The 57,671-nt window shown below is 68.0% G+C and carries 52 protein-coding genes and 1 pseudogene (1 of these 53 running past the window's edge); 41 read left to right on the top strand and 12 right to left on the bottom strand.

Annotated features, from left to right (window positions below; all coding sequences use genetic code 11):
* From A5767_RS15135 to A5767_RS15125, 3 genes are all read left to right on the top strand, one after another.
* Positions 1-5,743, top strand: the 3' portion of a protein-coding gene (locus tag A5767_RS15135) for an amino acid adenylation domain-containing protein (protein WP_064852607.1). It extends 116 nt beyond the left edge of the window; 5,743 of the gene's 5,859 nt are visible here — the last part of the coding sequence; its start codon lies beyond the left edge, outside the window; the stop codon is at positions 5,741-5,743.
* A gap of 184 nt (positions 5,744-5,927) precedes the next feature.
* Positions 5,928-19,628 (top strand): non-ribosomal peptide synthetase, encoded by a 13,701-nt coding sequence (locus A5767_RS15130; RefSeq protein ID WP_331712096.1) that lies wholly within the window; start codon positions 5,928-5,930, stop codon positions 19,626-19,628.
* 188 nt (positions 19,629-19,816) lie between these two features.
* Entirely contained in the window at positions 19,817-20,881 is a 1,065-nt protein-coding gene (locus A5767_RS15125; protein WP_064852606.1) for an alpha/beta hydrolase, read from the top strand.
* Between the two features lie 84 nt (positions 20,882-20,965).
* On the opposite strand, the gene A5767_RS15120 is transcribed toward A5767_RS15125, so the two are convergent.
* From A5767_RS15120 to A5767_RS24170, 6 genes are all read right to left on the bottom strand, one after another.
* On the bottom strand, positions 20,966-22,156 hold the full coding sequence (locus tag A5767_RS15120) for an IS30 family transposase (RefSeq protein WP_197483253.1): 1,191 nt from the start codon (positions 22,154-22,156) through the stop codon (positions 20,966-20,968).
* Between the two features lie 479 nt (positions 22,157-22,635).
* A complete protein-coding gene (locus tag A5767_RS15115) occupies positions 22,636-23,691 on the bottom strand; it encodes an esterase/lipase family protein (protein ID WP_019288606.1) in 1,056 nt (351 codons plus the stop codon).
* A gap of 100 nt (positions 23,692-23,791) precedes the next feature.
* Positions 23,792-24,673, bottom strand: coding sequence for an ABC transporter permease (locus A5767_RS15110; RefSeq protein ID WP_006554615.1), 882 nt, complete (start codon positions 24,671-24,673; stop codon positions 23,792-23,794).
* A gap of 4 nt (positions 24,674-24,677) precedes the next feature.
* Complete coding sequence (locus A5767_RS15105) at positions 24,678-25,544, bottom strand: ABC transporter permease (RefSeq protein WP_019288604.1); 867 nt, start codon at positions 25,542-25,544, stop codon at positions 24,678-24,680.
* Positions 25,541-26,602 carry a daunorubicin/doxorubicin resistance ABC transporter ATP-binding protein DrrA gene (locus A5767_RS15100; RefSeq protein ID WP_064852604.1) on the bottom strand — a complete coding sequence of 354 codons (1,062 nt, stop codon included), beginning with the start codon at positions 26,600-26,602 and terminating at the stop codon, positions 25,541-25,543. Before A5767_RS15100 ends, A5767_RS15105 begins: the two co-directional genes overlap by 4 nt.
* A 150-nt stretch (positions 26,603-26,752) precedes the next feature.
* Positions 26,753-26,932: an FCD domain-containing protein gene (locus A5767_RS24170; RefSeq protein WP_156665160.1), complete on the bottom strand. Its 180-nt coding sequence runs from the start codon at positions 26,930-26,932 to the stop codon at positions 26,753-26,755.
* 399 nt (positions 26,933-27,331) lie between these two features.
* Between A5767_RS24170 and A5767_RS15090 the strand changes: the two genes are divergently transcribed.
* The 25 genes from A5767_RS15090 (at position 27,332) to map (ending at position 42,106) form a co-directional block, all read left to right on the top strand.
* Complete coding sequence (locus tag A5767_RS15090; protein ID WP_064852603.1) at positions 27,332-28,840, top strand: amidase; 1,509 nt, start codon at positions 27,332-27,334, stop codon at positions 28,838-28,840.
* Positions 28,841-29,324: 484 nt separating this feature from the next.
* Positions 29,325-29,630: a 30S ribosomal protein S10 gene (rpsJ, locus tag A5767_RS15085; RefSeq protein ID WP_003938093.1), complete on the top strand. Its 306-nt coding sequence runs from the start codon at positions 29,325-29,327 to the stop codon at positions 29,628-29,630.
* Positions 29,631-29,675: 45 nt separating this feature from the next.
* Complete coding sequence (gene rplC, locus A5767_RS15080) at positions 29,676-30,329, top strand: 50S ribosomal protein L3 (RefSeq protein WP_006554610.1); 654 nt, start codon at positions 29,676-29,678, stop codon at positions 30,327-30,329.
* On the top strand, positions 30,326-31,009 hold the full coding sequence (gene rplD, locus A5767_RS15075) for a 50S ribosomal protein L4 (protein ID WP_006554609.1): 684 nt from the start codon (positions 30,326-30,328) through the stop codon (positions 31,007-31,009). Before rplC ends, rplD begins: the two co-directional genes overlap by 4 nt.
* Positions 31,006-31,311 carry a 50S ribosomal protein L23 gene (gene rplW, locus A5767_RS15070; protein ID WP_006554608.1) on the top strand — a complete coding sequence of 102 codons (306 nt, stop codon included), beginning with the start codon at positions 31,006-31,008 and terminating at the stop codon, positions 31,309-31,311. The genes rplD and rplW overlap by 4 nt, the downstream gene beginning before the upstream one ends.
* A gap of 38 nt (positions 31,312-31,349) precedes the next feature.
* Complete coding sequence (gene rplB / locus A5767_RS15065; protein ID WP_024101620.1) at positions 31,350-32,183, top strand: 50S ribosomal protein L2; 834 nt, start codon at positions 31,350-31,352, stop codon at positions 32,181-32,183.
* Between the two features lie 19 nt (positions 32,184-32,202).
* Positions 32,203-32,484, top strand: coding sequence for a 30S ribosomal protein S19 (gene rpsS, locus A5767_RS15060; RefSeq protein ID WP_003938088.1), 282 nt, complete (start codon positions 32,203-32,205; stop codon positions 32,482-32,484).
* Positions 32,481-32,873: a 50S ribosomal protein L22 gene (rplV, locus tag A5767_RS15055; protein WP_006554606.1), complete on the top strand. Its 393-nt coding sequence runs from the start codon at positions 32,481-32,483 to the stop codon at positions 32,871-32,873. The genes rpsS and rplV overlap by 4 nt, the downstream gene beginning before the upstream one ends.
* Positions 32,873-33,670, top strand: coding sequence for a 30S ribosomal protein S3 (rpsC, locus tag A5767_RS15050; RefSeq protein ID WP_006554605.1), 798 nt, complete (start codon positions 32,873-32,875; stop codon positions 33,668-33,670). Before rplV ends, rpsC begins: the two co-directional genes overlap by 1 nt.
* A 4-nt stretch (positions 33,671-33,674) precedes the next feature.
* A complete protein-coding gene (gene rplP, locus A5767_RS15045) occupies positions 33,675-34,091 on the top strand; it encodes a 50S ribosomal protein L16 (RefSeq protein WP_006554604.1) in 417 nt (138 codons plus the stop codon).
* The gene (rpmC, locus tag A5767_RS15040) at positions 34,091-34,327 is read left to right on the top strand and encodes a 50S ribosomal protein L29 (protein WP_006554603.1); all 237 of its coding nucleotides are present in this window, start codon (positions 34,091-34,093) and stop codon (positions 34,325-34,327) included. Before rplP ends, rpmC begins: the two co-directional genes overlap by 1 nt.
* Entirely contained in the window at positions 34,324-34,608 is a 285-nt protein-coding gene (gene rpsQ, locus A5767_RS15035) for a 30S ribosomal protein S17 (protein ID WP_024101619.1), read from the top strand. The genes rpmC and rpsQ overlap by 4 nt, the downstream gene beginning before the upstream one ends.
* Positions 34,609-34,926: 318 nt before the next feature.
* Positions 34,927-35,295 carry a 50S ribosomal protein L14 gene (gene rplN, locus A5767_RS15030; protein WP_006554601.1) on the top strand — a complete coding sequence of 123 codons (369 nt, stop codon included), beginning with the start codon at positions 34,927-34,929 and terminating at the stop codon, positions 35,293-35,295.
* On the top strand, positions 35,295-35,612 hold the full coding sequence (gene rplX / locus A5767_RS15025) for a 50S ribosomal protein L24 (protein WP_006554600.1): 318 nt from the start codon (positions 35,295-35,297) through the stop codon (positions 35,610-35,612). Before rplN ends, rplX begins: the two co-directional genes overlap by 1 nt.
* 1 nt (position 35,613) lies before the next feature.
* Positions 35,614-36,180: a 50S ribosomal protein L5 gene (gene rplE / locus A5767_RS15020; RefSeq protein ID WP_006554599.1), complete on the top strand. Its 567-nt coding sequence runs from the start codon at positions 35,614-35,616 to the stop codon at positions 36,178-36,180.
* Between the two features lie 4 nt (positions 36,181-36,184).
* Positions 36,185-36,370: a type Z 30S ribosomal protein S14 gene (locus A5767_RS15015; RefSeq protein WP_006554598.1), complete on the top strand. Its 186-nt coding sequence runs from the start codon at positions 36,185-36,187 to the stop codon at positions 36,368-36,370.
* A gap of 173 nt (positions 36,371-36,543) precedes the next feature.
* Positions 36,544-36,942: a 30S ribosomal protein S8 gene (gene rpsH / locus A5767_RS15010; protein WP_006554597.1), complete on the top strand. Its 399-nt coding sequence runs from the start codon at positions 36,544-36,546 to the stop codon at positions 36,940-36,942.
* A gap of 15 nt (positions 36,943-36,957) precedes the next feature.
* Positions 36,958-37,497, top strand: coding sequence for a 50S ribosomal protein L6 (rplF, locus tag A5767_RS15005; RefSeq protein WP_006554596.1), 540 nt, complete (start codon positions 36,958-36,960; stop codon positions 37,495-37,497).
* 2 nt (positions 37,498-37,499) lie between these two features.
* Positions 37,500-37,907 carry a 50S ribosomal protein L18 gene (gene rplR / locus A5767_RS15000; protein WP_006554595.1) on the top strand — a complete coding sequence of 136 codons (408 nt, stop codon included), beginning with the start codon at positions 37,500-37,502 and terminating at the stop codon, positions 37,905-37,907.
* A 31-nt stretch (positions 37,908-37,938) separates the two neighbouring features.
* Positions 37,939-38,586 carry a 30S ribosomal protein S5 gene (gene rpsE, locus A5767_RS14995; RefSeq protein ID WP_006554594.1) on the top strand — a complete coding sequence of 216 codons (648 nt, stop codon included), beginning with the start codon at positions 37,939-37,941 and terminating at the stop codon, positions 38,584-38,586.
* Positions 38,586-38,765, top strand: coding sequence for a 50S ribosomal protein L30 (gene rpmD / locus A5767_RS14990; protein WP_006554593.1), 180 nt, complete (start codon positions 38,586-38,588; stop codon positions 38,763-38,765). Before rpsE ends, rpmD begins: the two co-directional genes overlap by 1 nt.
* Positions 38,766-38,767: 2 nt before the next feature.
* Positions 38,768-39,211 carry a 50S ribosomal protein L15 gene (gene rplO / locus A5767_RS14985; protein WP_006554592.1) on the top strand — a complete coding sequence of 148 codons (444 nt, stop codon included), beginning with the start codon at positions 38,768-38,770 and terminating at the stop codon, positions 39,209-39,211.
* A 227-nt stretch (positions 39,212-39,438) separates the two neighbouring features.
* Entirely contained in the window at positions 39,439-40,752 is a 1,314-nt protein-coding gene (gene secY / locus A5767_RS14980) for a preprotein translocase subunit SecY (RefSeq protein ID WP_006554591.1), read from the top strand.
* On the top strand, positions 40,749-41,294 hold the full coding sequence (locus tag A5767_RS14975; protein WP_006554590.1) for an adenylate kinase: 546 nt from the start codon (positions 40,749-40,751) through the stop codon (positions 41,292-41,294). The genes secY and A5767_RS14975 overlap by 4 nt, the downstream gene beginning before the upstream one ends.
* 14 nt (positions 41,295-41,308) lie before the next feature.
* Entirely contained in the window at positions 41,309-42,106 is a 798-nt protein-coding gene (gene map / locus A5767_RS14970; RefSeq protein WP_006554589.1) for a type I methionyl aminopeptidase, read from the top strand.
* Positions 42,107-42,130: 24 nt separating this feature from the next.
* On the opposite strand, the gene dtd is transcribed toward map, so the two are convergent.
* Positions 42,131-42,568, bottom strand: coding sequence for a D-aminoacyl-tRNA deacylase (gene dtd, locus A5767_RS14965; RefSeq protein WP_006554588.1), 438 nt, complete (start codon positions 42,566-42,568; stop codon positions 42,131-42,133).
* Positions 42,569-42,787: 219 nt separating this feature from the next.
* Here dtd and infA point away from each other — a divergent pair, with 219 nt between their 5' ends.
* The 9 genes from infA to A5767_RS14920 all read left to right on the top strand — a co-directional run bounded on the left by infA (position 42,788) and on the right by A5767_RS14920 (position 48,521).
* Positions 42,788-43,009, top strand: a complete 222-nt coding sequence (gene infA / locus A5767_RS23160; RefSeq protein WP_006554587.1) for a translation initiation factor IF-1 — start codon at positions 42,788-42,790, stop codon at positions 43,007-43,009.
* 92 nt (positions 43,010-43,101) lie between these two features.
* Positions 43,102-43,215, top strand: coding sequence for a 50S ribosomal protein L36 (gene rpmJ, locus A5767_RS14955; protein ID WP_003938068.1), 114 nt, complete (start codon positions 43,102-43,104; stop codon positions 43,213-43,215).
* Positions 43,216-43,424: 209 nt separating this feature from the next.
* A complete protein-coding gene (rpsM, locus tag A5767_RS14950) occupies positions 43,425-43,793 on the top strand; it encodes a 30S ribosomal protein S13 (RefSeq protein WP_006554586.1) in 369 nt (122 codons plus the stop codon).
* Positions 43,793-44,206 carry a 30S ribosomal protein S11 gene (gene rpsK / locus A5767_RS14945; protein ID WP_006554585.1) on the top strand — a complete coding sequence of 138 codons (414 nt, stop codon included), beginning with the start codon at positions 43,793-43,795 and terminating at the stop codon, positions 44,204-44,206. Before rpsM ends, rpsK begins: the two co-directional genes overlap by 1 nt.
* A 22-nt stretch (positions 44,207-44,228) precedes the next feature.
* Entirely contained in the window at positions 44,229-44,834 is a 606-nt protein-coding gene (gene rpsD, locus A5767_RS14940; protein ID WP_006554584.1) for a 30S ribosomal protein S4, read from the top strand.
* A 101-nt stretch (positions 44,835-44,935) separates the two neighbouring features.
* A complete protein-coding gene (locus A5767_RS14935) occupies positions 44,936-45,997 on the top strand; it encodes a DNA-directed RNA polymerase subunit alpha (RefSeq protein WP_006554583.1) in 1,062 nt (353 codons plus the stop codon).
* Positions 45,998-46,027: 30 nt separating this feature from the next.
* Entirely contained in the window at positions 46,028-46,582 is a 555-nt protein-coding gene (gene rplQ / locus A5767_RS14930; protein WP_006554582.1) for a 50S ribosomal protein L17, read from the top strand.
* 65 nt (positions 46,583-46,647) lie between these two features.
* A complete protein-coding gene (truA, locus tag A5767_RS14925; RefSeq protein ID WP_231913194.1) occupies positions 46,648-47,484 on the top strand; it encodes a tRNA pseudouridine(38-40) synthase TruA in 837 nt (278 codons plus the stop codon).
* A 35-nt stretch (positions 47,485-47,519) separates the two neighbouring features.
* Complete coding sequence (locus tag A5767_RS14920; protein ID WP_064852601.1) at positions 47,520-48,521, top strand: alpha/beta hydrolase; 1,002 nt, start codon at positions 47,520-47,522, stop codon at positions 48,519-48,521.
* A 52-nt stretch (positions 48,522-48,573) separates the two neighbouring features.
* Here A5767_RS14920 and A5767_RS14915 read toward each other — a convergent pair whose 3' ends face one another.
* The 3 genes from A5767_RS14915 to A5767_RS14905 form a co-directional block, all read right to left on the bottom strand.
* Positions 48,574-49,767 (bottom strand): IS110 family transposase, encoded by a 1,194-nt coding sequence (locus tag A5767_RS14915; RefSeq protein ID WP_064852600.1) that lies wholly within the window; start codon positions 49,765-49,767, stop codon positions 48,574-48,576.
* A 293-nt stretch (positions 49,768-50,060) separates the two neighbouring features.
* Positions 50,061-50,963, bottom strand: a complete 903-nt coding sequence (locus A5767_RS14910) for a phosphotransferase family protein (protein ID WP_064852599.1) — start codon at positions 50,961-50,963, stop codon at positions 50,061-50,063.
* 59 nt (positions 50,964-51,022) lie between these two features.
* Entirely contained in the window at positions 51,023-52,165 is a 1,143-nt protein-coding gene (locus A5767_RS14905; protein ID WP_064852598.1) for an acyl-CoA dehydrogenase family protein, read from the bottom strand.
* A gap of 69 nt (positions 52,166-52,234) precedes the next feature.
* Here A5767_RS14905 and A5767_RS14900 point away from each other — a divergent pair, with 69 nt between their 5' ends.
* The gene (locus A5767_RS14900) at positions 52,235-52,840 is read left to right on the top strand and encodes a TetR/AcrR family transcriptional regulator (protein WP_006550047.1); all 606 of its coding nucleotides are present in this window, start codon (positions 52,235-52,237) and stop codon (positions 52,838-52,840) included.
* A complete protein-coding gene (locus A5767_RS14895; protein WP_019288595.1) occupies positions 52,837-53,412 on the top strand; it encodes an NADPH-dependent FMN reductase in 576 nt (191 codons plus the stop codon). Before A5767_RS14900 ends, A5767_RS14895 begins: the two co-directional genes overlap by 4 nt.
* Here the strand turns inward: A5767_RS14895 and eccE are convergent.
* Complete coding sequence (eccE, locus tag A5767_RS14890) at positions 53,400-54,974, bottom strand: type VII secretion protein EccE (protein ID WP_064852613.1); 1,575 nt, start codon at positions 54,972-54,974, stop codon at positions 53,400-53,402. The two genes, A5767_RS14895 and eccE, sit on opposite strands and share 13 nt — an antisense overlap.
* A gap of 277 nt (positions 54,975-55,251) precedes the next feature.
* On the opposite strand from eccE, the gene eccB reads away from it, so the two are divergent.
* Complete coding sequence (gene eccB, locus A5767_RS14885; RefSeq protein WP_024101611.1) at positions 55,252-56,706, top strand: type VII secretion protein EccB; 1,455 nt, start codon at positions 55,252-55,254, stop codon at positions 56,704-56,706.
* 1 nt (position 56,707) lies between these two features.
* Here the strand turns inward: eccB and A5767_RS14880 are convergent, their stop codons facing one another.
* On the bottom strand, positions 56,708-57,406 hold the full coding sequence (locus tag A5767_RS14880) for a S8 family serine peptidase (protein ID WP_442978764.1): 699 nt from the start codon (positions 57,404-57,406) through the stop codon (positions 56,708-56,710).
* On the opposite strand from A5767_RS14880, the pseudogene A5767_RS22685 reads away from it, so the two are divergent.
* A pseudogene (locus A5767_RS22685) lies at positions 57,389-57,671 on the top strand (hypothetical protein); the annotation flags it as partial. The gene A5767_RS14880 and the pseudogene A5767_RS22685 sit on opposite strands and share 18 nt — an antisense overlap.

Genomic DNA, 57,671 nt, shown 5'->3' with positions numbered 1-57,671 from the left:
TCTCCCGCATCTGCTGGCCGCGACGGTCGAGCGCGATCCTTCCGGTATCGCGATGCTCTCCGAATCGGGATCGACGACCTACGCGGAACTCGACGCCGCTTCGTCACGTCTGGCGCGACTGCTGATCGGCCGTGGTATCGGCCCCGAGGACGTCGTGGCGCTGGCTTTCGTCCGGTCGCCGGAATCGGTGGTCGCCACCTGGGCCGTCGCCAAGACGGGCGCGGCCTTCGTTCCCGTCGACCCCACATACCCGCCCGATCGGGTCGAGCACATGGTGGTCGACTCCGGCGCTGTTACCGGACTGACCCTTTCGGACACCGCTTCCTCGTTGCCGGAGACCGTCGAGTGGCTGCGGATCGATGCACCGGACGTGTCGTCCGAAGCGGAGGCGCTGGCCTCGGCCCCGGTGGGCTTCGACGAGCGACGCGGTCCGCTGCGACCGGACAACGCCGCCTACGTCATCTACACGTCCGGTTCGACCGGACGGCCCAAGGGTGTGGTCGTCACCCATACAGGTCTCGCGAACTTCTGTGCGGAGCAGGTCGAACGCTACGGCCTGACGGCCGATTCGCGCACCCTGCACTTCGCATCGCCGAGTTTCGACGCTTCCGTACTCGAACTGCTCCTGGCGGTCGGGGCGTCGTCGACCATGGTCGTGACGCCGCGCTCGGTCTTCGGCGGTGGCGAATTCGCAGAATTCGTTCTGCAACACGGGGTCACCCACGCCTTCGTCACTCCGGCCGCGTTGTCCTCGGTGGACCCGTCCGGGCTCGGCGTGCTGAACACGGTCGTCGTCGGTGGTGAGGCATGCCCGCCCGAACTGGTGACGCGATGGGCTCCCGGACGCCGATTCTTCAACGGCTACGGCCCCACCGAGACGACGATCATGTCGAACATCTCGGACGAACTCGCTCCCGGCGACCGGGTGACGATCGGGCCCCCGATCCGCAACGTGTCGGAGTCCGTGCTGGACTCGCGTCTGCATCCGGTTCCCGCAGGTGTCGTGGGGGAACTGTACGTCTCGGGTCCGGGCGTGGCCCGCGGCTATCACGGACGTCCCGGATTGACGGCGACACGATTCGTCGCGGCTGCCGGAGGCACACGGATGTACCGCACCGGTGACGTCGTCCGTGGACCCGAAAGCGCCGATGCGGGCATCGTCTACGTGGGCCGCAACGACTTCCAGGTGAAGGTGCGCGGTTTCCGCATCGAACTCGGGGAGATCGACGCGGCGCTGTCGTCCTTCCCGGGAGTGGATTTCGCCGTCACCCTCGGCCGTCCGACACCTGCCGGGGAGACACGCCTCGTGGCGTACGTGCACGGTGCCGGTGCGGCGCTCGATGCGGATGTCCTCACCCGCCACGTCGCAGACCTGCTTCCGGCGTACATGGTTCCCGCAGCGGTCGTCGTCCTCGACCGGATTCCCCTCACCCCGTCCGGCAAGGTCGACCGCGCCGCCCTGCCGGCACCCGGGATCACGGCCGCCGAGTTCCGTTCCCCCGCGACGGTATCGGAACGGACGATCGCCGAGGTGTTCGCCGACGTCCTCGGGGTGGACCGGGTCGGGCTCGACGACAACTTCTTCGATCTCGGCGGCAACTCGCTGCTCGCGACCTCCGTCACCGGTCGTCTCCGGACACGGCTCGGAGTCACGGTCGGTGCCGCGGCGCTGTTCGAGGAACCGACCGTCGCGGGACTCGCGTGCCGCCTCGACGCCACCTCGGCCGGCGGAACGGTGCCGCTCGTCGCACGGCTCAGACCCGCACGCCTGCCCCTGTCCTACGCTCAGCAGCGCATGTGGTTCCTCAACCGCCTCGATCCCGAGTCCGCCGTCTACAACATTCCGCTGGCGGTCCGGCTCGCGGGCACCCTCGACATCGACGCGATGCGTACGGCGTTCGCCGACATCGTCGAACGTCACGAGACGCTGCGCACGGTCTACCCGGAGGTCGACGGTACCGGGGAACAGCGCATCCTCGAACCCGGGAGGGTCGCGGTCGACGTGCCGGTGGAGCAGATTCCGGCAGAGGCACTGGTCGAGCGGCTCGCGGCCGTCGCCGGACGTGGTTTCGACGTGACCGCGGAGGTGCCGGTCCGCGCGCACCTGTTCGAGACCGGAACCGACGACCACGTGCTCATGCTCGTGATGCACCACATCGCCGGTGACGGCACGTCGCTCGCGCCGCTCGTGCGCGATCTCGTGACCGCGTACACCGCCCGCGCCGGAGGCCGTCCGCCGGCGTGGACGCCGCTGCCGGTGCAGTACGCCGACTACACGCTGTGGCAGCGCGAGGTCCTCGGCAGCGACGACGATCCCGGGTCCGTCGCCGGCCGGCAACTGGCGTACTGGACCGAAGCGCTCGCCGGTATCCCCGACCACCTCGACCTCGCCACCGACCACGTCCGCCCCGCCATCCTCGGCTCGGGTGGCGGCACCGTGCGCACCGAACTCGACGGCAACACCTACGAGTCGATCACCGCGCTGGCACGCCGCACCGGGACGACGCCGTTCATGGTCGTCCACGCCGCGCTCGCGGCGCTGCTGGCGCGACTGTCGAACACCCACGACGTGGTGATCGGGACGCCCGTCGCGGGTCGATCGGCACCCGAGCTCGACGACCTCGTGGGCATGTTCGTCAACATGCTCGCCCTGCGTACCGACGTCGACCTCGGCGCGTCCTTCACCGAACTGCTCGGCCAGGCGCGCCGGGTGGACATCGCGGCCTTCGACCACGCCGACGTCCCGTTCGAGCGGCTCGTGGAGGTGCTCGACCCGGTTCGGTCGCCGGCGCGCCATCCCCTCTTTCAAGTGGGCCTGTCGTACCACAATTTCACCCTCGACGCGCTCGAGTTGCCGGGCCTGCGGGTCGAACCGCTCGACGCCTCGTCCTCGTCGGTCCGGTTCGACCTCCACGTCACGATCGTCGACCGCGGCGTGAACGGCGGACCCGGCGGGTTCGACATCGAATTCGGTTACGCCACCGACCTGTTCGACGAGTCGTCCGTCCGCCGCATGGTCGACCGCTATCTGCGGATCCTGTCGGTCGTCGCCGACGACGCGGACGTCGTGGTCGGCGACATCGACCTGCACGATCCCGACCAGCTCGCCGCCATGCTCGAAGCATGGGAGGCCGAGCAGGTCGCGGTGGGCCCCGGCCGGACCCTCGCCGACCTGTTCGCCGACCAGGTCCGCTCAACACCGTCGGCCTGCGCGCTCGTCGATGCGAAGAGCGAACTCACCTACGGTGAATTCGCCACGCGGGTACGCCGTCTCGCACGGATGCTGATCGAACACGGAGTCGGTCCCGAGACGGTCGTCGCCCTCCCCATCCGTCGTTCGATCGATCTCGTCGTCGCGATGTATGCCGTCGTCGAGGCCGGCGGAGCGTACCTGCCGCTCGACCCCGACCATCCCCGCGAGCGGATCGAGTACATCGTGGAGTCGGCCGACCCGGCATGTGTGCTCACCACCGGCCGCGACCGGATCGACCTCCCCGGTGACCGCCCGACGATCGAGGTCGACACGGTCGATCTCGCCGCGTACGACGGTCGCGCCTTGCGGAACTCCGACCGTCTCGCACCCCTGCGCGCCGGGAACGCGGCGTATGTGATCTACACCTCGGGCTCGACCGGCCGTCCGAAGGGAGTCGTCGTCTCGCACGAGGCGATCGTCAATCAGCTGGTCTGGAAGAAGAACGAGTACCGGCTCGGCGAGGGGGACGCGGTCCTCCTCAAGACCGCCGCGACCTTCGACCTGTCGGTGTGGGAGTTCTGGTCGGCGCCGACCTCGGGTGCGAAGCTCGTCATCGCGTCGCCCGACGGACACCGTGACCCCGCCTACCTCAACGACTTGATCCGCCGCGAGAACGTGACGACCCTGCACGTCGTCCCCTCGATGCTCGATGCGCTGCTCGACGACGCAGAAGGAGAACTGCCGGGTTCGCTACGACGCGTCCTGGCGATCGGCGAGGTACTTCCGGTCGACACCGCGGAGCGCACCCTCGAGCACTCCGACACGGACCTCGTCAACCTCTACGGTCCGACCGAAGCGGCGGTCTCGGTGACAGCTCACCGAGTCACCGAGACGGCGGAAACATCCGTGCCCATCGGGTCGCCGATCCCCAACACGCAGGTGTTCGTCCTCGACGACCGCCTGCATCCGGTGCCTCCGGGTGTCGCGGGAGAGCTGTATCTCGCCGGTGCCCAGCTCGCTCGCGGTTACCTCGGGCGTCCCGAGCTCACCTCCGAACGGTTCGTGGCGAACCCGTTCGGTGCACCCGGTACGCGTCTGTACCGCACCGGCGACGTCGTGCGCTGGCGGTTCGACGACGACGGGCTGTCGGGCACGCTCGAATACCTCGATCGCGCCGACTTCCAGGTGAAGGTGCGGGGTTTCCGCATCGAACTGGGGGAGATCGAATCGGCGTTGCGTGCGCTTCCGCAGGTTCGTGACGCCGTCGTCACTGTGCAGAACGGCGATCGGATCGTGGCATTCGTGGTTCCCGTCGCCGAATCCCCCGACATCGCGTCGATCCGCGCCGCGCTGACCCGGACACTGCCGTCCTACATGGTCCCCCAGGGCTTCGTCACGCTCGACGTCCTGCCGCTCAACGCCAACGGTAAGCTCGACCGCAAGGCTCTTCCGGAAGCGGAGGTCGCCTCGGCGCCGTATCGCGCCCCGCGCAGCCGCACGGAGACGGTCGTCGCCTCGATCTACGCGGAAGTGCTCGGTACCCGGGACCGCGTGGGTCTCGACGACGACTTCTTCGGAATCGGGGGCAACTCGCTCAGCGCCGTGAAAGTCGCCGCACGCTTGCGGGACGTCCTCGACGCCCACGTCGAATTGCCCTGGCTCTTCCTGCATTCGGGCGTCGAGGAACTCGCCGCCCGGATCGATGCGCACGGCGACTCGGCGCGAGACGCACTCGGCGACTCGGCGCGAGACGCACTCGGCGACGCAGGCCTGGATCTCGTTCTACCCCTGCGTGCCGGTGGGGAGGGTGCGCCGGTGTTCTGCATCCATCCCGTGACGGGACTCGCATGGGGCTTCGCCGGTCTCGTCCCGTATCTGGGCGACCGTCCCGTCTACGGCCTGCAGTCGCCCGCCCTCGGGGCGAGTGGCGCTCTCCCCTCGAGCATCGATGCGTGGGCGGACGAGTACGCCCGGCGTATCCGGGAGATCCACCCGCACGGTCCCTACCATCTCGTCGGCTGGTCGATGGGAGGCATCCTCGCCCAGGCCGTCGCGATACGACTGCGCCGCGCCGGGCAGGAGGTTCCGACCCTCGCGCTGCTCGACGCCTACCCGGAGACACGAGGCGCTGCGGCTCCGGAGCGGGCGACCGCACCCACCGTCGCCGAGGTCCTCGGTTTCGGCAGGGACGTCCCGGAGGCCTCGGTGCCCTTCACCGAGCTCACCCCCGAGAACGCGCAGAAGATCGTCGAGGGTCTACCGGCCCCGTTCGACGTACTCACCCCGGAGCGGATCGAACGGATCGTCGAGGGTGTGCGTCACTCCTACACCCTCCTCGCGTCACATCGACCCGAGGTCTACGACGGGGACCTGACGGTCTTCGTCGCCGAGGCCGACCGCTCCGCGTCATCCGCAGAGACGTGGTACCCGTTCGTGAACGGACTGGTGACCACGCGCGAGGTCCCCGTCTCCCACTGGGACCTCGCCACCCGGAAGGCTTGGGCCGTGATCGGTCCCGCCCTCGGCCGACGGCTCGATTCGGGGCGCTGACCGGCAAGAACTCGATATCTCTGCCACATGGGGCGAACCGCCGAGGGTCGCCCCATGCGGACGTGCCCGAGGCTCGTCGTAACATGACGCCTTGCCCCGCGATGCTCTAATGGGGCAACTGACCACCCGGTCACAACGGGTGGTCGCGGCCGAAACGGGACGTTCGAGGGAATCGGTACCAGTGGTGAGTGAGTTCTCGCGCGAGGTCGGCGGGCAGCAGGGGGACGAGGCTCGGACGAACCTCGACGACGTCCGGAACGCCGATCCGGCACGGACGGACCGCGGCAGCCGGCCCCGTCGGCGCCCTGCCCGGAGGCGCGGACCGCGTGCCGTGCTCCTTCCGCAGTTGCTGGCGGCTGCCGTGGAACGAGACCCGGCGGCCACGGCCGTGGTCTTCGGCGACCGTTCCCTGACCTACGCCGAACTCGACGCCGCGTCGTCGCGAACGGCTCGTCTCCTGATCAACCGGGGGGTCGGCCCGGAGGACGTGGTCGCGGTATCGCTCGCCCGTTCGATCGAGTCCGTGCTCGCGGTGTGGTCGGTCGCCAAGTCGGGCGCGGCATTCGTTCCCGTCGACCCGAACTATCCGGCAGACCGCATCGAGTTCATGATCGACGACTCCGGTGCACGCCTGGGTCTGACCCGGTCGGCCTCGGTGGCCGCGCTGCCCGAGACCGTCGAGTGGATCGCGCTCGACGATCCGCAGACGATCACCGATGCCGACGCTCTGCCGTCCGCTCCCGTGAGCTTCGACGAGCGGGTGCTGCCGCTGCGGGCCGAGAACCCGGCCTATGTCATCTACACCTCGGGTTCGACGGGCCGGCCGAAGGGCGTCCCCGTCACCCACACGGGCCTCGACGACCTCGCGCAGGAAGTCGCGGCACGCTTCGATCTGACACCGCAGTCGCGCGTGCTGCACGTGGCGTCGCCGAGCTTCGACGCGTCGGTCTTCGAATGGTTGATGACGATCTCCGTCGGCGCGACCATGGTCGTCGCACCGCCCACCGTGTTCGGCGGGGACGAGCTCGCCGAACTGCTACGCCGCGAGCGCGTGACGCACGCCGTGATCACCCCGGCCGTGCTGACCTCGATCGACCCGAGCACTCTGACCGATCTGGAGATGGTGCTCTCCGCTGGTGAGGCATGTCCGCCGGATGTCGTGGAGCGCTGGGCACCCGGGCGCCGATTCTTCAACGGCTACGGACCGACCGAGTCGACGATCATGACGCACTGCAGCGGGCCGCTCGAACCGGGACGGCCCGTGACGATCGGTACGCCGGTTCGCAATCTGAGCGCGTCCGTCCTCGACGCCCGCCTGAATCCGGTCGCTCCCGGCGTGGCCGGTGAACTGTACGTGTCCGGGACGGCTCTGGCCAGAGGCTATCGGGGACGCCCCGGTCTGACCGCAGAACGATTCGTCGCAGGGCCGGGCGGTACCAGGCTCTACCGTACCGGCGATCTCGTCCGTACCTCCCGCGGCACGAACGGCGAATTGATCTACCTGGGACGCAACGACTTCCAGGTCAAAATCCGCGGTTTCCGAGTCGAACTCGGTGAGATAGACGCAGCGCTCGCCGCCTGTGACGGAATCGATTTCGCGATGACGGTGGGTCGCGAGACGCCGGCGGGTCAAGCGCAGTTGGTGTCCTACCTGCACTCCTCGGAGGGGGTGGGGATCGACACCCGCGTGGTTACCGAAGAGATATCGAACGTTCTTCCGTCGCATATGGTTCCGTCGGTGATCGTCGTACTGGACGAGATCCCGCTGACGCCGTCCGGCAAGGTCGATCGCGCGGCGCTGCCGGACCCCGATCCGGTGACCGTCGAGTTCCGCCCGCCTGTCACGGATACCGAGATCGCTGTCGCCGAGGAGTTCGCGACGCTGCTCGGCCTGGAACGGGTGGGTCTCGACGACGACTTCTTCGATCTCGGCGGCAACTCGCTCGTGGCGACCCGGGTGGCGGCCCGGCTCGGTGAACGCCTCGACACCCGTGTGCCGGCCCGACTGTTGTTCGAGGGCTCGACCGTGGCTGCGCTCGCCGCGCTGATCGAACCCCTCGGCACCGGCGGCCGTATCCCGCTCACCGCCGGTACGCGGCCCGAGACGATTCCGCTGTCGCTCGCCCAGCAACGGATGTGGTTCCTCAGCCGGTTCGACACCGGCTCGGCAGCGAACAACATTCCCGTCGCGCTCCGGCTGCGCGGGGCGCTCGACGTCGACGCACTCCGCGCGGCGATCGCCGACCTCGTGGATCGGCACGAAACGCTCCGCACCGTCTACCCCGATCGCGACGGGGTGGGCAGTCAGGTGATCCTTCCCCCGTCGGCGGCCACCCCGACTGTGCGTGTCGAGGACGTCCCGGTCTCCGAAGTGGAGAACCGCGTCCTGCGCACCGTGTCGGCCGGTTTCGACGTGACGACGGAGGTGCCGCTGCGGCTCGAACTCCTGCGGGTCGCGCCCGACGAGCACGTCCTGGTCATCGTCGTCCACCACATCGCCGCAGACGGGGCGTCCACCGAACCGTTCGTACGCGACCTCGTCACCGCCTACCTCGCCCGCACCGCCGGAGCGGTCCCCGGCTGGCAACCGCTCGCCGTGCAGTACGCCGACTACACCCTGTGGCAGCGTGCGGTGCTCGGCTCCGAGGACGATCCTGATTCTCCGGTGGCGAAGGAGATCGCGTACTGGACGTCCGTTCTCGCCGACCTACCGGACCGGCTCGAACTCCCTACGGACCGGCCCCGGCCGGTCGAGGCGTCGGGCCGCGGCGCCACCGTCGATTTCGAGATCGATCCGGCACTGCACGTGGCCGTCGCCGAACTCGGCCGGGCAGCGGGATGTTCGCCGTTCATGGTCGTCCACGCAGCCTTCGCGGTGTTGTTGTCGAGGATCTCGGGCGCACGCGACATCGCGATCGGCACACCCGTCGCCGGGCGTGGCGAGCAGGCCCTCGACGACCTCATCGGCATGTTCGTCAACACCCTTGTGCTGCGGACCGACATCACGCCCGACCTGACCTGCGCCGAGCTCCTGCACCGGGTCCGCGATACCGACATCGACGCATTCGCGCACGTCGATCTGCCGTTCGAGCGGCTCGTGGAGATCCTCGATCCGGTCCGCTCCGCGGGGCACCACCCGCTCTTCCAGGTCGCCTTGTTCTTCCAGAACATGGCGCAGCCCGAACTCGCGCTGCACGATCTCGAGCTCGTACCTGTGGATCTCGGCGGAAACATCGCCAAGTTCGATCTCCAGCTCACGGTGACCCCCCGGGAGGTGGACGGGCACCCCGCCGGAATCGGAGCCCAGTTCACCTACGCCACCGATCTTTTCGACGACTCGACCGTTCGCGCCCTGGCGGATCGCTTGGTGTCGGTGCTCGGAGCCTTCGCGAGCGACGCCGACATCCCGGTCGGGGAGATCGACCTGCTGACCCCGCACGAGCGTCATGCACTCACCGTCGGGGTCAACGCGACCGACCATCCGACGGACACGGGGACACTGCTGTCACGTTATCGAGCCCAGGTCGACCGCGTCCCGGGAGCGACCGCGGTCCTCTTCGGCGACGAGTCGCTCACCTATGCCGAGTTCGACGCACGCGTCAACCGACTCGCGCGGCACCTGATCTCGTCCGGGGTCGGACCCGAATCGCTCGTGGCCCTGGGGATCCGGAGGTCGATCGATCTCGTGGTCGCCATGTACGCGGTCGTCACCGCCGGCGGCGCCTACGTGCCGCTCGATCCCGACCATCCGGCCGATCGGATCGGTCACATCCTCGACACCGCCCGACCGGTGTGTGTGCTCAGCACGAGCGCGGACGCCGGCGACCTCCCCGAGGGAATCGCCCCGATCCTCCTCGACACCCTGGAGGCGGATGGGTACGACGCGCATCCTGTCCGGGAGGACGAACTGCGCGGCACCGTACAGCCCGCATCACCGGCCTACGTGATCTTCACATCGGGTTCGACGGGACGGCCGAAGGGTGTGTCCGTCCCCCACGAAGCGATCGTCAACCAGCTCGAGTGGATGGCTGCCGAGTACGACATCGCCGGGAGCGATGTGTACCTGCAGAAGACCGCCACGACCTTCGACGTCTCGCTCTGGGGCTACTTCCTGCCACTGCGCACCGGGGGCACCCTCGTCGTGGCGCCGCACGACGCCCATCGCGACCCGGCCTGGGTGGCGGATGCCGTCACACGCCACCGCGTCACCCTCACCGATTTCGTCCCGTCGATGCTCACCGTCTTCGCCGCACAGGCACCCGCCGGCAGCTGCGCGAGCCTGCGGCACGTGTTCGTCATCGGAGAGGCACTGCCGCCGGAAACGGTGTCGGCCTTCCGCCGGCTCGGCGATGCGGCGCTCCACAATCTCTACGGCCCGACCGAGGCGGCGGTCTCGGCGACCTACTGGCCGGCCGACGGCGACGGTCACTCCGTGCCGATCGGTGTGCCCGAATGGAACGTGCAGGTCTACGTCCTCGACTCGCGTCTGGCTCCCACACCCGTCGGGACGCCGGGTGAGCTGTATCTCGGCGGGGTTCAACTCGCTCGGGGTTACGAGAAGCGCCCCGACCTGTCCTCCGACAGGTTCGTCGCGAGTCCGCTCGGACGACCGGGGAGCCGGATGTACCGCACCGGCGACCTCGTGCGGTGGCGTCGTACCGCTGCGGGAGAGCTCGTCCTGGACTATCTGGGTCGCACCGACTTCCAGGTCAAGTTCCGCGGCCAGCGCATCGAGCTCGGCGAGATCGAGACGGCTCTGCTCGGCTGCGCCGAGGTATCGCAGGCAGTCGCGCTCGTCGTGCCCACATCCACCGGTGAGCAACTGGTCGCGTACGTCGTGCCGGCACCGGGACACACCGTCGACCGGGCGGCGCTGCTCGATGCGGTGAAGAAGACGTTGCCTTCCTACATGGTGCCCTCGGCCGTCGTCGCGCTCGACGAGTTCCCCTTGAACACCAGCGGGAAGCTCGACCGCAAGGCCCTGCCCGCACCGGTCTTCGAAGCACGCGAGTTCCGCGCGGCCCGTACCCCGATCGAGGAGATCGTGGCAGGTGTCTACGCCGACGTGCTCGGCGTGGCCCGGGTGGGTGCCGACGACGACTTCTTCGAACTCGGCGGCAACTCGCTCGTCGCGACGCAGGTCGCCGCGCGGCTCGGTGCCGCCCTCGGCGCGCGCGTCGCGGTGCGGTCGCTTTTCGAACATCCCATAGTCGAATCCCTCGCGGCCCACATCGAGTCGTCGGCGGCCGGTGCCGCAGCCATCCCGCTCACGGCACGCCCCCGGCCCGACCACGTGCCGCTCTCGCTGGCACAGCAGCGGATGTGGTTCCTCAACCGGTTCGAACCGGACTCGGCGGTGAACAACCTGCCGCTCGTGATCCGGCTGCGCGGATCGCTGGACCTCCACGCCCTGCGCGGCGCGGTCGGCGACGTGGTGCTGCGGCACGAATCCCTGCGGACCGTCTACCCGGAGACCGACGGCATCGCCCACCAGGTCGTCCTCCCGGCGGCGTCCGTCGTTCCCGACATCGAACCGTCCGAGGTCGATCCCACCGACATCCTGGACGAGGTCGCCGCGATCCTCGACGCCGGTTTCGACGTCACTACAGAGGTTCCGCTGCGGATCCGGCTGCTGCGTGTCGCCGCCGACGACCACGTGCTCGTCGTGGTGCTCCACCACATCAGCGGCGACGGCTTCTCGATGGGCCCGCTCGCCCGCGACGTCATGGTCGCCTACGGTGCCAGAACCGAAGGGCTGCAGCCGAACTGGTCACCGCTTCCGGTCCAGTACGCCGACTACACCCTGTGGCAGCGGGAGGTGCTCGGCTCCGAGGACGATCCCGAGTCGCCCATCGCCCGCCAGCTCGCCTACTGGCGCCACGCCCTGAAGGGCATCCCGGAGCAGATCGACCTGCCCGCCGACCGTCCGCGGCCGGCCGTCGCCTCGGGCCGGGGTGCGAACACCGCCGTGGAGATCGACGCGTGGACGCACGCGGCACTCGACCGCCTCGCGCGGGAGCGCGGCGCGTCGCTGTTCATGGTCTTCCACAGCGCCCTGGCGGCCCTCCTCGCTCGGCTGTCGGGCACCGAGGACGTCGTGATCGGCGCCCCCATCGCCGGACGCGGTGAGCAGCTGCTCGACGACATGATCGGCATGTTCGTCAACACGCTCGTACTGCGGAGCGAGGTGCGCCCCGCCGACACCTTCGCCGATCTCCTCGGACGGGTGCGCGAGAGCGACCTCGGCGCGTTCGGGCACGCCGACCTGCCGTTCGAGCGGCTCGTGGAGGTCCTCGACCCGGAACGATCGCAGGCACGCCACCCGTTGTTCCAGGTCGCCCTGACCTTCCAGAATCTCGGGCAGTCCCGCTTCGAACTGCCGGGGCTGGCCGTCGAAGGCTTCGACGTCCCGGTCGCCCACGCCAAGTTCGACCTGCAGGTCACCGTCGTCGAGAGGTTCGACGCCGACGGTACTCCCGGCGGCTTCGACGTTGTGCTGACCTACGCCGTCGACCTGTTCGACGAGGCAACCATGCGCCTCTTCGGCGACCGTCTCGGCCGGATGCTCGCGGCGGTGGCGACGGATCCCGAGTCCGTGATCGGCGACGTCCCACTGCTCGACCCGGCGGAACGCACCGAGGTGCTCGAGGCGTGGAACGAGTCCGGCACCCGAGTCCCCGACGTCACGCTCGTGGACCGCTTCCGCGAGGCCGCCGAGGCGCATCCGGATTCGGTCGCCGTGACCTTCGGCGACCGGCAGCTCACCTACGCCGAACTGTCCGCGCGGGTCAACCGCCTGGCGCGCGAACTCGTCGACCGCGGTGTCCGTCCCGACACCCTCGTCGGAGTCGCGTTGCCGCGCACGGAGGAACTCGTCGTCGCGCTGCTCGCGGTGCAGCAGGCCGGCGGTGGCTATCTGCCGATCGACCTCACCTACCCGGCCGAGCGTCTGACCTTCATGCTCGAGGACGCGGCGCCGGTGTGTGTGCTCGTGGCGGGGGAGCCGGATGCGCTGCCCGCCACCGACGTCCCGGTGATCGACCTCGAACGGCTCGACCTGTCGACGCGGTCGGCCGATCCGCTCTCCGACGACGAGCGCGCGGCACCGCTGCGCAGCGACAACCTCGCCTACGTCATCTACACCTCCGGTTCCACAGGCCGGCCCAAGGGCGCGCAGATCCCGCACCGCACGGTGCTCGAACTGTTCGAGAACACCGCGCCCGCCTTCGGATTCGACGCCGACGACGTGTGGACCCTGTTCCACTCCTACGCCTTCGACTTCTCCGTGTGGGAGCTGTGGGGTCCGCTGCTCCACGGTGGTCGTCTCGTGGTCGTCGACTACCACACCTCCCGCTCCCCGGAGGACTTCCACGCCCTCCTGCGGCGCGAGAAGATCACGGTGCTCAACCAGACCCCGTCGGCTTTCTACCAGCTCGCCGAGGCGGACGCCGTTGTGGCCGAGCAGGATCCGGATGCGCAGCCGCTGTCCCTGCGGTACGTCGTGTTCGGTGGCGAGGCACTCGATCTGCGTCGCCTGGCCGGCTGGTATCGGCGGCACGGGGATTCAGGGCGAGCGCCGCGCCTGGTCAACATGTACGGCATCACCGAAACCACCGTGCACGTCTCCCATCTCGAACTGTCCTCCGCCGACGTCGACAACCCCGCGAGCACCGTCGGCCGCGCGATCCCCGGCCTCGGCATCTACGTGCTCGACGCCCGTCTGCAGCCCGTCCCGGTGGGCGTGCCCGGCGAGATCTACGTCCGCGGTGGCCAGCTCGCACGCGGCTATCTCGGTCGTGCCGAGCTGACCTCCGGGCGGTTCGTCGCCGATCCCTACGGTGCGCCGGGTTCGCGCATGTACCGCACCGGTGACGTCGCCCGATGGAACGCGCACGGGCAGCTCGAATACGCCGGTCGCAGCGACCTACAGGTACAGCTGCGTGGCTTCCGCATCGAACTCGGCGAGATCGAGGCGGCACTGACCGGTGTGGAGGGTGTCGCGCACGCCGTCGCGTCCGTGTGGTCGGACGAGCACATGGGGGAGAAGCTCGTCGGTTACGTCGTGCCGCGGGCCGGGCACACGGTCGCCCCGTCCGAGGTGCTCGAGCGGGTGGGCGAGTTCCTCACCGGCTACATGGTTCCCGACGCAGTGCTCGTGCTCGACGAGTTGCCGCTGACCCCGAACGGCAAGCTCGACCGCAGGTCGCTGCCCGCGCCGGTGTTCACCAGCGACCGCGAGTTCCGGGCGCCGCGGACCCCCACGGAGGAGACCATCGCCGAGGTCTTCGCCGACGTGCTCGGTCTCGAGCGGGTCGGGCTCGACGACTCGTTCTTCGCTCTCGGTGGCGACAGCATCGTGTCGATCCAGCTGGTGTCCCGGGCGAAGGCGCGCGGTGTCGTGTTCACCCCGCGCGAGGTGTTCGAGCAGCGCACGGTGGCCGGTCTCGCCGAAGTGGCGCGCGCCGGAACGGGATCCGAACCGGTGCTGCGCGAACTCGAAGGCGGCGGCGTCGGCGAGATCCCGCTCACCCCGATCGTGCGGTACATGGTCGAGCGTGGCGGCGGTTTCGACCGCTACACGCAGACCATCGCACTCGAACTGCCCGCCGGTATCGGACGCAGCGACGTCGTGACGACGATCGCCGCCGTGGTGGGCCGGCACGACATGCTCCGGGCATGCTTGCGGGACGACGGTTCCGGTGAGTGGGTGCTGTCGACCTCCGCGCCGGGAAGTGTCGACGTCGACGCGCTCGTGACGCGCGTCGAGGTTCCCGCGGAGGCCGGCGACGAGCAGTGGGCCGAGATCGCCGCGCGCGAAGTCGACGCTGCCGAGGGGCGTCTCGCTCCGTCGCAGGGCATCGTCACGCAGTTCGTCTGGCTCGACCCCGCTGCCGGGGCGGCACGGACCGGACGGCTGATCGTGGTGGCGCACCACCTCGTCGTCGACGGGGTGTCGTGGCGGATCCTGGTGCCCGACTTCGTCACCGCGTGGGCACAGATCAGCCACGGGCAGCAGCCCGCCCTCCAGCCCGTCGGCACGTCGTTCCGCACCTGGGCTCACGCCCTTGTCGACGGTGCCGCCGGACGAGTGACGGAGCTGCCGTTGTGGACGTCCGTTCTCGACGGACCCGACCCGCTGCTCGGCGATCGCCCGTTCGACCCGTCGGTCGACCTGGCGTCGACGGTCGTGAAGGTGCCGGTCCGGGTCGACGCGGCGACCACCGAGACACTGCTGACCACCCTGCCCGAGCTCTACCACGGCTCGGTCAACGACGTGCTGCTCACGGGTCTCGCGCTGGCCCTGGCCGAGTGGCGTCGGGCGCGGGGCACGGACGTGCGGTCGGCACTGATCCGTCTCGAGGGCCACGGTCGCGAGGAGGACGTCGTCCCGGGCTCGGACCTCTCGCGCACCGTCGGCTGGTTCACGACGATGTTCCCCGTGCGGCTCGACCTGTCCGACGTCGACCTCGACGACGCGGCGGCCGGTGGTGCGAGCGCGGGTGCGGCATTGAAGGTGGTCAAGGAGGATCTCCGCCGCGTCCCCGACAAGGGCATCGGCTACGGCCTGCTCCGGTACTGCAACCCCGAGACGTCCGCTCGTCTCGCCGCGACGCCCGCCGGGCAGATCAGCTTCAACTATCTCGGCCGGCTCGACGCCGGTGAGGTCTCGACCGACCGGGTGCCGGAACTCGGGTGGCTGCCCGCCGGCGACCTCGGGGACCTGTCCGGAACCGATGATCCCGACGCCCCGGCCCTCGCCGCCGTCGACATCAACGCCGTCGTCCTCGGAGGCGAACTCGGAGCGAACTTCGGCTACGCGTCCGGTCTGCTCGACCGCGCCGACGTCGAGGACCTCGCACAGCGCTGGGTGCGTGCACTCGAAGCCCTCGCGGCGCACGCCACGCGCCCGGAAGCCGGGGGACGGACCCCGTCCGACCTGTCGCTGGTCGACGTCACCCAACGCGACATCGACCTGTGGGAGTCGCGGTACCGCGGCGCGGCGGACGCCTGGCCGCTCGCTCCGCTCCAGGCCGGCCTGCTCTACCACGCACTCCTGGCGGAGGGGCACTCCGATGCCTACAGCACGCAGGTGCTCGTGCACCTCGCAGGAGTGGTCGACGCGCAGCGGCTGCGCACGGCGGCGGACGCGCTGCTGGGGCGCTACCCGAACCTCCGCACGGCATTCGTCGCGAGCGAATCGGGCATCCCCGTCCAGGTCGTCGTCGACGAGGTCACCCTGCCGTGGCGCGAGGTCGACATCCGGGGCGAGGACTCCGCAGTACTCGCCGATGTGCTGCGAGCGGAACAGGCCGTCGCGTTCGACATGGCCGAGCCGCCGCTGATCCGCTTCGTCCTCGTCCGCACGGGTGACGACAGTTGGACCCTCGCCGTCACGAGTCACCACATCCTGCTCGACGGCTGGTCGATGCCGCTGTTGATGAAGGACCTGCTGGTGCTCTACGCGACCCGCGGTGATGCGGGCGTCCTCGGCCGGGCACCGTCCTACCGGGCGTATCTCGAGTGGCTCGCGCGTCGCGACCACGAGACCTCCGTCGAAGCGTGGATGCGCTCGCTCGACGGGATCGAGGAGCCCACCCTGCTGGCCGGGGGCAACACCGACGGCACGGGCGGCACCCCGGACGAGCACCGGATCGACCTCGGTCGTGAACGGTCCGACCTCCTCGCGGACACGGCCACGCGGCTCGGCGTCACGGTCAACACCGTGCTGCAGGGCGCCTGGGCCGTCCTCCTGGCCCGCACGACCGACCGCGACGACGTCGTATTCGGCACCACCGTGTCGGGCCGGCCCGCGGACCTTCCCGGCGTCGAGGCGATGGTGGGACTGTTCATCAACACCCTCCCGGTGCGGGTGCGCCTCGGCGCCGGCGAGACCGGGCACGATCTGCTCCGCCGCATCCAGGGCGAGCAGGCCGAACTGCTCGATCACCATCACGTCGGGCTCGCCGAGATCCAGCAGCGTGCCGGTACGGGAGCGCTGTTCGACACGCTGCTCGTGTACGAGTCCTATCCGGTCGACCGCAGCGGGATCGAGGCTGCGGGATCGATCGACGGCCTCGTCGTCGCGGGCGTCAACGCCCGGGACGCGACGCACTATCCGCTCACGGCCGTCGTCACCTCCGAGGAGGCGTTGACGCTCGCGTTCAAGTACCGCAGCGACATCCTGGCCGCGGAGGACGTGGCGACGCTGGCCGGCAGGTACGTCCGCATCCTCGATGCGCTCGTCGCCGATCCCGACTCCTCCGTGGACTCGCTGCCGTATCTCGACGCGGCCGAGATCGAGGATCTCGCCGACCGGTGGGGCGGACCCGCGCTGCCCGCGGTGCCGCTCGGTGATCTGCTCGCGGAGACCGCCGCCCGCAACCCCGACGGCATCGCGGTCGTCCACGAGGAACGTTCGCTGACCTACGCCGAACTCGACGCCCGCTCCTCACGGCTGGCACGACTGCTGGTCGCTGTCGGGATCGGCGCGGAGGACGTGATCGCGTTAGGCCTGACTCGTTCGCTCGAGTCGATCATCGCTGTGTGGGCGGTCGCGAGGACCGGTGCCGCCTACGTCCCCGTCGACCCGAACTATCCGGCGGACCGCATCGCGCACATGATCTCCGATTCGGCAGCGGTGCTTGGTCTTACCGTTTCGAGCGAGCGGGATCGTTTGCCCCGCGACATCCCATGGATCGATCTGACCGCGCCTTCGACGCTCGCCGAGCTGAACGGTCTGTCGGACGAACCGTTCGCGGCGAACGAACGAATCCGCCCGGTTCGCCCATCCAACGCCGCCTACGTCATCTACACCTCGGGATCCACGGGTCGTCCGAAGGGTGTCGTGGTGACGAACTCCGGCCTCGCGAATTTCGCGGCGGAGCAACGCGACCGGTACGGGTTGGACACCGCCACCCGGGCGCTGCACTTCGCGTCGCCGAGTTTCGACGCCTCCGTCCTCGAACTCCTGCTCGCGGTGAGTGAGGGCGGAACACTCGTCATCGCCTCCCCGGCTGTCTACGGGGGGCGCGATCTCGCCGATCTGATCCGGTCGGAGGGCGTGACGCACGCCTTCATCACCCCTGCTGCGATCGCATCCCTCGATCCAGAGGGACTCGACGGGCTCCGTGTCCTCGTCGCCGGAGGCGAGGCCGTGCCGCCGGCACTGGTAGCGCGCTGGGCGCCGGGACGGTCGTTCCACAACGGCTACGGCCCCACGGAGACCACGATCATGACCGCCATCAGTGATCCGCTGGTGCCTGGGGAACCGATCACGATCGGCGGACCGATCCGCGGTGTCCGCGCGCTCGTGCTCGACCGGCGACTGCGTCCGGTTCCTGTCGGGGCGGCCGGCGAGTTGTACCTGTCAGGGGTGCAGACGGCACGCGGATACCACCGCCGGGCCGAACTGACCGCGGCGCGTTTCGTCGCCGATCCCTACGTGGCCGGAGAACGTCTCTACCGCACCGGTGACCTGGTCCGGTGGACCGACGACGGACAGATCGTCTACCTGGGGCGATCGGACTTCCAAGTGAAGGTGCGAGGCTTCCGTATCGAACTTGACGAGATCGATGCGGTGCTGCGGCACGAACCGAGCGTGGACTTCGCAGTCACCGTCGCCCGCAGTCACGACACCGGCGGTGTCCGCCTGATCTCGTATGTGACCGCCACCGCCGGCCACGCCGTCGACACGGAGGACCTGCTCCGCGCGGCCGCACGAACGCTGCCACAGCACATGGTGCCCGCCGACATCGTCGTGCTCGACGCCGTGCCGTTGACACCGGTCGGAAAGCTCGATCGCGCGGCGTTGCCGGAGCCGGAGATACGGACCCGTCCGTATCGGGCTCCTCGTACCGCGCTCGAACAGGTCGTTGCGCGGGTGTACTCGGACGCATTGGCTGTGGAGCAGGTCGGTCTCGACGGCGACTTCTTCGATCTCGGCGGCAACTCCCTCGTGGCCACCCAGGTGGTCTCAAGGCTGCGCGACGAAACCGGGGTCGAGGTGCGTGTCCCGTGGTTGCTGGAGACGCCGGGTGTCGCGGCGCGCGCCGCGCGCCTCGACGAAGCCGGGCAGGGGACAGGTACCGCCCCCGCATCATCCGGAGACGCCTCGGCAGTGCTCGTGACGCTTCGGTCGGGCGACTCGACGGAACCGGTGTTCTGTTTCCACCCAATGATCGGACTGGCATGGCCGTACGCGCCGCTGGCGGCGCGACTTGCGACCAGCAGTGCCGTCTACGGAGTGCAGACACCGGCGCTAAGCGAACCGGGCTATACCGCGACCACGCTCACCGATCTTGCACGGAGGTACACGGAAGAGATCGTCGCCGCAGCACCCGAGGGTCGCTACCGTCTGATCGGTTGGTCACTCGGTGGTGTGCTCGCGCACGCCGTCGCAGTCGAGTTGCAGGCACGGGGGCTGCATGTGGAGGATCTCGCCCTGATCGACAGCATCCCCCGGGTCGATACCGACCGGTTCGCAGCCGAACTCTCGGAGAACCTGCGTGCATTCGGCGTCGTCATCGAACCGGACGCACTCGACGGCAGCCTCCCGCTCGAAACCGCGGAAGCGCTGGTCCGCGAGGCGCCGGACGGCTTGATCGACCTCGACGTGGAGCGGGTGCAGCGCATCTTCTCCGCAGCGGTGACCTCGCCCGAGTTGATCAACGGCCATACACCGGAGCTGTTCTTCGGCGACATGGACTTCTTCAGCGCGACGGAGGACCACCCGACGGAGGCGGACGCGGCCGATCTGTGGAAACCTTTCGTGTCGGGTCGTATCCGGACACGATTCGTGCCCGGAGCGCACGGGGAGATGATGGACCTTTCTGCAATCGAGATCATCGCTCCGGCCCTGGACGGTGTCGCCGTCGAGCCCATGTGATGCACCGGCAGTGCGGTTGTACGGGATGTACCGTCGTACGAATGGTCGCCGGACGTAGTGGAGACCGCCGATCACGGTAATGTGCACGAACGATTCGTCGATACACGTTGTGCTGCGCCGTACGGCGCGCCTCGGCCTGTCCGAGGTTTGTGGCCATGCCCGGAATCGGGTTTGAGGAGGTTGTCGGAATGAAGGTTGTCCAGTCGGGGACACGGGCCCGGAAGACGAGGATTGCTGCGGTGTCCGCAGCAGTCGTCGCCCTGCCGTTGTTCTTCGGTGGCGCGACCGCCGGGGCCGACCCCGTCGCGGAGACGCTCCAGCCGATCGAATCGGTGACCAGCGAGAACGGCTCGAAGATCACCCGCATCGAGAACTACGGTGAGCAGCAACTGCTCGTCTATGTGTACTCGGCCTCGATGGACAAGGAGATCCTGCTCGACGTCTGGCGTCCCGCCGACACCAGCGAGCCGCGCCCGACGCTGTATCTCCTCAACGGAGCCGGTGGTGGCGAGGACAGCGCGACCTGGCGCTTCCGCACCGACGCGATCGAGTTCATGAAGGACAAGAACGTCAACGTCGTCTCCCCGGTCGGTGGCAAGTGGAGCTATTACACCGACTGGAAGGAAGAGGACCCGGTTCTCGGTGTTAACAAGTGGGAGACCTTTCTGACGAAGGAGATCCCGCCGCTGATCGACGCGGCGCTCGGTACGAACGGGATCAACGCGATCGCAGGTCTGTCGTCCTCGGGTACGTCGGTCCTGCAGCTGCCCATCGCTGCACCCGGCCTGTACCAGGGCGTCGCGGCGTACAGCGGCTGCGCCCAGACCTCCGACCCGATCGGGCAGCAGTTCGTCAAGCTCGTCGTCGAGACCTGGGGTGGCGGCGACACCCGCAACATGTGGGGTGAGTTGAACGATCCGGCCTGGGCCGAGAACGATCCCTACGTGCACGCCGAGGAGCTGCGCGGTCTCGATCTCTACATCTCCAACGGCACGGGCCTGCCGGGGCGCTACGACACCCTGAACGGTCCGGAGATCGACGGCCAGGTCGACGTACTCGCCAACCAGATCGTGGTCGGCGGCGTCATCGAAGCGGCGACCAACTACTGCACGCACAACCTCCGTACCCGCCTCGACGAGCTGGACATCCCCGCCACCTACAACTTCCGCGACTCCGGCACCCATTCGTGGGGTTACTGGCAGGACGATCTGAAGGACTCGTGGCCGGTGCTGCAGAAGGCCCTCGGCCTCTGACCGTCCTCGTCGGTCGGTTCGTGTGACCGACCGGAAAGGCCCCTACCGCTTCGGCGGTTTCAAGGGGTCGACGCAACACCGCTGTTAGTTGGTGGTGATTAGATCACGCAGACGCTCGGCTGGAGTATCCCAGCCGAGCGTTTTGCGTGGCCGGCCGTTGAGCTCCTGGGCGACGTGCTCGAGGTCCGCCGGGCTGTAGACACTCAGATCGGTGCCCTTGGGGAAATACTGCCGCAGCAGTCCGTTGGTGTTCTCGTTGGTGCCGCGCTGCCAGGGGCCGGCCGGGTCACAGAAGTAGACGGCCATGTCGGCAGCGATACCGAACTGCTTGTGCCGGGCCATCTCGGCGCCTTGATCCCAGGTCAGCGAGCCACGAAGATGGGCGGGCAGGTCTTTCATCGCGGCGATGAGCGCGTCCCGCACGGATTCGGCGTCGTGCCCGTTCGGCAGGTGCAGCAGCATCGTGTAGCGGGTGGTGCGTTCGACGAGGGTGCCGATCGCGGTCTTGTTCAGCTCACCGGTGATCAAATCGCCTTCCCAGTGCCCGGGCACCGCACGGTCGGCGACCTCGGCGGGCCGGTCACTGATCATCACCATCGGATCGGTGAATCGCTGATACCGCTGACCGTCCGCGCGGTGCGGTTTACGTCTCGCCCGTCCGGTCCGAAGTGCCTGTTGTACTTGCCTTTTGAGACCGCCTCGGGCTTGGAAGTAGAGGGCTTGGTAGATCGTTTCGTGGCTCACCCGCATACTTTCGTCGTCGGGATGATCCCGGCGTAGACGGTGCGAGATCTGCTCCGGTGACAACTTCCGGGACAGGCCTTCCTCGACCGCTGCCCGCAGGACCGTGTTCACCACCAGTTTGGACTGCTTCGGCCGCGCCCGGGCCGTGGCGGCGGCTCGATCGGCCTGATACGGCAGGTAGCTGCCCTCGATGCTGTGCCGACGAATCTCCCGCGAGACGGTCGAGACGTTCTTGCCGATCCGAGCGGCGATGGTTCGCAGCGAATCCTCGACGAGCAGGCCGTCGGCGATCGCGATCCGGTCCTCGGTCGACAGATACCGGTCGCTGATCGCCGGCCGTCCGCTGCCCTCACAGGTCACACTGGTCACAGACTGTGTGTAGACGGTTCCGTGGTGGTAGTCCACCACCCGCCCATCGGGATGGATCCGCTTATTGTTCGAGCGCCGGATTCCCTGCCGCCAGTCCCGTGCGGTGCGTTCGTTGACCCCGACCTCACGGGCTGCTCGTCTGGCCGACCAGCCCGCTGCGATCAACTCCAGGCAACGACGCTTGGCTTCGAGTTTGCCCTTCGGTGAGATTTTCTCCCTTCCGACCAGTCCCTCGTCCACCAGGATCCGGCGGGCCACCGAGTGCGCGACCTTCGATGCCTTCGCCGCCCGATTGATCGACCCGGTCTCGTTGTAGACAGACACGATCAGCGCACGGTCGGCGGTGCCGGCCGGGCCACGGGATCTACCCGCCGGCCGGTCGATGGCCCTCAAGATCGCGTAGCACCGCTGCCGGGGCAGCCCGATCGCGTCCGCGGCCTCCTTGACCGGAATCCCGGCATCGATCAGTCGTGCCAGTTGGTTACCGAACCGGTCGCAGTCCTCCGTGAACGCCATGATCGTCGCAACCTCTCGTTGAGAGTGTTGCGACGATCATGTGAACCCGCCCTTCCGGGCGGTAGGGGCCTTTCCGTGTCGACGAGCGAATCGCCGGGTGGCCGTGGCGACCGAGGTCGCCGACGCTATCCGTTCTCGGGTAGGTCGCACGGCACCGCGTGGGCCGCAGCGTATCCGGGGTCGAGCGCCGACTTCACGAGGTGGAGCGATTCGGGTCGTACGAGGATCGTGGAGTGGTCGGCGGGCGAATCCGGGCAGCCGTCCTGAACCCACACGTTGTGGACCTCGGCGTCCGGTCCCGGGCGCAGGAACGAGCTCTCGGGCGGTGTGACGATCTGATCGTGGCGCGTCGCGATCGAGGTGTAGGTCACGCCGGGAAGCGTGTCGCCACCCTCGTTGAGATTGCTGAGCATGCGCGACCCGATCAGCTGCTGCTGCCCGGCCGCGCCGAGATTGCTCCCGCGGAACAGCAACTCGGCCAAGGCATCGTTGCCGTTCGTCACGCCGAGCACCGCGAGCACCGTGTACAGCTGCTGCAGGCCGTTGAAGGTGGTGCCGTGATTCGTCGCGCCCAACATGACGAGGTTCCGGACCCGGTTGCGGGAGGGATCCGTCGCGTCCGTCCCACCCTCGAACTTGAGGTACTGACGGGAGACGACACCCCCCTGCGAGTGGCCGACCAGATCCACCTGCTCGGAGCCGGTGTGCTCGCGAACGGCATCGACGAACGTTCCGAGTTCCACGGCGGACCGTTCGATGTCCGAGACACCCCAGACCGTGCGCTCGGGATCGAAGTATCCCTGCGCAGCGCCGTAGTTCAACGCGTACACGCAGTAGCCGAGCCGTGCGAGTTCGGGAGCGACGTAGACCCATGTGGGGTACATGCCCGTCCCGGTGCCGTGCACGAGGACGACCGGCCGGGGATGGTCCGGCGACGGGACGCAGCCGAGGTCGTTGGCTCCCTCGACCCCCTCACCCATCGTGCTCAGCAGGGTCGCGAGGGGGCTCCCCGGAGCGTCTGCCGAGGTGGGCAGGGGAGCCGGATCGGGCACGGTGATGGTAGGCGCCGGCGCGGCAGGGGCAGGATCGGCCGCCGATACCGCCGGGGTGGCGAACATCGACGACGCAAGGGCGAGGGCAGCAGTGGCTGTGGCTACGACGCTGCGACGCGCACGGATCATCGGTACTCCTCGACGAACATGGGGATCGTATGTTCGTGCTGGTTGGGGGATCGCCGAGTAGGATAGCAGCCCGTCGGGGGACGTTCCGGGCAGCGGAAGATCAATTCTGTTCGGCCGAGCGCCGGTAACCGACGACGGCGGGGACCACGAAGACCGCCACCATCCCCACCGACCACGCGACCGTCTTCAGGAAGGGCTCGGCGACAGGCCCTCCCATCGCCAGCGCGCGCATCGTGTCGATCGCGCAGGACATCGGCTGGTTCGCCACGACGGGTTGCAACCAGCTCGGATACGCCATGACCGGCACGAACCCCGAGTTGAAGAACATGAGCAGGGTGCACAAAATCGAGACGGTCTCGACCAGGGGCGTGCGCCCCGGCAGAGTCGCCAGAGCGGTCACCATCATCGCGAAGCCCAGACCGAAGATCAGTGGGACCACGAGGATGAGCAGGGTGGGACCGAGGCCCTGGGTGAACCGGAAGCCAAGCGCCATGCCGGCGGCGAAGATCACGAGAGAGGTGACGAACACGCGCACCATCTCGGCCATCAACCGGCCCACGAGCCCCGCCGAACGATGAACGGGCAGCGTGTGGAAGCGGCTCAGCAGGCCGGAATCGCGTTCGGTGCGCAATCCCACCGCGCTGACCACCGAGCCGAACATTGCGCCGACGAGCACGATCATGGGGACGGTGCCGAAGATCGACGAATAGCCGGTCGCGGCGGTGATGCTGTCGCCGAGCACGATGCGGAACATCACCAGGGTGAGCGCCGGATAGATGAGCGCCTGGATCATCGTGGCGGGATCACGGGCCCATCTGAGCAGCAGTCGACCGCACTGCAGGCGGCTGTGCTCCCACAATGCACCGAGGGAACTCTCGCTGCGGATGCGATCCGGTTCGGGATAGGCGAAGGCGCGGCCCGGCGTCCCTGCCCGCTCTCGCGATCGGGCCCGCGCCTGCTGTGTCTCGACGGTCTCGCTCATCGATTCACTCCCGCCTCGTCGCGGCCCACACGGCGCCCGGGATGCAGATCACGGCCAGCCCGATCATCCAGAACAGGCTCGGCCGGAAGACTTCCCAGGTCACCCCGTCCTGGGCCATATCGCGCATCGCGAAGGAGAACTGCGAGATCGGCTGGTTGCGGACGAACGGTCTGATCCACTCGGGAAATCCCTCCTCGGGCACGAAACCGCACGAGAGCATCCCGAGGATCAGCTGCGGCAGGGTCAGCGCCTGCGCTGTCGCCTCGGGGCTCCGGGACAGACATCCGATCGCGTCGGCGCCCAGGCACAACAACAGGCTGATGATCAGTGCGGTCGCGCAGAACAACACTGCCTGCCCGGGGCCGGCGGAGAAACGGAAACCGATGAAATAACCGAATCCGATCGCGGCGGCCAAGGAGATGACCGACCGCACCATGCTCGCCGTCATCCGTGAGGCCAGGGGCGCCGCCGGGGCGACGGGCAGCGTCTGCAGACGCGAGGTCACGCCGGTCGTGCCCTCCTGCGCTGCCAGCTGCGCCGCCGAGATGGCGGTGAAGGCCATCGACTGCAGCACGATGATGGGCATCAGGAATTGCGCGTAGTCGATGCCCTGCAACTGCATGACGAATTTGAGCGGCAGATAGAAACCGAGACCGAAGACGAACGGTGCCAGGACCGCGAGGACCAGCTCGCCGTACCGCGCCATCGTGCGCAACGACCGGAGCGTCAGCACCCACCACTGCTCGACCCCCGACGGCGTGATCCGGCGGTGGACGCCTCCCCGGCGTGCGGGAAGGGTGGACGAGGAGTCGGTGAACGAGACCGTGGGGGTCTCCGTCCCGCGGACCGTCTCGTCGGTGCGGGCCGTCACGGCCGCTCACCTGCCGACGCAGGCTCCGCCCGCTCCGGGTCGGGAAGTGCTGCCGGGCCGCCGTCCGTGAGGCCACCGTCCGCCGGGTCGCTGCCGTCGGGAGCGGATGCGGAGTGCCTGGTGAGGCGGAGGAAGACGTCGTCGAGCGAAGGACGTCGCAGGCCGATGTCGGCGAGTTCGATGCCCAGGGGTTCGATGCGCCGCAGCACCTCGGTGAGGGTCGCGGCGCCGTCGGGCGCCGGGACGGACACCCGATCCGTGTCGGGGACCGTGCCCACGAGCACGTCCTGGGGGAGGAGACCGTCCAGGACGTGCAGGATCTCGGGGATCGCCCGCGGGTCCACCGGAACGATCTCGCAGTGGGTGCCACCGGCGGAGGACTTCAGCTGGTTCGCGGTGCCCTCCGCGATCACGGTGCCCTTGTCGATGACGATGATGTTGTCGCTCAGCACGTCGGCCTCTTCGAGGTACTGCGTGGTCAGCAGCACCGTGATGCCCTGCTCCTTGAGCGCTGCCACCAGCGACCACACACCCTGCCGGCTGCGCGGGTCGAGACCGGTGGTCGGCTCGTCGAGGAAGACCACCTTGGGCCGGACCACGAGGCCGCACGCGATGTCGACCCGTCGACGCATACCGCCGGAGTAGCCCTTCACTGGACGGCGACCGGCGTCGACGAGATCGAACTCCCGGAGCAGCTCGTCGGCGCGCCGGGTAGCGGACTTCTTGTCCAGGCCCATCAGGCGCCCGAACAGGATCAGGTTCTCCCGGCCGGTGAGAGTGTCGTCGAGTGCTGCGAACTGGCCGGTCATCATGATCGAACGCCGGACCGCCGCGGCGTCGGCGACCACGTCGTGCCCGGCGACCACGGCGCGACCCGAGGTGGGGCGCAACAGCGTCGACAGCACCTTGACCATCGTGGTCTTGCCGGCGCCGTTGGGGCCGAGGATGCCGAGGACACGGCCCGGCGGTGCAGAGAAGCTGATCCCGTCGAGTGCGTGGACGTCGCCGAACGACTTGTGGACGTCCTCCACGAGAACTGCCTGGTCGTGATCGCTCACATCACACCCCGCCGTAGATCTCGGTCCCCGTCGGGGACGGGTCGGTCCGTCACCGTCGGAATCGTACCGGGGCGAACGGTCCCGGGAGGGGCGGACGGACATGCGCGTCGGCGCCGACGCCCTGCCCCTTGGGGTGTCCACGCCGGCCGGTCAGGACCAGACGCCGAGATCGTCGAGGTGTTCGACGAGTCGATGGGCCCCGTCGGTGAAGTGTTCGCGCGTCTCGCGTCCGGCGGCCTCGACGTCACCGGTGCGCAACGCCTGCAGCAACCGTTCGTGCGAGGCGACCGCATCCGTCCCCCAGCTGCGATCGTCCGAGTAGAAGTGCACGGGCGTGTACCGGGTCGCGCACCGCCGGACAAGATGAGGTTCCTCACGTGCGCCGCCACATCGTCCGAGAGCTGCGGTCGCCGACGCACCCTGGGGGGACCGTGACGAAGCGGACGATTTCATAGCGCACGCCTTCTCCTAGTACATGATCCGCCTTGTCACTTCACGGTCTCGGTAGCATCACAGCCGGAGGTGACATGTGGCACACCTACCGTGCCCTAACCTGGCTCGCAACGCACTGGATGGTTCGGTTGGCGGGTGAGCACCGGAGTATCACGCCGACGGTTACTGGGAGGGGCCGCCGGCGGATTGTTCGCGTGGGGTGCGACCGCGGGGAGCGGTCGTGCGGCTCCGCCACGCAGGCTTCCTCCACCCGACACCGTCACCGATCCCGCGAGGATGAGTGCGGTCGAGGCGGCAGCGCTGCTGCACGCCGGCGAACTGCACCCGCGCGAACTGCTCGATGCCTGTCTGGACCGCACGCGCTCGTACGACGGAGCGATCGGTGCGTGGATCCGGCTCTACCCCGAAGTGGCCTACGCGGCGGCCGAGGCGGCGGGGGAGCGGCTCGCCCGTGCGCGCCGCGATCGGACCCCGGCGCCGCTCGTGTGCGGGCTCCCGATCGCTCTCAAGGACATCTTCGCGGTGTCCGGGCTTCCGCTCACCGCGTCGAGTCGCGTCCTCGAGGGCAACATCGCGGCCGGGCACTCGGGTGTGTGGCGTCGACTCGAGGACGCCGGTGCGGTGCTCATGGGGCACGCGCACACCGACGAGTTCGCGATCGGTGTCGCCACCCCTCAGGTGGGCAATCCGTGGAACACCGAGATGTCGCCCGGCGGATCGTCCGGCGGCAGCGCGGCCGTGCTCGCCGCGCGGTTCGCGCCCCTCGCGATCGGTAGCGACACCGGCGGTTCGGTCCGGTTCCCGGCGAGCGCCTGCGGTGTCTCGTCGATCAAGCCGACCTACGGGCGCATCACCTCGCACGGCATGATCCCGCTGACCTGGACCCGCGACCACGTGGGTCCGATGGGCCGCAGCGTCGCCGACGCGTCCCTGATGATGACCGTGCTCGCGGGCGCGGATCCGGCCGACCCGATCACGGCACTCGGCCCCGACGTTCCCGAGGGCGGTTATCCCGTGACGGCCGCCGGGGGAGCGAGTCCCCTCGCCGGCGTGCGGATCGGACTGCCCGTGAACACGAATCCCGCACCCCCCGAGTCGGTGCAGCGCGTCGTCGACGACGCGGCACGGTTGGCGGAATCGCTCGGTGCGGTCACGGTCCCGGTGACGATGCCGTCCCTGCCGGAATCCCTCGCGACCGGCGACCAGGTCGAGATGGGTGCCTACCACCAGCAGTTCACCGACCGGCTCGGCCTGTATCGCCCCGAGAACGCGGTGGCCGCGGGCACGGCGGTGGCCTCGCTGGCCGTGCCGGTGGGCGACTACCTCACCTTCGAACGCGACCGTCTGCGGTACCAGAGCGACTACAACCGGATGTTCGTCGACCAGGATCTCGACGCGATCATGCTGCCCGGCGCCTCCGTCGACGGCGCACGACGCCAGGAGTTCCTCGGCATCAGTGTCACGGCCGGAGTGACGGGCCCCGTGCGATGGGCGAACTACTCCGGTGCCCCCGTGGTGACCCTGCCCGCCGGGTACTCCGCCGCGACGGGGATGCCGGTCGGTGTGCAGCTCGGTGCGCGGCCGTGGCAGGACGAACATCTCATCGGCATCGGGCTCGAACTGCAGGAGGCACTGCCGATCTGGCGCGACGAGCCGCAGCTCGTCGCCGCCGGCGCACGGGTCCCCGAGGTCGCGCAGGTGCAGCCGGGCCCCGGTCCCGACCCGACGAATACGATCGGGGCGGCCGCTCCGGTTCGGACCCTGCCGATGAACCCCATCGGCTAGGCTCGACCACGCGGATCCGACCGCACGGCGTATCGCCGAGGTGTACATCACGCACCGTCGTGAGTTGAACTCTCGGCCGTGCTCCTGCATACTGGTCGGGTTGCCTTGACCGGGCCATGGATGTTTCGCGGCTCGGATCGGGAAAGACGTGACAGTCGCGGATCGAGCCTCACGGCCTGGTCGCGGCCACATGCAAGACGGAAGCAGTACCCCTGTGTGCTCCTGTGGAGCGCAGCCGGTTCCGTTCCTTGCGGTGTCGAAGCCTTCGAGCATCGACGCCGGGGAATGAGCGGCGGGCCGACACGCCCGACCGCGTGGGCCGGAGAACAATGACAGATGAACAGCGGCAAGCGGATCGGATACGTCCGGCTCGCACTGTGTTCGAGTGCTGTTCTCGGTCGCCGTTCCCTGGGGAACTGTGCAGACGAGGTGGTTTCCGGCTCCGCCGGGGATCACGAAACGCGGCAAGAAAAGGACACTAAGCGTGGCGGGACAGAAGATCCGCATCAGGCTCAAGGCCTATGACCACGAGGCGATCGACGCATCTGCGCGCAAGATCGTCGAGACGGTGACCCGTACGGGTGCCCGCGTGGTCGGCCCGGTGCCGTTGCCCACTGAAAAGAACGTGTACTGCGTCATCCGCTCGCCGCACAAGTACAAGGACTCGCGCGAGCACTTCGAGATGCGGACGCACAAGCGGCTCATCGACATCCTCGACCCGACGCCGAAGACCGTCGACGCGCTCATGCGCATCGATCTCCCGGCGAGTGTCGACGTCAACATTCAGTGACATTCGATTACAGCGAGCTTGTGAAAGACGCAGCGGAGACAACACATGACTAACCAGATCAAGGGAATCCTGGGCACCAAGCTCGGCATGACCCAGGTCTTCGACGAGAACAACCGGGTTGTCCCGGTCACCGTCGTCAAGGCCGGACCGAACGTGGTCACGCAGATCCGCACCGAGGAGCGCGACGGCTACAACGCCGTGCAGCTCGCCTACGGTGCCATCGCGCCGCGCAAGGTCAACAAGCCGGTTCGCGGCCAGTTCGAGAAGGCCGGCGTCACGCCGCGCCGTCACCTGGTCGAGCTCCGGATCGAGGACGCCTCCGAGTACGAGGTCGGCCAGGAACTCACCGCCGAGGTGTTCGAGGACGGCGCCTACGTCGACGTCACCGGCACCTCGAAGGGCAAGGGCTTCGCCGGCACCATGAAGCGTCACGGCTTCGCCGGCCAGGGTGCGTCGCACGGTACGCAGGCCGTGCACCGTCGTCCGGGCTCCATCGGTGGTTGCGCCACCCCGGGCCGCGTGTTCAAGGGCACGCGCATGTCCGGCCGTATGGGCTCCGACCGCATCACGACGCAGAACCTCTCGGTCCACAAGGTGGACGCCGAGAACGGTCTGCTGCTGATCAAGGGCGCGATCCCGGGTCGCAAGGGCGGCCTCGTGATCGTCAAGACCGCAGTGAAGGGTGGTGCACGGGCATGACCAGCACCGAGACCGCAACCAAGCTGACCCTGGACGTCAAGGCCCCCGGTGGCCAGACCTCCGGCTCCGTCGATCTCCCCGCCGAGATCTTCGACGCTCCCGCGAACATCGCGCTGCTGCACCAGGTCGTCACCGCGCAGCTCGCCGCGGCCCGCCAGGGAACGCACGCCACCAAGACCCGCGGCGAGGTCCGCGGCGGTGGCAAGAAGCCGTACCGCCAGAAGGGCACCGGCCGCGCACGTCAGGGCTCGACCCGTGCGCCGCAGTTCGCCGGCGGTGGCACCGTCCACGGCCCGCAGCCGCGCGACTACAGCCAGCGCACCCCCAAGAAGATGAAGGCCGCCGCCCTGCGCGGAGCCCTCTCCGACCGGGCGCGCAACGAGCGCATCCACGTGATCACCGAACTCGTCGCGGGTCAGACCCCGTCGACGAAGAGTGCTCGCACGTTCCTGGGCGAGATCAGCGACCGCAAGAAGGTCCTGCTCGTCGTCGGCCGTGAAGACGTGGCGGCGTGGAAGTCGGTTCAGAACCTTCCCAACGTCCACGCGCTCGCGCCGGATCAGCTGAACACCTACGACGTGCTCTACAGCGATGACGTCGTGTTCAGCGTCGAGGCGCTCAACACGTTCATCCACGGGCCGGCCGAGTCCGGCCAGGAAGTGAAGGAGGAGAGCAAGTGAGCACGATCGCCGATCCTCGCGACATCCTGCTGGCTCCCGTCGTCTCCGAGAAGTCCTACGGGCTGATGGAAGAGGGCACCTACACCTTCCTGGTCCACCCGGACTCGAACAAGACGCAGATCAAGATTGCCGTCGAGAAGGTCTTCGGCGTCAAGGTGAGCAGCGTCAACACCGCCAACCGTCAGGGCAAGCGCAAGCGGACCCGGTTCGGTTACGGCAAGCGCAAGAACACCAAGCGCGCGCTCGTGACCCTCACGGCCGACAGCAAGCCCATCGAGATCTTCGGAGGCCCGGTCGCCTAGCGATCGGAACTCTCGAGAGATAGAGGACGAGAAGACTCATGGCAATCCGTAAGTACAAGCCGACTACGCCGGGCCGTCGTGGCGCCAGCGTGGCGGACTTCGCCGAGATCACTCGGTCGACGCCCGAGAAGTCGCTGGTGCGCCCGCTGCACGGTCGCGGTGGACGTAACGCGCACGGCCGCATCACCACCCGTCACAAGGGTGGCGGACACAAGCGCGCCTACCGCCTGATCGATTTCCGTCGCAACGACAAGGACGGCGTGCCGGCCAAGGTCGCTCACATCGAGTACGACCCCAACCGCACCGCGCGCATCGCGCTGCTCCACTACGTGGACGGCGAGAAGCGCTACATCATCGCCCCCAAGGGCCTCGTGCAGGGTGCTCCCGTCGAGTCGGGCCCCAACGCCGACATCAAGCCCGGCAACAACCTGCCGCTGCGCAACATCCCGACGGGTACGACCATCCACGCGGTCGAGCTGCGTCCGGGTGGCGGCGCCAAGATGGCCCGCTCCGCCGGTGCGAGCATCCAGCTCCTCGGTAAGGAAGGCACCTACGCCACGCTGCGTATGCCCTCCGGCGAGATCCGTCGCGTCGACGTGCGCTGCCGCGCCACCGTCGGCGAGGTCGGCAACGCCGAGCAGTCGAACATCAACTGGGGCAAGGCCGGCCGTATGCGCTGGAAGGGCAAGCGCCCGACCGTCCGTGGTGTCGTGATGAACCCGGTCGACCACCCGCACGGTGGTGGCGAGGGCAAGACCTCGGGTGGTCGCCACCCGGTCAGCCCGTGGGGCAAGCCCGAGGGCCGCACCCGCAAGAACAAGGCGTCCGACAAGCTCATCGTCCGTCGTCGCCGTACCGGCAAGAAGCGCTAGTCAAGGAGGGAGTTAGAGAATGCCACGCAGCCTCAAGAAGGGCCCGTTCGTCGACGACCACCTCCTGGCGAAGGTGGACACGCAGAACGAGAAGGGCACCAAGCAGGTCATCAAGACCTGGTCGCGCCGTTCCACGATTCTGCCCGACTTCATCGGTCATACGTTCGCTGTCCACGATGGACGCAAGCACGTGCCGGTGTTCGTCTCGGAGTCCATGGTCGGTCACAAGCTCGGTGAGTTCGCGCCGACCCGTACGTTCAAGGGCCACATCAAGGACGACCGGAAGAGCAAGCGTCGATGAGCACTGAAACCACCACCAACAGCGCTCGGGCTGTTGCGCGCCACGTGCGCGTGACCCCGATGAAGGCGCGCCGCGTCGTCGACATCGTTCGCGGTAAGTCCGTCGAGGAGGCCCTGGCCATCCTCAAGTTCGCGCCGCAGGCCGCGGCCGAGCCGGTCGCCAAGGTGATCGCGTCGGCCGCTGCGAACGCGCAGAACAACTACAACCTCGACCCCAGCACGCTCGTCGTCGCGACTGCGTACGTGGACGAGGGTGCGACCCTGAAGCGGTTCCAGCCGCGTGCCCAGGGCCGTGCGTTCCGCATCCGCAAGCGGTCGAGCCACATCACCGTGATCGTGGAAAGCGTCGGGTCGGCCTCGACTCGTAACCGCCGGAAGGGAGCTCAGTAGTGGGCCAGAAGATCAACCCGCACGGCTTCCGTCTGGGCGTCACCACCGACTGGAAGTCTCGTTGGTACGCGGACAAGCAGTACGCGGACTACGTCAAGGAAGATGTCGCGATCCGCAAGTTCCTGGCCTCCGGCCTCGAGCGCGCCGGCATCGCGAAGGTCGAGATCGAGCGCACCCGCGACCGTGTGCGTGTGGACATCCACACCGCTCGTCCCGGGATCGTCATCGGACGCCGCGGCGCCGAGGCCGATCGCATCCGCGCCGAGCTCGAGAAGCTGACCGGTAAGCAGGTCCAGCTGAACATCCTCGAGGTCAAGAACTCGGAGTCCGAGGCTCAGCTCGTGGCGCAGGGCGTCGCCGAGCAGCTCTCGAACCGTGTCGCCTTCCGTCGTGCGATGCGCAAGGCCATCCAGTCGGCCATGCGTCAGCCGAACGTCAAGGGCATCCGCGTGCAGTGCTCGGGCCGCCTCGGTGGCGCCGAGATGTCGCGTTCGGAGTTCTACCGCGAAGGTCGCGTCCCGCTGCACACGCTGCGCGCGGACATCGATTACGGCCTCTACGAGGCACGGACCACCTTCGGCCGCATCGGCGTGAAGGTCTGGATCTACAAGGGCGACATCGTCGGTGGCCGTCGTGAGCTCGCTGCTGCTGCAGCTGCTCCCGCCGACCGGCCGCGTCGTGAGCGTCCGAGCCGCCCGCGTCGTTCCGGCGCGTCGGGCACCACCGCGACGAGCACCGAGGCCGGCCGCGCCGCATCGAGCGACGCTCCTGCCTCGACCGAGAACAAGGAGGGCTGACGCAATGTTGATCCCCCGGCGGGTCAAACACCGCAAGCAGCACCATCCGAGCCGTACGGGTGCCGCCAAGGGCGGAACCCAGGTGGCCTTCGGTGACTACGGCATCCAGGCTCTCGAGCCGGCCTACATCACCAACCGGCAGATCGAGTCCGCTCGTATCGCCATGACCCGGCACATCAAGCGTGGCGGCAAGATCTGGATCAACATCTTCCCGGATCGCCCCCTCACCAAGAAGCCTGCCGAGACCCGCATGGGTTCCGGTAAGGGTTCGCCGGAGTGGTGGGTCGCGAACGTCAAGCCCGGTCGCGTGCTGTTCGAGATGAGCTACCCCAACGAGGAGATTGCGCGCGAGGCTCTGCGTCGCGCGATGCACAAGCTCCCCTGCAAGTGCCGCATCGTGACGAGGGAGGAGCAGTTCTGATGGCTACCGGTACCCCCGCCGCGGAACTCCGCGAGCTGAGCGACGAAGAGCTGACCGACAAGCTCCGCGAAGCCAAGGAAGAGCTGTTCAACCTCCGCTTCCAGATGGCCACCGGCCAGCTGGACAACAACCGTCGGCTCCGCGTGGTGCGCAACGAGATCGCCCGTATCTACACGGTGCTGCGCGAGCGCGAGCTCGGACTGGCCACCGGCCCGAATGCGGGTGACGTGGCATGAGTGAGGAAAAGGCAGTGAGCAACCAGGAACAGCGCGCGAGCCGTAAGGTCCGCATCGGTTACGTCGTCTCGGACAAGATGGAGAAGACCATCGTCGTCGAGCTCGAGGACCGGGTGAAGCACCCGCTGTACGGCAAGATCATCCGCCGTACGACCAAGGTGAAGGCGCACGACGAGAACGGTCTGGCCGGCATCGGCGACCGCGTGCAGCTGATGGAGACCCGTCCGCTGTCCGCGTCGAAGCGCTGGCGTCTGGTCGAGGTGCTCGAGAAGGCCAAGTAAGGCCTCCTCGTCCTCGACAGGACCGAGAACATGCAGCACCCCACCACCCGCACCGCGGGCGGTGGGGTGCTGTGCGTCGGGTAGTAGGTGCAGCCCTCGCGTGGGGAGCGGTGGACGTCGCTGCGACACGCCCGGTTCCGGGGTGGGGAGTGACATCACAATTCGCGAATTTGCCCTGCGTACGGTATATGGCCTACTCTGGACGGGTTGCTTACGGGACCCGTGTGTGATTCGCGCGTGCGCCGCAGGCAACCGACGACCGCGTACGTCCAGGTCGGAAATCTGACGTACACACCAATCCAGGTCAAGGAGAAGTAAGTGATCCAGCAGGAGTCGCGACTGCGCGTCGCCGACAACACGGGTGCCAAGGAGATCCTCTGCATCCGCGTTCTCGGTGGCTCGTCCCGTCGCTACGCCGGAATCGGTGACGTCATCGTCGCCACCGTCAAGGACGCGATCCCCGGCGGCAACGTCAAGCGTGGCGATGTCGTCAAGGCCGTGATCGTGCGCACCGCCAAGGAGCGCCGCCGTCCGGACGGTTCCTACATCAAGTTCGACGAGAACGCTGCCGTCATCATCAAGGGCGACAACGATCCTCGCGGCACCCGCATCTTCGGACCCGTCGGTCGCGAGCTCCGCGACAAGCGGTTCATGAAGATCGTCTCGCTCGCTCCGGAGGTGCTGTGATGAAGGTGCACAAGGGTGACACCGTGCTCGTCATCTCGGGCAAGGACAAGGGCGCCAAGGGCAAGGTCATCGCGGCCTACCCGGCGACCGGCAAGGTCCTCGTCGAGGGCGTGAACCGTATCAAGAAGCACACCGCCGTCTCTGCGAACGAGCGTGGCGCCTCCTCCGGCGGCATCGTGACGCAGGAGGCCCCGATCCACGTTTCCAACGTTGCGGTCGTCGACTCGGACGGAAACCCCACCCGCGTGGGCTACCGCACCGATGAGGAAACCGGCAAGCGCGTTCGGATTTCCCGGAAGAACGGGAAGGACCTCTGACATGACTTCCACCGAGAACAAGACCCAGCCGCGCCTGAAGGCCCGCTACCGCGCCGAGATCAAGGACGCGCTGAACGCGGAGTTCGACTACGCGAACGTCATGCAGATCCCCGGCGTCGTGAAGGTCGTCGTCAACATGGGTGTCGGCGACGCCGCCCGCGACGCGAAGCTCATCAACGGAGCCGTCAACGACCTCGCGCTCATCACCGGTCAGAAGCCGGAGATCCGTAAGGCCCGCAAGTCCATCGCACAGTTCAAGCTGCGCGAGGGCATGCCGATCGGTGCGCGCGTCACGCTGCGCGGCGACCGCATGTGGGAGTTCCTGGACCGTCTCGTGTCCATCGCGCTTCCCCGTATCCGGGACTTCCGCGGCCTCAACGGCAACCAGTTCGACGGCAACGGCAACTACACGTTCGGCCTGAACGAGCAGTCGATGTTCCACGAGATCGACGTGGACAAGATCGATCGCCCGCGCGGCATGGACATCACTGTCGTGACCACCGCTACCAACAACGAAGAAGGCCGTGCCCTGCTCAAGCACCTCGGCTTCCCGTTCAAGGAGAACTGAGCCCATGGCTAAGAAGGCACTGGTCAACAAGGCCAACAAGAAGCCGAAGTTCGCGGTGCGCGCCTACACCCGCTGCCAGCGCTGCGGGCGCCCGCACTCGGTCTTCCGCAAGTTCGGACTCTGCCGCATCTGCCTTCGCGAGATGGCACACCGCGGAGAACTTCCGGGAGTTCACAAGAGCTCCTGGTGACGTGAGCGGTGGGCGGAGGACCGAGAAGTTCTCCGCCCACTGTCACGCTGTCATGGGTTCGTCGCCGATCCGTCGACGAATCCGCTATCGAAACCGAGTTTCGACGTAGGCCCACGGCCGGCATGTTCCGGCGTTGCATGGGAACCGCATCGAGAAAGGTGAACAGGTCAGCCATGACCATGACCGACCCCATCGCAGACTTCTTGACGCGTCTGCGTAACGCCAACACGGCGTACCACGACGAGGTCAAGCTCCCGTCCTCGAAGATCAAGGTGAACATCGCCGAGATCCTCAAGCGCGAGGGCTACATCTCCGACTACCGCACCGAGGACGCCGAGGTGGGCAAGACCCTCATCGTCGACCTCAAGTACGGACCTTCCCGTGAGCGCAGCCTTGCCGGCGTGCGCCGCGTGTCGAAGCCCGGCCTGCGCGTGTACGCGAAATCCACCAACCTGCCCAAGGTCCTGGGCGGCCTCGGCGTGGCGATCATCTCCACGTCCTCCGGCCTGCTCACCGATCGCCAGGCGGCCAAGCAGGGAGTGGGCGGGGAAGTCCTCGCCTACGTCTGGTAAAGGGAGGCCACCACAATGTCGCGAATCGGAAAACTCCCCGTTGCAGTTCCTTCGGGCGTCGAGATCACCATCGACGGCCAGGATGTTGCAGTCAAGGGCCCCAAGGGCAACCTGTCCCTGACGATCGCCGAGCCGATCGCCGTCGCCAAGGGCGAGGACGGGGCAATCAACGTCACGCGCCCGAACGACGAGCGTCGCAGCCGCGCGCTGCACGGCCTGTCGCGGACGCTCGTGCAGAACCTCATCGTCGGTGTCACCGAGGGTTACACCACCAAGATGGAGATCCACGGCGTCGGCTACCGCGTGGCCCTCAAGGGCAAGGACCTCGAGTTCTCGCTCGGCTACAGCCACCCCGTGCTGATCGAGGCGCCCGAGGGCATCACGTTCGCCGTCGAGAACCCCACGCGCTTCTCGATCTCGGGCATCGACAAGCAGAAGGTCGGCCAGATCGCGGCCAACATCCGCCGGCTGCGCAAGTCCGACCCCTACAAGGGCAAGGGCATCCGCTACGAGGGTGAACAGGTCCGTCGCAAGGTCGGAAAGACGGGTAAGTGATCATGAGCCAGACCGAGAACCAGAAGGCCAAGCGCATCCCGCGCGGCAAGGACGCCTCCACCACGCGTCGCCTTTCGAAGACGCGTCGTCACTTCCGCCTCCGCAAGAAGATCTCCGGCACCGCCGAGCGTCCCCGCCTCGTCGTCAACCGGTCCTCGCGCCACCTGCACGTGCAGCTGGTCGACGACCTGACGGGCACCACTCTCGCCGCAGCGTCGTCCATCGAACCCGATGTGCGCGCTCTCGAGGGCGACAAGAAGGCTCGCGGCGCGAAGGTCGGTCAGCTGATCGCCGAGCGCGCGAAGGCTGCCGGCGTGGAAGCCGTGGTCTTCGACCGCGGTGGCCACACCTACAGCGGACGCATCGCGGCCCTCGCGGACGCGGCTCGCGAAAGCGGGTTGAAGTTCTGATGACCATTTTCTCGAACGGAAGGAACGCCTGATGCCGGGACGTCAGCGGCGTGACGGCGGCAACGGCCCCGCCGGACAGAACCCCAACAGCGGTGACAACCGTGGCGGTCGCGACCGCCGCGACCGCGACTCGCGCGGCGGCAACGCTGCCGAGAAGTCGAACTACATCGAGCGTGTCGTCTCGATCAACCGTGTGTCGAAGGTCGTCAAGGGCGGTCGTCGCTTCAGCTTCACCGCTCTGGTGATCGTGGGCGACGGCAACGGCCTGGTCGGCGTCGGCTACGGCAAGGCCAAGGAAGTTCCCGCGGCCATCCAGAAGGGTGTCGAGGAAGCTCGCAAGAACTTCTTCCGCGTCCCGCTCATCGGCGGAACCATCACCCACCCCGTCCAGGGAGAGGCTGCAGCCGGTGTCGTCCTGCTGCGTCCGGCTTCCCCCGGTACCGGTGTCATCGCCGGTGGCGCTGTGCGCGCGGTGCTGGAGTGTGCGGGTGTCCACGACATCCTGTCGAAGTCGCTCGGCTCCGACAACGCCATCAATGTGGTGCACGCGACGGTTGCGGCCCTCAAGGGTCTGCAGCGTCCCGAGGAAGTCGCGGCTCGCCGTGGCCTCACCCTCGAGGAAGTTGCCCCCGCCGGCATGCTGCGCGCACGTGCACAGGCTGCTGGGAGCGTGAAGTAATGGCAGAGCTGAAGATCACCCAGATCAAGAGCACCATCGGGGCCAAGTCGAATCAGCGCGACAGCCTCCGGACCCTCGGTCTGCGGAAGATCCGCCAGTCCGTCGTCCGCGAGGACAATGCGCAGAATCGTGGCCTCATCAACGTGGTGCGTCACCTCGTCACCGTTGAGGAGGTCTGAGAATGACCATCAAGCTGCATCACCTGCGCCCGGCTCCGGGTGCGAAGACGGACAAGACCCGCGTCGGACGCGGTGAGGGTTCGAAGGGCAAGACCGCCGGCCGCGGTACGAAGGGCACGAAGGCACGCAAGAACGTGTCGCCGGCCTTCGAGGGTGGCCAGATGCCCATCCACATGCGTCTGCCGAAGCTCAAGGGCTTCAAGAACGCATTCCGTACCGAGTACCAGATCGTCAACGTCGGGGACATCGCTCGCGTGTTCCCCGAGGGTGGACAGATCGGTGTCGCGGACCTCGTGGCGAAGGGTCTGGTTCGCAAGAACCAGCTCGTCAAGGTCCTCGGCGAAGGCGAGCTGACGGTGGCCGTGCAGGTCACCGCCGACAAGTTCTCGGCCTCCGCTCAGGAGAAGATCGCTGCAGCCGGTGGCAGCGCGACCGTCCAGGCCTGACCTGTACTTTCGCGTGTGAGTCACGGCTGTCGAACGGCCGCGGTGCAGATACCTGCACCGCGGCCGTTCGCGCGTTCGCACCGGTGTCCCAAGCTGCGTTCGCAGCGGTGACATAGGCTACCGGGCTACGCCTCTCATCGGGGCCCACTGTTAGAGTTTCAGAGTTGTCTACCGTCCGACGGATCCCTCTCGATCCGTCGTCCCCGATCGGCCCGCCAGGAGGATCTTTGCTTTCCGCCTTCGTCTCGGCCCTCAGGACACCGGACCTGAGGCGGAAGATTCTCATCGCCCTCGGGCTCGTGGCGCTGTACCGCCTCGGTGCTACCGTGCCGTCCCCGGGCGTCGACTACGGCAACGTCCAGGCCTGTGTCGATCAGCTCGCCGGCAGCGAGCAGGCCGGCATCTACTCGCTGATCAATCTGTTCTCCGGCGGCGCGCTACTGCAGTTGTCGGTCTTCGCGATCGGCATCATGCCGTTCATCACCGCGAGCATCATCGTCCAGCTGCTCACCGTGGTCATTCCACGCTTCGAGGAACTGCGCAAGGAGGGCCAGTCCGGCCAGGCCAAGATGACGCAGTACACGCGTTATCTCGCCGTCGCGCTCGCCGTCCTGCAGGCCACCGGCATCGTCGCGCTCGCCGCCCGAGGGCAGCTGCTGCAGGGCTGCTCGGAGCCGATCCTCGCCGACGACAGCATCTTCGGGATGGTCGTCATCGTGCTGGTGATGACCGCCGGTGCCGCCGTCGTCATGTGGTTCGGTGAGCTCATCACCGAACGCGGTGTCGGCAACGGCATGTCGCTGCTGATCTTCGCCGGTATCGCGGCCGCGCTGCCGAGCGAGGGTCGCATGATCCTCGAATCCCGCGGCGGCCTCGTCTTCGCGATCGTCTGCGTCGTGGCCCTGGCCCTCATCACGGGTGTCGTGTTCATCGAGCAGGGTCAGCGCCGGATCCCGGTGCAGTACGCCAAGCGCATGGTCGGCCGTCGTATGTACGGCGGTTCGTCGACCTACCTGCCGCTGAAGGTCAACCAGGCGGGCATCATCCCCGTCATCTTCGCGTCGTCGCTGCTGTACCTGCCCAATCTCGTCGCGCAGCTCACCGGTGCCACGACGAACCCGGATCCGAGTTGGTGGCAGCGGATCATCAACGAGTACCTGGTCAATCCGAACAACCCGGTCTACATCGCGATCTACTTCGCCCTGATCGTGTTCTTCGTCTTCTTCTACGTCGCCATCACCTTCAATCCGGAGGAGCGGGCCGACGAGATGAAGAAATACGGCGGCTTCATCCCGGGCATCCGCCCCGGTCGCCCGACCGCCGAATATCTCAGTTTCGTGCTCAACCGCATCACGGTTCCGGGCTCGATCTACCTCGGTCTCATCGCGACGCTGCCGAACTTCTTCCTGTCCGGCAGCCAGACGGCCTCGAGCATCTTCGGTGGCGCCGCGGTTCTCATTCTCGTCAGTGTCGCGCTGGACACTGTCAAGCAGATCGAAAGTCAACTGATGCAGCGCAACTACGAAGGGTTCCTCAAGTGAGACTTGTACTGCTCGGTCCTCCCGGTGCCGGCAAGGGCACACAGGCCGCGATTCTGTCCGAGAAGCTCGGCGTCCCCGCCATCTCGACGGGCGATCTTTTCCGCGCGAACATCGGGCAGGGCACCCCGCTCGGCGTCGAGGCCAAGAAGTACATCGACGCGGGGGAGCTCGTTCCCGCCGAGATCACCAACAACATGGTGCGTGAGCGTCTGGCCGAGCCCGACGCCGCCAACGGCTTCCTCCTCGACGGCTTCCCGCGCAGCGTGGAGCAGGCCAAGGAACTCGAGAACATCCTGAAGGATCTCGGTGTCGAGCTCGATGGCGTGCTGTCCTTCGTCATCGACGAGGACGTCGTGGTCGAGCGCATGCTCGCCCGCGGTCGCGCCGACGACACCGAAGACGTGATCCGCAACCGTCTCCGGGTCTACCGTGAGGAGACGGCCCCGCTGCTCGACTACTACGCCGACTCGATCATCACGGTCGACGCGATCGGTGAGGTCGAGGAGATCAATTCGCGGGCTCTGTCCGCACTCGGAAAGTAGACGGGTAGTTCGACATGGGTTTCGGGCGCAAGCGCTCAGTGGTTCCGTTCCGCACCTCGGGTGAACTCGACGCGATGGCGGCGGCGGGAGCCGTGGTCGGTGCCGCACTCGTCGCAGTGCGCGAGGCCGCCAAGCCGGGCGTGAGCACCCTGGAACTCGACCAGGTGGCGGAATCGGTCATCCGCGATGCGGGGGCCGTTCCGTCCTTCCTGGGCTACCACGGCTTCACCGGTTCGATCTGTTCGTCGGTCAACGAGGTCGTCGTCCACGGCATCCCGTCGGTGTCGGTGGTGCTCGCCGAGGGCGACCTCGTGTCGATCGACTGCGGCGCGATCCTCGACGGCTGGCACGGCGACTCGGCATGGACCTTCGGGATCGGGGAGCTGTCGCAGGCCGACATCGACCTGAGCGAGGCCACCCGTCTGTCGCTCGAGGCCGGTATCGCGGCGATGCTCCCGGGCAACCGCCTGACCGACGTCTCGCATGCGATCGAGCAAGGCACGCATGCCGCCGAGAAGGTGCACGGCCGCTTGTACGGCATCGTCGACGGCTACGGCGGTCACGGTATCGGGCGCGAGATGCACATGGATCCGTTCCTCCCCAACGAAGGCAAGCCGGGCAAGGGCCCGAAGCTCGTCGTCGGATCGGTGCTCGCTGTCGAGCCGATGCTCACCCTCGGTACCTACGAGACCGAGGTCCTCGACGACGAGTGGACGGTGGTGACCGTCGACGGCAGCCGGGCCGCGCACTGGGAGCACACGGTAGCGGTCACCGAGGACGGCCCCCGTATCCTCACCGTCCGGCCGGAGTGACGCGAGCGGTCGTACTCCGCGGCGTCATACGTCGACGAGGAGCGTGACCGGTCCGTCGTTGACGAGGCTCACCTCCATGTGGGCCCCGAACTTCCCGGTCTCCACCGTCGCGCCGAGATCTCGTAGAGCGTTCGCGAACGCATCGACGAGAGGTTCGGCGATCGGGCGGGGAGCGGCGGCCGACCACGACGGACGCCTGCTCTTCCTCGTGTCGGCCATGAGCGTGAACTGGCTGACCACCAGGATCGGGGCGTCGACGTCGGAGGCGGATCGCTCGTCCTCGAGGATGCGCATCGTCCACACCTTCCGGGCGAGCGTCGCGGCCTTGGCCTCGTCGTCGTCGTGCGCGACGCCGACCAGCACGAGCAGACCGTGACCGTCTTCGGCCGGCGTGATGCGAGCCACCTCGGCTCCGTCGACCGCCACCGCCGCCGTGGTCACCCGCTGGATCAACGCCCGCACGTGCGGTCCTCCTCCTGGTCGTGGGCACGAGTGTGCCGGAGCTCATTTGTCCTGGACGGTCAACTTCCCGTACCATTGATCGGTGGTGCGCGCTGCGCTCCGATCGGTCCCGTGTCGAATTCCTTCGAATCTCGGTTCGTGTCCGGTCCCGGAGTTGCCGAGCGTCACGGTAACGGATGCCGATGCAACCACAACGCCGAACAACGGATCGCGGAGGATATGGCTAAGAAAGACGGGGCAATCGAGGTCGAGGGCCGGGTAATCGAACCGCTGCCCAATGCGATGTTCCGCATCGAGCTGGAGAACGGGCACAAGGTTCTCGCCCACATCAGCGGAAAGATGCGTCAGCACTACATTCGTATCCTTCCCGAGGACCGCGTTGTCGTGGAGCTTTCTCCCTACGACCTCACGCGTGGACGCATCGTCTACCGCTACAAGTAACGAAGCTTCCCCGGCCACACGGTCGGGGAGAATCATGTCGCCGGGCCGGCTCTGCCGTGTCCGGCGGCGCACATACAGGAGATCGGACTTACGTGAAGGTTCAGCCTAGCGTCAAGAAGATCTGCGAGAAGTGCAAGGTGATCCGCCGTAACGGTCGGGTCATGGTGATCTGCGAGAACCTGCGTCACAAGCAGCGTCAGGGCTAGATCCACCTTCGTCTCGAAGATCTGCTTGGCAACAAGCACGAAGACCTTCCAGCACCAGTCGCGTGGTTACGATCCTCGATCCGTCGAGGAGCTGCGCGATCAACCCCCGGTACGGAGGCCGGGGCCCCACTGTGTTTTTGAATCACACAGTTCTTCGACGCAGGGGACGGGCTGGGAGCAGACCTCCGCACACCGAATAGGAATGCCACATGGCACGTCTCGCAGGTGTCGATCTTCCCCGCGAAAAGCGGATGGAGATCGCACTCACCTACATCTACGGCATCGGCCGTACCCGCTCCCAAGAGATCCTCGAGGCCACGGGTGTCAACCCGGACCTGCGCAGCAAGGATCTGACGGACGAGGACCTCGCCAAGCTCCGCGAGTACATCGAGGAGAGCTACAAGGTCGAGGGTGACCTCCGTCGCGAGGTTCAGGCGGACATCCGCCGCAAGATCGAGATCGGCTGCTACCAGGGCCTGCGACACCGTCGTGGTCTGCCCGTGCGTGGACAGCGCACCAAGACCAACGCCCGCACCCGCAAGGGTCCGAAGCGCACCGTCGCAGGAAAGAAGAAGTAATGCCTCCCAAGTCACGCAGCACCGGTCCGAAGAAGACCCAGAAGGCACGGCGCAGGGACAAGAAGAACGTTCCGCACGGTGCCGCTCACATCAAGAGCACGTTCAACAACACCATCGTGTCCATCACGGACCCGCAGGGCAACGTGATCTCCTGGGCGTCCTCCGGCCACGTCGGCTTCAAGGGTTCGCGCAAGTCGACCCCGTTCGCCGCACAGCTCGCCGCCGAGAACGCCGCCCGCAAGGCGCAGGAACACGGTGTCAAGAAGGTCGACGTCTTCGTCAAGGGCCCGGGCTCGGGCCGCGAGACGGCGATCCGTTCCCTCCAGGCCGCAGGCCTCGAGGTCGGCACCATCTCCGATGTCACCCCGCAGCCCCACAACGGTTGCCGTCCGCCCAAGCGGCGTCGCGTCTAACGGGAAAGGAAGGTAAAGAAAAATGGCTCGTTATACCGGTCCCGTTACCCGTAAGTCGCGTCGTCTCCGTGTCGACCTGGTCGGAGGCGATCAGGCCTTCGAGCGTCGCCCCTACCCGCCCGGCCAGCACGGCCGCGCGCGGATCAAGGAGAGCGAGTACCTGCTCCAGCTGCAGGAGAAGCAGAAGGCCCGCTTCTCGTACGGCGTCATGGAGAAGCAGTTCCGTCGCTACTACGAAGAGGCCGCAAGCCGCCCCGGCAAGACCGGTGAGGTTCTGCTGGTCATCCTCGAGTCGCGCCTGGACAACGTCGTCTACCGTGCCGGCCTCGCCCGCACGCGTCGTCAGGCCCGCCAGCTGGTGAGCCACGGCCACTTCCTGGTCAACGGCAAGAAGGTCGACATCCCCAGCTACCGCGTCTCGCAGTACGACATCATCGATGTCCGCGAGAAGTCGCTGAGCACGCTGCCCTTCCAGGTCGCCCGCGAGACCCAGGGCGAGCGCCCGGTTCCGGGTTGGCTGCAGGTCGTCGGCCCGCGTCTGCGAGTGCTGGTCCACCAGCTCCCCGAGCGCGCGCAGATCGACATCCCGCTGCAGGAACAGCTGATCGTCGAGTACTACTCGAAGTAAGACACCTCGGTGTCGTGGTGTCCTCCGGTCCGTCCGGGCGGGAGGACACCGCTCCATTCCACTAGGGCGTCATATGGCGGACGCCCACAAGGAGGCAACAGATGCTCATCTCTCAGCGACCCGCACTGACCGAAGAGGTCATCGCTGAAAACCGCTCGAAGTTCGTCATCGAGCCGCTCGAGCCTGGCTTCGGGTACACCCTCGGCAACTCGCTTCGTCGCACCCTGCTCTCGTCGATCCCGGGCGCCGCTGTCACCAGCATCCGCATCGACGGCGTTCTCCACGAGTTCACCACCGTTCCCGGGGTGAAGGAGGATGTCACCGACATCATCCTGAACCTCAAGGGTCTCGTGGTGAGCTCCGAAGAGGACGAGCCGGTCACCATGTATGTCCGCAAGCAGGGGCCGGGCACCGTCACGGCCGGCGACATCGTGCCCCCGGCCGGTGTCACCATCCACAACCCGGATCTGCACATCGCCACCCTGAACGACAAGGGCAAGCTGGAGATCGAGCTCGTCGTCGAGCGCGGTCGCGGCTACGTTCCTGCCGTGCAGAACAAGGCGTCCGGCGCCGAGATCGGCCGTATCCCGGTCGACTCGATCTACTCGCCGGTGCTCAAGGTGACGTACAAGGTGGAAGCGACCCGCGTCGAGCAGCGCACCGACTTCGATCGGCTCATTCTCGACGTGGAGACCAAGAACTCGATCAGCGCGCGGGACGCGCTCGCCTCGGCGGGCAAGACCCTCGTGGAGCTCTTCGGTCTGGCTCGTGAGCTGAACGTCGAAGCAGAAGGCATCGAGATCGGTCCCTCGCCCGCCGAGGCCGACCACATCGCCTCCTTCGGACTTCCGATCGAGGACCTCGACCTCACGGTCCGGTCCTACAACTGCCTCAAGCGCGAAGGTGTCCACACCGTCGGCGAGCTCGTGGCACGGACGGAATCCGACCTGCTCGACATCCGCAACTTCGGCCAGAAGTCCATCGACGAGGTCAAGGTCAAGCTGCACTCGCTCGGCCTGTCCCTCAAGGACAGCCCGGCATCGTTCGACCCCAGCACCGTCGCCGGCTACGACGCCGCGACCGGTACCTGGAGCGATACCGAGGCCGGCTCCTTCGGTGACAACGACGGCAACGAGGACTACGCCGAGACCGAGCAGCTGTAGCAGCTCACGGTCCGTTACTAGGAGAAAATCATGCCCAAGCCCAAGAAGGGCGCCCGCTTCGGCGGATCGGCCTCGCATCAGAAGGCGCTCATGGCCAACCTGGCCACCGCGCTCTTCGAGCACGGCCGCATCACCACCACCGAGGCCAAGGCCAAGGCCCTGCGCCCGTACGCCGAGAAGCTCGTCACGCACGCCAAGGCCGGCACGCTGGCCTCGCGTCGTGAGGTGCTGAAGGTCATCCGCAACAAGGACGTCGTCCACTCGCTGTTCGCGGAGATCGGTCCCTCCTTCGAGGACCGCAACGGCGGTTACACCCGCATCATCAAGACGATGCCGCGCAAGGGCGACAACGCCCCCATGGCCATCATCGAGCTGGTGCGCGAGAAGACCGTCACCTCCGAGGCCGACCGCGCTCGCCGCGTCGCCGCCTCGCAGGCACCCGCCGAGGACAACGCGGTCCAGGCCGTCGAGGCCGAGGCCACCGACGCCGAGGTCGCGAACGCCGACGCCGTCGTCGAGGGTGTCGAGGACACCAACGCCACGGCTGCCGACGCACCCGAGGCGGACGAGGCCAAGAAGGACTAATCCACTTGGTTTCGGCATCTGCTGAAGCTCACGAGCCCGCCGACCCTTCCGAGGGCGGCGGGCTCGTGGCTTCTCACGAGACAACCCGTCTGCGACTCGACATCGCGTACGACGGCACCGACTTCTCCGGCTGGGCACGGCAGCCCGGACGTCGCACGGTGTGCGGGGAGATCGAGGAAAAGCTCTCCGCGATCGTCCGCACCCCCGTGCTGCTCACCGTCGCCGGTCGCACCGACGCCGGCGTGCACGCTTCCGGGCAGGTCGCCCACGTCGACGTCCCCTCCGCGGTGCTGCCCGACGATCCGTCGCGCTGGGTCCGCCGTCTCGCACGGTTCCTGCCCCGCGACGTGCGGGTCACCGGGATCTCCGTCGCCCCCGAACATTTCGACGCGCGTTTCTCGGCGATCCGGCGCCACTACGAATACCGCCTCACCACAGCGGTGTACGGCGCCGAGCCGCTGCGTGCCCGCGACACCGTCGCGTGGCCGAAGGCCGTCGATCTCGATGCGATGCAACGCGCGTCGCAGTCGCTGCTCGGCCTGCACGACTTCGCCGCCTTCTGCAAGCGGCGGGAGGGTGCGACGACCGTACGTGAACTGCAGCGATACGACTGGACCCGCGAAGGTGACATCCTCACCGCCTATGTCAGCGCCGACGCCTTCTGCTGGTCGATGGTGCGCAGCCTCGTCGGCGCGGCCCTGGCCGTGGGGGAGGGGCGTCGCAGCGTCGAGTGGATGACGGCCCTGCTCGACGAACGCGAACGTGCGGCGTCCGTCGCGGTGGCACCGGCCCACGGCCTGTCACTGGTTCGCGTCGACTACCCTGCTGACGAGGAACTCGCCGCGCGCAACGCTGCGACGCGGGAGATGCGCGGGCCCATCACGCCCGGCTGTTGCGGATGAAGGGAACGAATGTGCGCGCACGACGGTTTGCGTTGATGGGGACGATCGGGGCGCTCGCCGTCTCGTCGCTGGTCCTGTCCGGTGCCGCGGTCGCCCACGCCGAGGATCTCCCGGCCGCCGCGACCGGCGAGACCCGGTCGCAGAGCGCGACTGTCGAACGCATCGAGAAGCACACCGACCGCGATTGGTCGCTGTTCGTGTACTCGCCGTCGATGGAACGCACCATCGAGCTGCAGGTGCTGCGACCGGCCGACACGAGCGCGCCGCGACCGGTCTTCTACCTGCTCAACGGTGCCGGTGGGGGACTGGACCGGGCGACCTGGCGCGAGCAGACCGACATCGTGGAGTTCTTCGGCGACAAGAACGTCAACGTCGTCACTCCGGTCGGTGGCGCGTTCAGCTACTACACCGACTGGCTCGAGGACGATCCCGTTCTCGGACGCAACAAGTGGACGACCTTCCTCACCGAGGAGATCCCCTCCGTGGTCGACGAGACACTCGGTGCGAGCGGCCGCAACGCGATCGCCGGTGTGTCGATGTCGGCGACGTCGGCGCTGGCGCTCGCCCAGCAGGCGCCCGATCTCTACCAGGCGGTGGGTTCGTACAGTGGATGCGCCGAGACCGCGTCGGATATCGGTTCGCGCTATGCGGAGATCGTCGTCGCGTTCGGCGGGGGCGAGGTCGAGAACATGTGGGGACCGGTCGCCGGTGAGCACTGGACCGAACAGGACGTCGTGCTCAACGCCGAGAAGCTGCGCGGCAAGGCCGTGTACGTCTCCACGAGCAGCGGTGTCCCGGGTCCGTACGAATTGAAGGCATGGGAGCAGGACGGTGTCGCCGTCCTTCCCGATGTGGCTCTGCTCGGGCTCATCGAGGCCGGCGTGAACGATTGCACGACGCGACTGCGCGGTGCGCTGGACGCAGCCGGGGTCGAGGCGACCTACTCGGTCCGGTCCGACGGTACCCACACCTGGGGCTACTGGCAGGAGGCCCTGCACGAGTCGTGGCCCGTGCTCGGCGAGGCCATCGGCGCCTGAGCCGAGAGCGCTGCCCTCGAAAAGACACCCGGGGGGTGTCCCTATGGTTTCGTCAAGCGGCGGCAGCAGCGGGGGTGCGATAGAAGGTCTTGTTCTTGAGCATGGCGTAGAGGACGTCGCAACGCCGTCGTGCGAGGCAGATCAGGGCGGCATTGTGCTTCTTACCTTCGGCCCGTTTGCGGTCGTAGTAGGCGCGACTGGTCGGGTCGTGCAACGCCGCGAACGCAGACAGGAACAACGCTCGTTTGAGTTTGCGGTTCCCCGACCGAGCGGGATGCTCGCCGCGGATCGAGGACCCGGAACGATGAGTCACCGGTGCGATGCCGGCGTAGGCGGCCAGGTGCGCCGCAGAGGCGAACGCCGAGCCGTCACCGACCTCGAGCAGGATCCGAGCTGCAGTCCTGATACCGACGCCGGGCATCGACATCAGGACCTGCGAAAGAGGGTGGTCATCGAGCATCCTCTCGACATCTTCGGCAATGCTCTTGCGCTGTTGCAGAACCTCTTTCAACGAGTCGGCCAGTTTCGGCAGAACAATCTCGGCCGCGCTGCTGCCCGGCACCGTCACTGTTTGTACATCGAGAGCAGCGAGGATTTCCTCGGCCAGCCGAGCCCCCATCCGCGGGGCATGCTTGGTCGCAAGTGTCGTGAGCCTGCGCTTGCCGGCTTTGCGGATGCCGACCGGTCCGCCGCAGCGCGACAGGATTTCCAGCACTGCCGGATGCGCGATCTTGGGGCCGAGCACGCGTTCGAGGGCGGGGTGGATTCCGGTGAGCAAGCCGCGGATTCGGTTGCTGATGCGGGTGGCTTCCCCGGCGAGGTCGTCGTCGAATCCGACGAGTACGCCGAGCTCGGCCAGGGCCTCGTCGCCGACATCGACCCGGCGCAGGGTGTGCGGCATCGTCCGAGCCGTATCGGCGATGATGAACGCATCTCGAGCATCGGTCTTCGCCTGGCCGGGGTACAGATCGGCGACGCGGCGCATCGTCAACCCGGGCAGGTACGCCACGGCATGACCGCAGGCCCGGGCGACGGTGACCGGCAGCGCCCCGATCGTGTTCGGCTGATCGACGACCACCAGCACCGGCCCGTGTTCGGCCAGGCGAGCGAACACGGACCGCAGCTTCGCCTCGTCGTTGGGCAGGGCTTTGTCGAACAGGCGGGTGCCGGCGGGGTCGAGTCCGACGGCGTGGTGTTCGCCTTTGCCCACGTCGATGCCGCAGAACACGGCGTAGGTCGGGTCCATGAAGCGTGCCTTTCGTTGCGCTCCGGACGGTCACCGATCCGACGTCGACACCCGGCATCCACGTTACGAGGAGACCTACCTGACGCTTGCGTGCAACAGGTGGCCGTGTCCCTATCAGCGGTCCATCGACGTCACCAGGTTCGGCGACACCACCCCCCGGATCATTCGAGAGACAGGGGCGAGAAGTCATACCGAACTTGGCGACCGTGGCCCCGCGGGTGCGGGACTACGAAGAAGGTAACGGGTGAGGTCCGCGACCTCACCCCCTCGGGCGTTCTCACGTGCTCGTCGGATCAGCCAGTCCAGGAACTCGAGGACGTTGCTGATGAGCGCATCGAGCGAACCGGGAAGCGGCCGAGCGCCTCGGCGATCATGCGGTGGCCCTCGGCCTCGTAGCAGTCGTCGCCCACATGGAAGGCCCACACCGCGACCGCGACCGCCGCGCGGACACGTCGGCGGAACCAGGCGTCCTCCTCACGGGGATCCTCGCCGTAGCCACGCAGAAAGGCCTGCTCGGCACCGGGGACCCGGAGGAACTCGCGTACCGCGAGCCGCTCGAAGTCCTCACCCGCCGGGCGCATCGCGGCACGCCCGAAGTCGATCACCTTCACCACACCGATGTCGTCGGCGAGCCAGTTGCGGCTCTGCCAGTCGCCATGGGTGGGCACCAGGGTGGCCGTCGGTGTCGGCCATCCCTCGACCATCGAGCGCAATCGGCCGGCGACGTCGGGACCGATACGGTGCGGCGCCGCGAGCCACCGCAGCGTCTTCGTGTTCGCCGATCGCTCGTACCCCTCGTCCACCACATGCTCCTGGCGATGGAACTGGGCGAGCAGCGCGCCGGCCTGCTCGTAGACGTCGAGACGGGACGACGCGGCGGTGCCCAGGACGAGCCGCCCCGGAAGGTATTCCGTCACGACGAGTTTCGTCGCGCGGTCGGCGAACACCATGCGGGCGGCCCGACTGCACCGTACCCACGGAGCGGTCCACCGCTCGTGCGCGCTGATCTCGCGGCCGATGTGCCGATCCGGAGTTCCGCCCGCCTTCACGACCAGTAGCCCGTCGTCGGTGTCGACCTCGAGGACAGTGGTCGACACCAGCCCCCAACTCATGTCGGAGACCACGACGATGCGGCCGAACCGCTGCGTCAGCAGGTGGCGTTGCTGTGGAGTGAGCCGCTCCAGGGCGTCCGGCATGAAGGCACTCTAGCGATCTTTCGCCGCGAAAACCCCTGTCGCTTCCGGCTTGCGATCGTTCACCCCGCGAGGGACCGCGCGACCACGAGTCGCTGAATCTGATTGGTGCCCTCGAAGATCTGCGTGATCTTCGCGTCGCGCATGAAGCGCTCGACCGGGAAGTCGCGGGTGTAGCCGTATCCACCGAGGACCTGCACAGCGTCGGTCGTGACCTTCATGGCGGCATCCGTCGCGACGAGCTTGGCCACCGACGCCTGCCGCGAGTAGGGCAGGCCGGCGTCCTTGCGCCGGGCAGCGTCGAGATAGGTGGCGCGGGCCGAGTCGACGGCGGCGGCCATGTCGGCGAGAACGAAGCCGAGGCCCTGGTGGTCGATGATGCGCTTGCCGAAGGCCTGCCGTTCCTTGGCGTAGGCCGTCGCCTCGTCGAGGGCGGCCTGGGCCAGACCCGTCGCGACGGCGGCGATCCCCAGGCGTCCGGAATCCAGTGCGCTGAACGCGATCGGCAGTCCCTGTCCCTCGGCGCCGATCCGGCGCTCGGCCGGGACGAAGGCGTCGTCGTAGTGGGCGGAGGTGGTGGGGATGGCGTGCAGGCCCATCTTCTCCTCGGGCTTGCCGAAGGACAGGCCCTCGGTGCCGGCGGGCACGAGGAAGCACGAGATGCCCTTGCTGCCGGTGTCGGCTGTGCGGGCGAACAGGGTGTAGAAGTCGGCCTTGCCGCCGTTGGTGATCCACGCCTTCGAGCCGGTGATGCGGTAGCCGCCGTCGACGGGTTTCGCACGGCACGCGAGGGCCGCGGCGTCGGATCCGGCCTGCGGCTCGGAGAGGCTGTACGCGCCGATGGTGTTGCCGCCCAGCATCTCCGGGAGCCACTTGTTCTTCTGCTCGTCGGTGCCGTGGGTGGCGAGCGCGAAGCACGACAGTCCGTGCACGCTCACCGCAACCGCCACGGCAGCCCAGCGGACGCCGAGTTCCTCGAGGACCTGCAGGTAGACCTCGTAGGGTTGGTCGCCGCCGCCGAACTCCTCGGGGTACGGCAGGCTCAGCAGCCCTGCGGCGCCGAGTGCGGGGAAGACGCCCTCGGGGAAGGTCTCCTTGCGCTCGTGCTCGTCGACGCGCGGGGCGAGCACCTTGTCGGCGACGTCGCGGGTGAGGTCGATCAGGTCGTAGGCCTCGCGGGTGGGAAGCAGACGCTCGACGGGCACGGTGGTTCCTCCTGGAAGACTGGGGACCAAAAATAGTACTGAGGACGATACTGCAGTACTGTTCTCGGTATGGCAAGAGTCGGTAGCCGGCGGCCCACCGCCCGGCAGGCGCAACTGTTCGACGATCTGGTCGCGTTGTTCCTGGCAGAAGGCTTCGCGCACCTGACCCTCGACGACATCGCCGCGCGTCTGCGCTGCTCGAAATCGACGCTCTACGCACTCGCGGAGAACAAGGACCGGCTCGTCTACGCGGCGACCGTCCACTTCTTCAAGGGTGCCGCCGACCGGGTGGAGGCCGACGTCGCGCGGGCCGCGGACGCCCAGGCTCGCATCGGCGCCTATCTCGAGGCCGTGGGGCGCGAACTCGAACCCGCCTCCACGCGGTTCATGGAGGACATCGCCCACACGCCGGTCGCGCGCGAGGTCTACGAACGCAACACCCGGTTCGCCGCCGACCGCGTCCGCCAGCTCATCTCCGAGGGAGTTGCGGCCGGCGAACTGCGCGACGTCCACGCGGCCTTCGTCGCCGACGTCGTCGCCTCGGTCATGGTCCGCATCCAGCAACGACAGGTGGCCGAGGCGACCGGTCTCGAGGACGCACGTGCCTACCGGGAACTCGCCGCACTGCTCGCGCACGGGCTCTCGACCGCACCGCACCTACGATCGACCCTATGACCACGGCTGCACCGAACGATCCGATCCGCCTCGAGGTCGTCGTCGCGAGTGTCCGCGCCGGTCGCATCGCGCCGGTCGTCGCAGACTGGTTCGCGGCCACCGCACGGCGTCGGCCCGAGTTCGACGTCGGCGTTCTCGATCTCGCCGAGACCCCGCTCCCGCACGACCTCTCGGGCGGTCCCGACGCCGACGCCTTCACCGGTCGCATCGGTGCTGCGGACGCCTTCGTGGTGGTGACCTCCGAGTACAACCACGGCTATCCCGCCGCGCTGAAGACGGCCATCGACACCGTCAAGCACGAATGGCGCACCAAGCCGGTCGGATTCGTCTCCTACGGTGGCCTGTCCGGCGGATTGCGCGCGGTCGAGCAGTTGCGGCAGGTCGTCGTCGAGGTCCACATGGTGCCGGTGCGGCAGTCGGTGAGCTTCCACCGCGTCAAGCACGCCTTCGCGGCCGACGGCACCACCACGGACGAGGCTGCGATCGACGGCGCGGAACGCATGCTCGACCAGATCGCCTGGTGGGCCCGCACCGTCCGCGCCGGAACCGCCCTCGACCGCTATCCCGGCTGAGGCGCCGGATCCGGCATGCGCGACCGGCCGAGATGGGTGCTCTCCGCCGCGATCGTCACGAGGGTGAGAGGCGTGCGTTCGCCGCCTGCCGTGAGCACCACACGGTCCCCGGCCGCTCCGGGTTGGAGCAACGACACCGTGGGGCGCTCGCGCGGCCATCCGTCCGGATGGATGTGCACGTGGATCGCGGTCGCGTGCGGCATGGACGAGGTGGGCGGGACGCCGTCGTAGACGACCGTGTCGAAATCGTGGTCGCCCGCGTACTCGCCCGCCAGACGCAGCCGGTCGGGTCCGGCCGCGGATCCGACCAGGCCGCGCCACGCACCGGACCGGTCGGTGTGGACGACGACCCGCGCCCCCACCGCGACGGCGCGGAAGACCACCTGCTGGGCGAGATACAACTCGCCCGCGATGTGGACCGAGCGGACTCCGGGACCGGTGAGACGCGCGGTGACGGCGCGACCGGCGTCGTCCGATCCGATGAGCTGCCCACACCCACCGGCCGGAAGAGCGAGGGCGTCGAGTTCCCTGCTACGCGATTCGCGCAAGGGAACCCGGTCTTCCAGTTGCGGAACCCCGAGGGGCAATGCCGCTGTGAGGAGTTCGGCGTGACGTCCGTACGCCGGGAACAGTCCGGCCACCGAGGGGACGTCCGCCTCGCGCGTGGTGAACCGTGCCAGCGCCCCGACCCGAACCGACCCGTCATCACCCGGTCGCAACCGGAGGACCAGTGTCGACGCCAAAGTTGGATGCGACCAGATCGCCGCCGTGTGGCGGCGGTCGATCCGACGTGGGTCGAAGACGCCGCCCGAGTCGAACGCGGAGGCCAGGGCGACGTGCCGGCGCGTCGGGGCCCACTCCGTCGCCGGGACCCCGTGGGAGATGCGCAGCGCGGCCTGTTCGATCTCGCTCGCGGTGAGCAGTCGCGCACCGTACCCGGCGTCGCCGAGCGCGCGGATCACGCGCCGCGCCGCCGCGACGACGGTCCGGGCGGCACCCTCGGAGCCTCCGCCCCGACGGGCGGCAGCGGCCGCGCAGGACGTGACGTCGAGTCGGAGCACCACCCGCACCGTGCGTTCGGCCGCGGCGGGAAGCGGGCCCAGCAACTGTGCGTAGGCCTGCCCCGCGGGGGTCGAGTCGCGAACCCGGCGCCCCTGCACCACGACATCGATCCCGTCCAGGACGACGTCGTGCCGGTACAGGCAGGCGGCGATCGCGTCGAGGGGGAGCGTTCGCCCCGTCTCCTCGCTGTCGCGCCCGAGTCGGGTGATCGCACCGGCCGGTGAGAACGGTTCGAGAACCACGGTCGCGTACGGGCCGTCCCATAGCACCCCCACCGGGACTGCCGACCCGACGTGGAAGTCGCGGAGGACACCCGAGACGGAGACGTCGTCCGGGCGTCGGCGCAGAACGGTCGCGATCCATTCGGCTGTGCCGCGTCCGCCGATCCGCACGAGGCACAGCGCGGCCGGTGGCACGGCGATCGCGCAGGCCACCCACACGGACGCCCCCGACACCACCGCCAGCGTCCATACGAGGGCGGCGACGCACTGGGCACCCACGAGCCGCACGGCGACACGGCTTCTCGCATCACCTGCTGCTGTGCTGATCCGTGCACCGGTGGGCGCTGTGCTGACCCGTGCACCGGTGGGCGCTGTGCTGACCCGTGAATCCCCCGACTCGAAGACGGTTCGTTGCATCGATCCCCCCCGAACGACGGCCGGCAATGATTCCGGCGCGGTGCCGACCTTCCCCCTGACCGCGCGGAGCGCCTGTGGTGGACGCCCGACAGGACTGTACTGTGTTGCGCCAGAGAGCGTGCCGTACGGGGGGAGATCGATGGCAGCGCAACCGACCACGCGATGGCAGGTCAGTGGATACCGTTTCCTGGCACGACGCATGGATCATGCGTTGGTGCGGGGCGACGTACGAATGATCCACGATCCCATGCGTTCCCAGTTCCGGGCGTTCGTCGTCGGAGTCGTCGTCGCGTGTGTCGTGCTGGGAGGCTGTGCCGCCCTTGCCCTGTTCCGCCCCCAGGACCGGATCGGTGATGCTTCCGTCGTCGTCGGACGCGACTCCGGTGCGCTCTACGTCGCGATCGGCACGACCTTCCATCCCGTCCTGAATCTCGCGTCGGCCCGGCTGATCCTCGGATCGCCCACCGAACCGGCGGTCGTAGCCGACGAGGAACTGACGACACGACCACGCGGACCGCTGGTGGGGATCCCGGGTGCGCCGTCCTCCCTGGTCCATGATGCAGAGGAGGTGCCGTGGACGGTGTGCGACGTCGCCGACCCGAACGGTCTGCAGTCCTCGACCACCGCCGTGCTCGCCGGCACACCCGACCACCGGGCAGGCTCGGTGCTCGCCGACGACGAAGCGCTCCTCGTGGCCGCGGACGGCAGATACCACTTGCTCTACGAGGGCAGACGCGCCGAAATCGACCCGAACGACCGGTCGCTCGTGCGCCTGCTGGGCATCGACGTCTCCCGTGCGCGCCCCGCGAGTCCCGGACTGCTCGCCGCCGTGCCGGAATCGCCGAAGCTGGCGGCACCCCACATCACCGGCGCCGGAGGTGTCCCGGGCATGTCGATCCCGGGTGTGCGAGTCGGGTCGGTCGTCGCGGTGTCCGAACCGGACGGGCAGAGTTTCCACGTAGTGCTCGAGAACGGTGTGCAGGAGGTCTCGCGGGCCACCGCACATCTCATCCACTTCTCGGATTCGCAAGGAGCACCCGAGATTCCGGTGATCCCACCCGACGTCCTCGCAGCCGCGCCGGTCGTGCACGAACTGCCGGTCGACACCTTTCCCGAGGTCGTCCCGCGCATCGTCGATCCGGGGGAGAGGCCTGTGGCGTGCTCCACCTGGCAGCCCGGCACAGGCGAGAACGACCGGCACCGCTCGACTCTGCGGTTGTCCGCGGGGACGGCCCTGCCCACCGGCAAGGACGCCGTGCCGGTGGTCCCGGCCCAGGCGGACGATGCCGGACCGCAGGTCGACGCGATCCACATCCCGCCGGGCCGCGGCAGATACGTGCAGACCACCTCGCTGACCTCGGACACCGACCGTCTCGGTTCGTTGTTCTACGTCGCCGACACCGGCGTGCGGTACGGCATCACCGATGCGGACGCCGCTGCGGCACTCGGCTTCACGGATCCACCCGCCCGGGTCCCGTGGCCCATCCTGCAGTTGCTCGCTCCGGGACCCGCGCTCGGCCGGGAACAGGCGCTGCTCGCACACGACGGTGTCGCCGCCGACCCGGAGGCGGTCCCCGTCGGGGCGGGCAACTGATTCAGGTCCGTGATCGGGCGAGTCGTCGTGCCGGTGCAGTGAGGACGAGAACGAGGGCGGTCGCGGCGATCACGGCCGCAGCCGAGATCAGTGCGATGGTGCGCGGCCGGTGATCCGGTACCGGGGGAGGAGTCGGCTCGGCGACGGCAACCGCCGGCATCGGCTCCGCGCGCCCGGCCGGCAGCGGCGCGGTGACGGCGGCGAGCGGGTCGACGACCCCGTGGCCCACCTGCGGATTCCATCCTTCTGCGGGGGAGTGGGCGGTGCTCTCGATGCGCGTCATCACCTCTCGGGCGGACAACTGCGGGTACCGCGAGCGCACCAGCGCGACCGTCGCCGCGACGAGCGGCGCCGCGAAACTCGTCCCGGACACCGGTCTGCCGCCCTGGGGGCCGGGGATCAGGTCGGCCAGACCGTCGGTGCCGGGATTGAGTGAGACGAGCCCGCTCCCGGGAGCGGCGACGTCGACCCACGGCCCGGGCAGGCTGTACCCGGCCGGTGTGCCGTCGTCCTCGACCGCGCCGACGGTGAGGACGTACTCGTCGTACCAGGCCGGTGATGCCAGGGTGACGACCGAATCCCACGGATCCGCACCGGGATCGGCCGGATCCGCCGAGCGCGGATTGCCTTCGCGGCAGGTGTCGGTGTTGCCGGCCGCCGCGACGACGACCGCGTCGTGTACATCCGTCGCGTACTGCACTGCCGCTCCCAGCGGACCGTCGACGAGGCCTTCGGCGACCGTCCGGCAGGCGACCTCGGAGACGTTGACGACGGTGGCGCACCCGACGTGGGGATCATCGCCATCCGCCAGTCGAGCGGCCATTTCTCCGACCGCTCCCGATCGGACGACGATGCCGCGCGCAACGCCTCCGGATACGGCGACGTACGGACCCTCGCGGCGGCCGTCCGGCAGGCGGTGGATCTCGGCGCCACCGTCGTCAACGTCTCCGAGGTCGCCTGCCGGA

It is taken from the genome of Rhodococcus sp. 852002-51564_SCH6189132-a (assembly GCF_001665495.1).
GTDB lineage: Bacteria > Actinomycetota > Actinomycetes > Mycobacteriales > Mycobacteriaceae > Rhodococcus > Rhodococcus pyridinivorans.
Note: the sequence above shows the minus strand (reverse complement) of the source record. Positions and strands in the feature narration are given on the sequence as shown.

Excerpts from the sequence above, each read along its gene's own strand:
- A5767_RS14895 (WP_019288595.1), top strand. The coding sequence starts at position 52,837 with ATGACCACGGCTGCACCGAACGATCCGATCCGCCTCGAGGTCGTCGTC.
- A5767_RS14915 (WP_064852600.1), bottom strand. The coding sequence starts at position 49,767 with ATGGACCCGACCTACGCCGTGTTCTGCGGCATCGACGTGGGCAAAGGC.
- rpsQ (WP_024101619.1), top strand. The coding sequence starts at position 34,324 with ATGAGTGAGGAAAAGGCAGTGAGCAACCAGGAACAGCGCGCGAGCCGT.
- rpmC (WP_006554603.1), top strand. The coding sequence starts at position 34,091 with ATGGCTACCGGTACCCCCGCCGCGGAACTCCGCGAGCTGAGCGACGAA.
- A5767_RS15110 (WP_006554615.1), bottom strand. The coding sequence starts at position 24,673 with ATGAGCGAGACCGTCGAGACACAGCAGGCGCGGGCCCGATCGCGAGAG.
- rplF (WP_006554596.1), top strand. The coding sequence starts at position 36,958 with ATGTCGCGAATCGGAAAACTCCCCGTTGCAGTTCCTTCGGGCGTCGAG.
- A5767_RS14910 (WP_064852599.1), bottom strand. The coding sequence starts at position 50,963 with ATGCCGGACGCCCTGGAGCGGCTCACTCCACAGCAACGCCACCTGCTG.
- rpsM (WP_006554586.1), top strand. The coding sequence starts at position 43,425 with ATGGCACGTCTCGCAGGTGTCGATCTTCCCCGCGAAAAGCGGATGGAG.
- rplO (WP_006554592.1), top strand. The coding sequence starts at position 38,768 with ATGACCATCAAGCTGCATCACCTGCGCCCGGCTCCGGGTGCGAAGACG.
- A5767_RS15125 (WP_064852606.1), top strand. The coding sequence starts at position 19,817 with ATGAAGGTTGTCCAGTCGGGGACACGGGCCCGGAAGACGAGGATTGCT.
- rplC (WP_006554610.1), top strand. The coding sequence starts at position 29,676 with ATGACTAACCAGATCAAGGGAATCCTGGGCACCAAGCTCGGCATGACC.
- rpsH (WP_006554597.1), top strand. The coding sequence starts at position 36,544 with ATGACCATGACCGACCCCATCGCAGACTTCTTGACGCGTCTGCGTAAC.
- rplD (WP_006554609.1), top strand. The coding sequence starts at position 30,326 with ATGACCAGCACCGAGACCGCAACCAAGCTGACCCTGGACGTCAAGGCC.
- infA (WP_006554587.1), top strand. The coding sequence starts at position 42,788 with ATGGCTAAGAAAGACGGGGCAATCGAGGTCGAGGGCCGGGTAATCGAA.
- rplX (WP_006554600.1), top strand. The coding sequence starts at position 35,295 with ATGAAGGTGCACAAGGGTGACACCGTGCTCGTCATCTCGGGCAAGGAC.
- rplR (WP_006554595.1), top strand. The coding sequence starts at position 37,500 with ATGAGCCAGACCGAGAACCAGAAGGCCAAGCGCATCCCGCGCGGCAAG.
- rplB (WP_024101620.1), top strand. The coding sequence starts at position 31,350 with ATGGCAATCCGTAAGTACAAGCCGACTACGCCGGGCCGTCGTGGCGCC.
- rpsK (WP_006554585.1), top strand. The coding sequence starts at position 43,793 with ATGCCTCCCAAGTCACGCAGCACCGGTCCGAAGAAGACCCAGAAGGCA.
- rpsS (WP_003938088.1), top strand. The coding sequence starts at position 32,203 with ATGCCACGCAGCCTCAAGAAGGGCCCGTTCGTCGACGACCACCTCCTG.
- A5767_RS15090 (WP_064852603.1), top strand. The coding sequence starts at position 27,332 with ATGAGTGCGGTCGAGGCGGCAGCGCTGCTGCACGCCGGCGAACTGCAC.
- rpsD (WP_006554584.1), top strand. The coding sequence starts at position 44,229 with ATGGCTCGTTATACCGGTCCCGTTACCCGTAAGTCGCGTCGTCTCCGT.
- eccB (WP_024101611.1), top strand. The coding sequence starts at position 55,252 with ATGGCAGCGCAACCGACCACGCGATGGCAGGTCAGTGGATACCGTTTC.
- rpsE (WP_006554594.1), top strand. The coding sequence starts at position 37,939 with ATGCCGGGACGTCAGCGGCGTGACGGCGGCAACGGCCCCGCCGGACAG.
- A5767_RS15015 (WP_006554598.1), top strand. The coding sequence starts at position 36,185 with ATGGCTAAGAAGGCACTGGTCAACAAGGCCAACAAGAAGCCGAAGTTC.
- A5767_RS15115 (WP_019288606.1), bottom strand. The coding sequence starts at position 23,691 with ATGATCCGTGCGCGTCGCAGCGTCGTAGCCACAGCCACTGCTGCCCTC.
- rpmD (WP_006554593.1), top strand. The coding sequence starts at position 38,586 with ATGGCAGAGCTGAAGATCACCCAGATCAAGAGCACCATCGGGGCCAAG.
- map (WP_006554589.1), top strand. The coding sequence starts at position 41,309 with ATGGGTTTCGGGCGCAAGCGCTCAGTGGTTCCGTTCCGCACCTCGGGT.
- rplV (WP_006554606.1), top strand. The coding sequence starts at position 32,481 with ATGAGCACTGAAACCACCACCAACAGCGCTCGGGCTGTTGCGCGCCAC.
- rplP (WP_006554604.1), top strand. The coding sequence starts at position 33,675 with ATGTTGATCCCCCGGCGGGTCAAACACCGCAAGCAGCACCATCCGAGC.
- A5767_RS14920 (WP_064852601.1), top strand. The coding sequence starts at position 47,520 with ATGGGGACGATCGGGGCGCTCGCCGTCTCGTCGCTGGTCCTGTCCGGT.
- A5767_RS14900 (WP_006550047.1), top strand. The coding sequence starts at position 52,235 with ATGGCAAGAGTCGGTAGCCGGCGGCCCACCGCCCGGCAGGCGCAACTG.
- rplQ (WP_006554582.1), top strand. The coding sequence starts at position 46,028 with ATGCCCAAGCCCAAGAAGGGCGCCCGCTTCGGCGGATCGGCCTCGCAT.
- A5767_RS14935 (WP_006554583.1), top strand. The coding sequence starts at position 44,936 with ATGCTCATCTCTCAGCGACCCGCACTGACCGAAGAGGTCATCGCTGAA.
- rplE (WP_006554599.1), top strand. The coding sequence starts at position 35,614 with ATGACTTCCACCGAGAACAAGACCCAGCCGCGCCTGAAGGCCCGCTAC.